This window comes from Planctomycetia bacterium, from assembly GCA_016795155.1.
GTDB lineage: Bacteria > Planctomycetota > Planctomycetia > Gemmatales > HRBIN36 > JAEUIE01.
Genome location: JAEUIE010000023.1, coordinates 1 through 57,671, shown reverse-complemented (window position 1 = coordinate 57,671; position 57,671 = coordinate 1). Strand labels below are relative to the sequence as shown.

Sequence of the window (57,671 nt, the reverse complement as noted above, 5' to 3'; positions counted from 1 at the left end):
GCGGGCGATGATGTGCTTGTTGGCACAGGCTGGATGCGACCAGACCACAGTCCTGCCTCGTGCATCGTGCGTGGGTTCGATCAGCTTGAACCGGCCCAGCTCTTCGTACTTTTCGGGTGTCAGTTTGGCCTTGATGACAAAGCCGGTGTCGTTAAAGAGGAGGAACTGATCGCTGTCATCGCCCAGTTGCACCAGGAAGGCGTTGCCACAATCGATTTCCTTGATGGCGCGTTTGGATTTCTTTGCCTGGTCATCGATGATGGGATCGAAGGTCTGCCATTTGACTTTGCCATCCACTGCATCGCAACACATCAGATGTCCCTGCATGTCCACACCGTAGAGATGCCCCTTGAGGTAGACCGGCGTAGCCATTAGTGCGGATAAGCCGGATGGTGGCTTGTTCATGCTGCCTTCGACCTGCCAGACGACACTGGCGGCAGGGGTGTCCTGATGCAGCTTGAGCATCAGCGGGCCGTGGTAAACGGTAGTGACAAAGAGCTTGTCATTTTCCACCTGGCGAGGCATGACGATGGAAACAGCCGGGCGATCCACTTTACCATCAGCAGGATATTTGTGAGTCCAGAGGACTTTGCCGGTTTGCGGATCGAGGCCGTTCACCGTTTCGGAAAGCCAGATGATCAGATGGCTGGTGCCTGCAACGTTCATCAGGATCGGTGGAGCATAGCCCACTTCCTGCGAATTGAGTGCTTTCCATCGTTCTTTGCCGGTGTTCTTGTCGAATGCGACAACAGCGGAATCCTTACCGCCCACCAGGGTGTAAATCAGGTCGCCAACGATAAGTGGATGAGCTGAAAATCCCCACACGGGCGAAGGCGTATCGAATTCCTTCATCAGTTCCCTGGTCCACAGGGCTTTGCCTGTTTTGATATCGAGGCAAAACATGTGTCCCATGGCGCCGATGCAGTAGACTTTGCCGTCTTCAATAACCGGCGTAACGCGCGGGCCATTGGGGTAGGAAACCTTGTAATGTGCCGCGTGTGAATATTCCCAAATGATCTCGCCTGTTTTTTCGTCGAGGCAGAGAAGCCTTTCAGCACCGGGAATGCCTTCCTTGGTGGGACGGACATTGTTGCCATCCTTATCCTTGGAGCGGTTCCAGTCCATCACGTAAACTTTGCCATCAGCAACGGCAGGGCCTGCATAACCTTTGCCGAGCGGTTTGCGCCAGCGGATGTTGAGGCCTTTCTCCGGAAACTTTTCGAGTAGGCCGGTATCGCGCCAAACGCCATCTCGCTTGGGGCCCAGCCATTGTGGCCAATCGGTCGCCTGGATGGTGCAGTAAGTCAAAAGCAACAGTGATGTCGCAGAAATGGTTCGCATCAACATGGGGGTACCCTGAAGGGAAAGAGACTTGCTGTGTTAAACTTATTTGCAGGTGTGGCAATCGTCTTGTAGAGAGTAAAGCATTTTGAACAGAATGAGAGTATCCTCAGAGATGGTAGAATCATGAGTGTTCCGTTGATGGGGTTGACATGATGCGTAACTGGATTGCTGTTCTGATTCTCGTCGGCAGTGCTTCGTTTGTTAGCTGCTTTGGGCAGGATTTACAGCCTCTGAAGTACAACCACCCTGGCCTGATGGTAGACCTTGGTGTTGGCCTGTGGGCCTGGCCGATTCCCTGCGATGCGGATGGCGATGGCGACTATGACCTGATCGTGAGCTGCCCCGACAAACCTTCCAATGGTGTCTGGCTGTTTGAAAATACGCAGGGCGATACGACCGTTCACAAGATGCCAGTGTTCAAGCCTGGCAAACGCCTCAGTGCCACGAAGTATTATGTCATGCCCAGTTATGTGGATGGGAAAATGCGTGTGCTCAGCCCCGGCTTTGAATACAAGGATTTCAATAAAACCGGACTGGATCAGCGGATGCCTTTGCCCCTTGCAGCCAACTTCTACAAGCCCGAGGGGCCGCAGACCAAAGGGCCTAAGGTGCGGCATAATCAATGGCGTTACGTTGATTACGATGGCGATGGCAAGCTCGACCTGGTGACTGGCATTGAAGACTGGAGCTACTACGGCTGGGACGATGCCTGGAATGAACGGGGCGAATGGGTGAACGGCCCGCTGCATGGTTTTGTGCTCATCCATCGCAATCTGGGCACAGATGATGCCCCAAAGTATGCTCCGCCTTTCCATGTACTCGCTGAAGGTGAACGCATCAGTGTATATGGTTGTCCGTCACCCAACTTTGCCGATTTCGATGGCGATGGCGACCTGGATTTACTCTGTGGCGAATTCCTTGATGGCTTCACCTACTTCGAGAATGTGGGGACACGAACGAAGCCCCAGTATCGTTCGGGCATTCACTTGCTCGATGCGTCGGGTGCTCCCTTAAGAATGGATCTGCAGATGATTGTTCCAGTCGCTTTCGACTGGAACAAGGATGGCTTCCTCGATCTGATTGTCGGCGACGAAGATGGCCGGGTAGCATTGATTGGAAACACCGGAACGCATCACCGCGATAGATCACCCATTTTTAACCAGCCCCGGTATTTTCAGCAGGAAGCAGACACACTGAAATGCGGAGCGCTGGCAACACCCGTGGGATTTGACTGGGATGCAGATGGCGATATTGATCTGATCAGTGGTAACACCGCTGGTTACATTGAGTGGTTCGAGAACCTGAGTGGCAAAGGGGTAGCCAACCCCAAGTGGGCCGCTCCGAAAAAGATTATGATCGGCGATAAGCCTTTTCGCATCAAGGCTGGACCCAACGGCAGCATTCAAGGCCCCGCTGAGGCGAAGTGGGGTTACACCACTTTCAGCGTGGCAGACTGGGATCAGAATGGCTTGCCCGATATCGTGCTGAACAGCATTCTCGGCGAGGTGTGCTGGCTGAAGAACGTTGGCAACCGGCATGTGCCTCGGTTTACCGGTCCGATTCCGATTGAAGTCGAATGGAAAACCGAACAACCTGCACTGAAGTGGGGCTGGCGCAAGCCGACCGGTAAGGGGCTGCTGACGCAGTGGCGAACGACACCTGTGGTACACGATTTGAATCGGGATGGTCTCCATGACCTGATCATGCTCGATCACGAAGGGTATCTGGCCTATTTCCCGCGTACGAAAATGGGGGAACAACTGCTGCTCCAGCAGCCGCAGCGTATTCTGGTGGATGAATCAGGTCAGGCTCTAAGGTTGAATGCCAAGCCTGCAGGTGGCTCAGGCCGGAGAAAACTCTGCGTTGCCGACTGGGATGGCGACGGCGTGATGGATTTATTGGTTAATTCAAAGAACGCCGACTGGTATCGCGGCCTGGGAGAAAAGAATGGAAAGTGGATGTTCAGCAAGCCTCAAACGCTGGCGAAACAGAATATCGAAGGCCACGACGTCAGTCCGACGGTGGTTGATTTCGATGCTGATGGCATCCCGGATTTCGTGGGTGGGGCAGAGGATGGCAGGATGTATTTTCTGAGGAATCCGCGAAACGATACTGCAAAATAGGGTATCTGTGATTATGGAGCGGAGGGGATGGGATTCGAACCCATGAACGCTCGCGCGTCTCCGGTTTTCAAGACCGGTGCAATCAACCGCTCTGCCACCCCTCCGGTTTGCTTTGCCTATTCTAAGAGTCAGCCGAGAATTAGGACAGTCTGAGTTTCGGTCTGGTTCAGCTACCTGGCTGCTTTGCCAAAATCGGAGGGCAAGGCCCGCCAACTGCTGTGATAGTGGTTGTTCTTGTTGCCCGCAGCATCGCCCTGCACATTGAGGAATTCGACGAGTAGATTGGGGCCTTGCAGTCGATAGGTAACCGGTGTGCCGGGTTCCATGGTGCCTGAATACGCGAAGTGAATCTGGTCGAGACCAGCCATTTGCATCCGGGCCCGTTCGCTGGCCTGCAACTCTCCAGCGAAATTTTCCAAATAGGCATTGAGCAGTTGCTGCATGGCTGCCTGTTGTGGCGGCTGCAGATCGCCGAAACGAATGCCGGGGGGATTTGTGACTTTTGCAGCTAGCGTACCGCCCTGCACTTCAGGGAACGCGTCTTTCTGCTTCGCCAGTTTCTGTTGATCGGCACTCAGTGAAGCTACCAAAGCTATCGCATTATCAAGCGTAGTAGCCAGTGGTCTGGTGCCCTGGCGGGGGCCGGTTTTTACTTCACCTGGATTGGAACCGAAAAAGGCTGGCGTGACGCTGACAACCCGGCCGTTATCGATGGTGATGTTGAGTGACAGATGGTGCCCATCGATTCTCCAGCCCCAGGCAGATGTCAGGCTGGGTGTGCCGAAGATGGTGAGGAAGTACCAGCCGGGATTGCGTACCGGGCCACGGCCTTTTTCCTGTTCCGCCAGCAGACTTTCGAGGGAGATAATGGTTTGCACCTTGCGAAAGCCAGCTTCGCTGAGTGCTGTTTTAACCAGATCAATTGCCGCATCTTTTTGGGCCTGGTTCATCTTCTCGAGCCGGAGGCCTTTGCGGGTTGGATTTTTGTCCTTGTCCTGCAGCGGGACAAAGAACCAGGCAAAGCGTTCCTTATCATCAAAGGCATAGCAGGCGGTTTTCTTTTCCTCGTCATGGAGCAGCGTCAGCCAGTGGTTGGCAGCATCGCTCATGACTGCTGCCAGGGGTTTTACTTGGGAACCGACCTGGGCAATGGCCACCATGGTAAGCAGTGGCAGAATCAAAAGTAACCAGCGTGGTGCAAACTTGCGGGGTGTCATGGTATTTCCTTATCACTCATTTCCACTTATTGTGCCTAACAACAAGAACCCCTCACCCCCAACCCCTCTCCCCAGGAGGGAGAGGGGAGAATGCGTTGTTCACTCGTAAAGGTGAACATACTTTACATGAATTGCCTGGTGGATCAAACAGTAAACCGAGCTTGCAGCCATGTTTGGGAAGTGTACGATCAATGCAAGTAACTAAGACAACCACTACTCTGGTGATACCATGTACCGCATTGTTGTACTCATCGCACTCTACTGTGTACCATCGCTGCAGGCGCAGTTTGCCACCGAACGCAATAATCGGGAAGATGCGAATTCACCCGTTGCAGGCATGCTCAAAGACCTGGCGGAAGCGAGGGAGTTGCTGAAGAGGACGCCTGGCTCTGCCAATCGCGACAAGGTAGATCTTCTCTTGACACGTATCGAACTGCAACTGAAACAACTCATGCAAGCCCAAGGGAATTTCAACAACCGCCCGACTGCCATGTCTAACGAGAGCTTCAATCGTTTTTTAACGAACTTCCGCAGCAAGGCGTTTGATAAGGATAAGATCGGATTTCTTGAGGATCATCTGCTGAGTGCCTATGTCACCAGCGATCAAGCCATCGTGCTGTTGAAGCAGTTCAGCTTTGACAATGACCGCATCCGGGCAGCGGTGCTGCTTTACGATCATCTGATCGACAAGGAGAATCTTCACCGCGTGCTGGAGACGTTTGCGTTCGATTCGAGCCGCAAGTCGGTGATGGATCGATTGAAGGCGCGGAAGTAAGACGTGAGTGTGGCAGGGTTATCCGGTACTCCGAATGACCCTGCTGGATGTGCAACAACTCGGTAATCTTGCAGGGTCATGCATGAGTACATGCATGACCCTGCCACAGCTATCAACTTTTTTATTATGGTTTCTTGCCTACGCAGTAGAGCATGGCATCGGAGCGGAAGTAGAGTTTATCGTTCGCTACGGCTGGAGTACCCAGCATGTTCTCGGCACCGAGGGCATTGGTGTGGAGAATCTTGCCTTCCTTTTCGCCGACTTCAAGAATGAATGACGTGCCTTCTTCGTTGACTACCAAGACTTTATCTTGCACCAGAACCGGACTGGCGGCGAAACTGCCTTTCACCCGTTGCTGCCAGAGCACGGTGCCATCGGTAGTTTTGATGCAACTGATCACGCCGTTGTTGGTGAGCGTAATCATTTTGCCGTCGAGTTGCAGCGGCGTGCAATAACCCAGGCGAACCTTGTTGGTTTTCCAGACGATGCTCGGTGTGGTGTCATCAGCGCCCGGCTTGAGCACTGCAAATTCATCGCCTGCCACGACGATCTTGTCGTTATCCAGCACGGATGGCCCGACGATACCATTGGTTTTGAACGTCGTGAAATTCCAGGCAGGCTGGCCTGTTGAAGCATCTACTGCATGCAACCCCACATCATCCTGATAGACCAACAGTTGTCGATTATTCTGCTTCATCAGGCATGGTGTGCTCCAAGCTACTTCCTTGTTGAGCTTGATCTTCCATTTATCATTTCCTGTCGCAGTATCGACCGCGAGGTAGAACGACGCTTCACCAGTGTTCTGCATGGGAATGATGAGAGTCTGGTCGGCTAGCAATAGCGATGATGCCATGCCTACCTGATTTGAGATGCTGGGGTATTCCTGTGTGAGTGGCCGATACCAGAGCATGTTACCCTGATGATCGAAACAGGCGAGATCAGCCGTTGCAAAGAGTGCATAGACACGCTCTTTATCAGCGGTTGGCGTGGGAGCAGCCATCGAAGATTTGGGATGGCATTCAGTGCGACCTGTAGCCCAGAGTTGTCGTTCCCAGAGTTTCTTGCCTGTTGTTCCTTCATACGCCATGACATGCAGCCGGTCGTTCTTGAATCCGGAACTGGCGGTGATGAAAACGGTGTTGCCGATAGCGATGGGGCTGGCGGGGCCTTTGCCGGGTAATGGTGCAGACCAGAGCAGGTTCTCTGTTTTGCTCCAGGTCAGTGGAGCATTGCTTTTGCCCGCAGCGGTACCGTTGCCACGATAGCCGGGCCAATCGCTCGCCAGCAAGGCGCTACTGAAAATAAACACGCTAAGAATTGCCATGTTACGCATCGGTTATTTCTCCACGCTGGCGGTCTGAACAGGTGCAGGTACGAGTTCCACCTTGAAGGCGGAACCGGTAGCATCGCAAACACGCAGGGCAAATTCCCAGCTTTGTGCCCAGACTTCCTTTTGATCGTTCTGACAAATCTTGACGAGGATAATGTTCTCCCCAGCCTGCAGGGCACCTTTGCCTATGTACTGATCCATCGAGTCGCCATGATGGTATTCTTCATGGGCGATGAGTTCCTTGCCGTTCAGCCAGACTTTAACCGCATTGGGGCTGTTGGCTCGCAGTTCGACCGGTGCTGGTTTGTCAGCTTTCACGATGGCTACCGCATAAGCCACGGCTGCCTTGTGCTTGCCTACATCCTTGGCCAGATTGATCTTGCCATAAGGATCGGCACTGGTGACCCGCTTCCAGGCAGCGGGCTTGTTATCTTTACCTGTGGGCAGTGATTTCCAATCCAACTTCTTTTCCGGCTCATAGACAGCAGCGAAACCTTTCTCGCCGGTGTTGTCGAATGTGGAAAGAACCATCCAGTCGCGAACAAACCCGAAGTGGGCAGCGAGATCAACCTCATCGCCCAGCGTTTTCAGTTCCTTGGCGATGGCATCGACCTGATCACGGTCGCGGGCACTGTTTAATATTTTTCGCAGACCTGCTTTTCTGTCCCCCTCTTTGGGAAGCTGAGCCAGAGCTTCAGCCACTGCATCGCGGCGAAGCTCCATGCTGGGATCGTTTAGGAATCCAGCCAGCAGCTTCTGCCGGGAATCGGGATTCACTCGAATAATCCATTCATACACCATGCGTCGGCTGCGTGGCTTGTGAGAAGTATCTTTCAGAAAAGTTTCCAATGCGGTCAGATCCAGCGTGCGGCCTGCTGCCAGTTCCTTTTCGATGATGGCATCGGCAGCGGTGCGCAGCCAGTTGGCGCTGGTGGCATCGGAAGTTTCCAGTTCATGGAGAACATCAGGCAACGCCTGCGCACCGGCTTGCACCAGTTGTTTCCATCGGATCGGTTTATTGTCCTGTGCCAGCAACCCAATCGGGCAGAAGAGACAGATGAGACATACGAGATTGACTGATTTCATGATTCATCTCACCAGTTAAAAAGCTTCTGGAACCATTCGTACTTGGTAATGTCGAGGAAGACGGTTGAGACCATCAGTAACAACACGATGGCCAGCCCGATGTAGGTTACCACCATCACCCAGGTTTCGTTCAGCGGCTTGCCTCGAATTTTCTCAGCCAGCAAAAGCACCATGTGCCCGCCATCGAGTACCGGGATGGGCAGGAAGTTGACCACTGCCAGGTTGATGCTGATGATGGCAAGAAGATGAAGCAAGTCGATCAGGCCGATGTTGGCAACGCGGTAGGTCATTTCGGCCAGCCCCAGTGGGCCGTTGAGCAGTTTGACGGAAATGTTGCCTCGGATGAGGCTGTACAAATTGAGATAAATCATGCCGACGAAGCGGTAGGATTCCCTGGCTCCGATGACGACTGCATCCCAGATGTTTTCTGCAACACGCAACCTGGTTTCCGGTTCTAGACGCAGACCACGGGTGTAGAGGTACCAGGTGGTGTCTTCTACGGGTTTCAGATCAGCAAAGACCTTCTCTTTGCCTTCACTATCGGTTGCAGTGATGGTGTAGAGCGTATTCTCGGGGAGATCCTGCATCCACGAAATGGCAAACGGCCAAGCGTAGCGTTCGGTAAAATCGAGTGCATCCTCGAAATCGGGCTGCACGCTCTTGTAGGCCATTTTCTTGATGGTGTCGCCCACTTTGATCCCGGCTTTGTCAGCGGGCGAACCAGGTTCGATGCCAGCAACCACAGGCTTCACCTGGTAGCTGATACCCAGTGCGGGGAATGGCATGGGGGCATCATTGGAGGGTGTTGATTCTGCCCAGGTTGCTCGACCTTTGACCATGTCGGGGGTGATGTTGAGATCAAAGGTTTTTTCTCCCCGCTTGATCTGTAGCACGCACGGCTTGCCTGATGCAGCAATCTCCTCGACAAGGTCAGGCAGCTTCAGCGGATCAACATTGGCATCGCCATTGAGCGAGACAATGATGTCTCCTTCTTTAAGCACTTGGGCCACTACCGGGCGCGTTGCTGCCAGCGAGACAATAGGCCCCATGGTCATGCGAATGCCGAGAGTGCGGAAATGGCCTGTCGGAACTTCCAGATCGACCTGTTCGCCTTCGGGTTTGCTGCCTGCACGCTTGACACGGTAGATCAAAGGCTGTTTGCGGTGCTGGCTTTCGATGAGTTCGATATCCAGGCCATTATCGACGGGAATGAACTCGTTCTGATTTTTCGGCTTGATAGAAACTATTTCATCCTTGGGGAGGAAACCTGACTTGCCTGCCGGATGCCAGGGACGTGCAGCAACATCCGCAGCACGATGTATTTTGCGGCCTGGTGGCTGGGTAACGCCGATGGTAGGCCGTTGATCGTATTTCCCCTTACGAGGCACGAGCACTGCTTCATGTTCCTTGCCATCGCGGGTACGGAACTTCACAGGGACTTCGGTCACTCCCGGATTCGAAAGTGCCGACGACATATTTAGATCGTTGTACCAGGGTTGTTGGATATTCTGGACTTGCAGTAATTCGGAACCTGCCTGCAATCCAGCTCGTTCTGCGGGAGAGCCGGGAGACACCGTGCCAATCTTGCCTACTACTTCCTGCTTGCCGAAGAAGTAAACGATAATGAAAAGCAGAAAGCCAAGAATGACATTCATGATGACGCCGGCAGAGATGATCAGCATACGTTGCCCGACGGTTTTGTTCTTGTAGGAATGTGGGCTGTCTGCAACTTCCTTCGCATCCTGGCTTTGATCATTGGGATCGTCTACCTGGCCGAGCATCTTCACGTAGCCGCCGATGGGGAACCAGGCCAAGCCGTAATGGGTATCGCCTCGCTTGAAACTGAGGCCGGGGATCAATGGCCCGATGCCCACTGCAAAGGCTTCGACTTTCACGCCACACCACTTGGCGGCGAGGAAGTGTCCCAGTTCATGGATGAAGATCAACAGGCCGATGCCGACGATAGCCATGCCGATGCTGAGCAGTGCACGCAGGGCGTCGTCAAAACTCTTTCCGCGAAGCACGCCAAAATAGATGGCAGCTCCTATAGCAATGGCGACCAGCAGTTCGGTGAGAGGTAATCCTGATTTTTTGACCGGTGCATCCGTGGTTACGTTCGCCAATGCTCAATCTCCGTGCGTGCCCAGCTATCCACTTCCATTAAGGTATCGAGGGTAGGCTGTGCTTGGAAGGGATGGGCCGCAACGATCTCAGAACAAGCTGGAGTAATGTCAAGAAAGTCGAGGTTGCCAGCCAGGAATCGGGCCACTGCTGCCTCGTTGGCGGCATTGAGGGCAGCACCTGCTGTGCCGCCTCGTTGTGCCACTTCATATCCCAATAGTAATGCTCCAAACGTATCATGGTCGGGCTGCTCAAAAGTCAGTGATTTCAGGGTATTCCAGTCGAGCCTCTTGGCCGGGCCGGGAACACGCTCAGGGTAAAGCAATGCATATTGGATCGGTAACTTCATATCGGGTGGTGACAACTGGGCGATCACCGAACCATCGCGAAATTCAACAAAGGAATGGACGATCGATTCGGGATGAATGATGACCTGAATCTGTTCAGGCTGCAAACCAAAGAGCCAGCGTGCTTCGATGATTTCGAGTGCCTTGTTCATCAGCGTTGCGGAATCGATGGTGATCTTCGGCCCCATTTTCCAGGTGGGGTGATTCAACGCTTCATCCCTGGTGACATTGGCAAGCTGGTTTCGCGATTTGCCTCGAAACGGCCCGCCGCTGGCTGTCAGAACGATACGTTCAACATCGTGAATGCCCCGTTCCTGGATGATCTGAAAGATTGCAGAGTGTTCACTGTCGACAGGCAGCAGGAGCGTTTTCTTGCGTTCAGCTAGCTGTGTAACCAGCGGACCAGCAACAACCAGGGTTTCCTTGTTAGCCAGGGCGAGCGGTTTACCTGCTTCCAGTGCTGCCCAACTGCCTCGCAGGCCAGCTGCTCCAACAATGGCGCAGAGCACCATATCCACATCGGGATGCCGGGCGAGTGTTTCGATGGCGGTGGGGCCAGTGAGAATTTCAGGCCCCCCTCTCCCTGTACTCAGGGAGAGGGGATGGGGGTGAGGGCCGGAGTGTGCAACAACATCGCCACTCACAGCAACAAGCCTTGGTTGATGCAGTTTGATGAGATGATCGAGTTGATCAACAGAGCGATGTACGGAGATGCCGAAGGCTTGGAGTTTGTGGGGAAGCGCCTGGATCACATCGAGAGCACTGGTGCCGATGGAGCCGGTGGCACCGAGGAGCGCGATGCGGCGAGGAGCGGTGGATGGGGGAGAGGTCAAAGTCATTGGGATAGTGTAATGACTAGGGCGGGAGATGGGATGGAGTTACGTGGAACTGAATTAGTTTACCCTCATAAAATGTTTGGTTTCGTGTCAGCAAGCATAACCCGACAGTTATCACTTTTGACTTTCACTGATTGTGTTTTTGCATTCGCTAATAAGTACATAGTCAATTAATGCAAGAGCTATCAAGAAAATGGGTGTACGAGTTGAAGCTGTTAGTGAAGGCGACAGGCCAGTGCTCCCAAGAGAATAACACGCGTCTGCAAATAATATGAAAGCAACGGTAATGCCAATGATTGGCACTAATGCAATCAAATTGACAGCCATGATGTTGGCAGTCTTTTTAGCGACGATGATAAGGTAAATTGAGCAGATCAGAAACCACACCAGATAGCCAACAACAAAGTAAGGAATAACTTCAATACTAAATCCGTACTTGGTCTCAACATAAAATGACTTAAAGTAGACACTCCATGCTATCAGGGTTGTAATCAATCTAGTTCCTAGGACCGCATAAATCATAACTTTGCACTAGCTTCTGTCTCGGTTTTTTGCAGTTAACCATTTTTTGTCGAGCATCGCTTCCATCGCAATCAGTGCATCGCCGCTATTTGCAGACCAGAGATCAAACTCTTCTTACTCTTCTTTGGTAAACACGCCGGATTCACGAAGGAGTCCGATCTCAACAGTCTCCCCCTCGGGAAGCGGACGTTCCGGTATCACTTTCCCGTCTTTAACGATGCCACGCATGATAGCAACCATGGCACATTTCTCCAGTGGTAAGCGTATTTTACCTTATCCCCAAGTTCTTCGCAGTGTCAATCTTAGCCACGTGCCACAATCTTATCCTTCCCGATAAATGGCCTGAGCACTTCAGGTATGACAACACTTCCATCAGCCTGTTGATTATTTTCCAGAATAGCAATGATAGCCCGTGTGACTGCAACTGCGGTGCCGTTGAGTGTATGGGCAAAGCGGGTGCCTTTACCGCCCGGCGCTTTGGTGCGGATGTTGAGCCGGCGTGCCTGGAACTCGGTGCAGTTACTCGTGCTGGTGACTTCACCATACTCGCCTGCGGTGCCTCGGCCGGGCATCCAGGCTTCCAGATCGTATTTGCGATAAGCTGGCCCACCCAGATCGCCAGTGCAGGTATCAATCACCTGGTAAGGAATGCCCAGTGCCTGGAAGATGGCTTCTTCCTGCTGCAGAATTTCCTGATGCACCGCTTCCGATTGTTCTGGCGTGCTGTAGGCGAACATTTCCACCTTGGTGAACTGATGCACGCGGTACATGCCACGGGTATCGCGGCCTGGTGCACCAGCTTCCGTTCGGAAGCAGTGAGACAAACCCACATATTTTGTTGGCAGTTTGGATTCATCGAGTATCTGATTCATGCACATGCCGCCGAGGGTAATCTCAGCGGTAGCAACCATGCACAAGTCGGTGTTTTCCACCGAGTAGATTTGTGTTTCGGGTCCACGTGGAATGAAGCCGATACCTTCCAGCACATCAACCTTCGCCATGTCGGGCGTGATAATGGGAATGTACCCAGCCTTGGACAACGTGCTCATGGCAAACTGAATGAGGGCCACTTCCATCAGTGCCGCTTCATTCTTCAGAAAGTAGAACTTCGGCCCGGCAACCTGTGAACCAGCCTCGAAATCGCACAGATCGAGCTTTTCGCAGAGTGCGACATGATCGAGTGGTTTGAAATCGAACTTCGTAGGTGTTCCCCAAGTCTTAATGACTTTGTTTGCTGATGAATCAATGCCCACGGGTGCATCAGGATGTGTCAGGTTCGGAATCGTGCGAAGCACTACACGCAGTTCTTCATCAATGGTCTTCTGTTTTGCCTCCAGATCACCCACCTGGGTACGTAAGCCACGGCCTTCATCAATCAGTGCCTGCCGCTTGGCTGGATCTTTTTCTTTACCTGTACTTTTGGCTAGTTCGTTCTGTTTCGCCTGGATCGCCTGCACTTCCTTGACCAGGTTTTTACGGTCGGCAACCAGAGTGGGAATGCGATCCAGATCGGCTTTGACATTGCGATTGACGCAGTTCTGTCGGATCAGTTCCAGGTTGTCAGCAACAAATTGTGCATCAAGCATGGGTGGCTCGGTATGAAGCCCCAAAGGGGCGGGATAGTTTAGCCCAGGGCAACGCCCTGGGTTTGGTATCAGGAAATTGATCTAAGCCCCAAAGGGGCGGGATAGCAATGGCCTCGACCAAAGTTATCTCGCCCCTTCAGGGCTTGAGATCATGTCCCAGGGCGTTGCCCTGGGCTATCTTATTACGCCCCTTTGGGGCTAAGAGCTACGAGGCCCTTTGTTCTAACGGAATATATTCAGCGTCTTCGATGCCGACGAAGACCTGTTCAGGCCGGTAGATGCGGTTCTTGCTGATCTGCTCGCACCAGTGGGAGAGCCAGCCTGCGGAACGTGCCAGTGCGAAGATGGGTGTAAAAAGATCGACCGGAATGCCCAGGGCTTTGTAGACAATGCCAGAATAGAAATCGACATTGGGGAAAATGCCTTTCGGACCGAGGATACTGACTGCGGCTCGTTCCATTTCAACGGCCGTTTCGTACATCTTCGGCTTGCCTGATTCGACGAAAACGTGTTCCGCCAATTCCTGCAAAACGGTAGCGCGAGGGTCTTTCACCTTGTACACGCGATGGCCAAAGCCCATGATCTTGCGCTTGGTGGCAACAGCTTTTTCGAGCCAGGCACGAGCGTTGGAAGGTTCGCCAATTTCTTCCAGTACCGGCAATACTTCCTCGTTGGCACCGCCATGTAATGGGCCGGAAAGTGTGCCGATGGCAGCGCTGATGACTGCATAGGGATCAGCCAACGTTGAACCGACCACGCGGGCTGAGAACGTAGAAGCATTCATGGTGTGCTCAGCATGCAGAATAAAGCAGGCATCGAGCACTTTGCGGACTGCAGGCGTGGGTATGCGTTCGAACAGCATCCAGTAAAAGTTGCCAGCATGATCGAGGTCATCACGAGGATCGAGTGGCTTATCGCCATTGCGAATGCGATGGTAAGCGGCAATGATCGTGGGCATGCTGGCGATGATGCGCAGCACCGCATCCCAGTTGTCTTTGGGATCAGCCGTCACCGGTTTGGTGGCATAGTAGGAACTCTGCAAGGCGACCATGCCCTGCAGGATTCCCATCGTGTTGCCTTTTTCAGGCAGGCAGGACATTAGATCGAGAATTTTGGTTTTAAGCTTGCGACGCGTACGCAGATCATTATCGAAATCAACCAGTTCCTTCTGCGTGGGCAGTTTGCCATTGAGCAGCAGGAAGGTGGTTTCTTCAAAGCAGCTTTCCTTGGCCAGCGTTTCTGCAGCAATGCCACGGTATTCCAGCCTGGCACGTTTGCCATCGATGTAACTGACGGCAGACTCTGCCACGGGAATATTGTCCAACCCCGGGGCAATAACTGCAGTGGGTGCCTCGCTCGCCATAATATCCTCAATCAGATGCTGACAACGCTGCAATAGGTGGGTGGGCAGGATGCCAGTTTGGTGCTGTTAAGTTCCTACTGGCATTATTGGGAAAGTGAGAGGGAAGGCAAAGGGGTTTTCTGCGATCTTTCGACCATCTAAAGCAGAGATTTGAGCATATTCCTTACTTTAGCCAGCTCATGTAATTCATGATAGTTGCAACGGTTATGTGAAATCTACGCAGAGACTGAACAAGTTAATTGGCCACTTTATCTTAATTCACTCAAGTCACTCGCCGAGTAGAAAAATACCATGTTGAGCTATGCATTCTCTAACGATCCCATCGACATGGTGTGTTTTTCCCGAACTTCAATCAAGTTCTGAGTTTCAAGGAAATGCATCTGGTTGCCGAGATATCCCCTATCAGCCCATTCGGCAGAATGAGGCACAGAATAATCTTTGGCGATGTCCCGGGGAGGACACGGCTTGGAACAACCTGCACCACACCTGGGTTTTCTCACGATACAGCAGGATGCCTCAGGCTACTTCGGTGGTTACCTGGTCACCAATGCGTGGGGAAGGCCGCTGGAATTCCGCCTGACTACCAGCGTCACTCCCAACAAAGTGCAACAACTGCTCTACGGTTCCACACTGCGACCTTATATCTGCAGCGACCTGCTAGGCAAAGTGCTCGTAGAAAAGGCAAACACCGCTGTCAGCCTGATTCTCACCGACAACGACGCTGCACTCGATCTCAGGCAACATCTATCACTTCCCGTAGTGTGGCTGAATGGCGGCCAGGTGCAAAGTGAACGGGCAGATGAACTGATTTCTGTTTCAAGTACCAGGACACAGTCACTAACGATCCTGAAGAAATATCAGAGTGATATAGAGCCCATTAAAGATCTGCTGCAGCAATCTGCTGTCAGCGATCTGTCGGAACCCTTTGCACGTGTACGTGAAGCGATTGCCGAAGCCCGCAAGATGAACCAGTACAAGGCAGCGTAGTGTTCTCGTGCGCTGGATATCTCATGGATGAGTTTCCACTTTTTCGACCGGTCCGCCTCAGCAGTCAGGCTGATGCCAGGCCTGATCGTAACCTGCTGGTTCAATCGACGCACACTGCTGAACGATTTGTTCCACCTCAGGTCAAGGACATTGAATTATTCCTGAATTGCAGCGTATTCGAAGTTCCCATCGTCTCGAAACTTGAACCCCGCATCAGACCAGCGGAAGTGAAACTGCAGACGCCTATCATTCGCCCGTTGCCCGGAACGCAAAAGCTGCAACTTCACGTACAGGTGGAAACCTGGAAGTTTCCTGAAACAGGCAAGCCGAATGTTGTTACGAGAGAAAGCCAGCAATCGGAACGCATCAGTATCTCGCCAGAAGAGCATCTGGAAAAGATACTGACTCCACCTGCCAAGCCTGCGACACGCCAGAAGCCTCCCGCTGAGTTGGTACTGCTGAAAGAACGATTGCTGACGCTGCTACAGCCTCCGCTGGAAAACCTGTTTGCGGGCAAGAGGATTGAGCTGCCTTTCAAACCATTTCCTTACCAGATGGAGGGTATTGCCTTCCTGATGCCTCGACACGGCGCCTTACTCGCGGATGAAATGGGTCTGGGCAAAACGATGCAGGCGATAGTCACGCTTCGTCTATTGCTGCATGCTCAGGAAGTGCACCGTGTCCTGATTGTGTGCCCCAAGCCACTGGTACCCAACTGGCTTAATGAACTGAAGCTCTGGGCACCCGATGTTCCGGTGGAAGTAATAGGTGGCGATGCGATTACCCGCAAGGTGGCCTGGACGGCATCCAAGACGCCGGTCAAGCTGGTGAATTACGAACTGCTGACGCGGGACGTCGATTTCGCATTAGATCCCGAGGTCGAATTTGACCTGGTGATTCTCGATGAAGCACAACGCATCAAGAACGAAGGGAACAAGACTGCGGAGGTGACCAAATCGTTGAAGCGTTCTCGCAGTTGGGCTTTAACTGGCACACCGATTGAAAATCGACCTGCAGATCTGATCAACATCTGGTCGTTCGTGCATCCGAATAACATACCGCACGATACGCCTGCGAGGGAACTGGCACACATGACACGCGATGGCATCCTGCGACGAGTGAAAGAGGATGTCATGAAAGACATGCCTCCCAAACTGATTCAGGATGTGTACCTTGAACTGACGCCAGCCCAGAAAGAAGCCTATGAACTGGCGGAAAAAGAAGGCATTGTTCACCTGAATGATCTGGGCGAAACCATCACGGTTCAGCATGTCTTCGAACTTGTCATGAGATTGAAACAGATTTGCAACTTTGATCCACGCACCGGCCAAAGCACCAAGCTGGACCAACTACTTTCCGACATGGAAGAAGTAGCTGATTCTGGCCGCAAGGCCATTGTTTTTTCACAGTGGGTGGAGCCGTTGGAAATGCTGGCCCAGCACTTGAAGGAATTCGGACCCCTGCTCTACCATGGCAAAGTGCCTCACAAAGAAAGACAAGGCGTACTCGATGCATTCAAGCATGACCCTCGCAAACATGTTATTCTCATGAGTTATGGCACCGGCAGCGTGGGGCTGAATCTGCAGTTCTCCAATTATGTTTTCCTTTTTGATCGCTGGTGGAACCCGGCAGTGGAAGACCAGGCCATCAACCGGGCGCATCGAATTGGTCAGAAAAGCACCGTGTTTGTCAAACGATTCGTCACCGAGCAGACAATTGAATGCAGAATCTGCGAAGTGCTTGAGCACAAGCGGCGGTTGTTCGAAGAGATCATTGCCCAGAATGGCCCGCCTACCAGTTTAGGGCTGAATGAATCGGAGATTTTCGGGCTGTTTAGTTTGAAGCCGCCGGCACGCAAGGTGGCTGCGTGATTATTCTGACGAAGTGGCCCAATGTCCCTTCTGCAACTTTTCAAATTGCTGCAGCAGCCAACCGTTCAATTCGGTTTGTGATGGGAAGCGGTAGAGCATCAGGCAGATGCTGATGAAGACCATGACAATGGAAAGCGGATGAGCTTCGAGCAAGTAGGCTAAAGCGCATAGCATGCCACCAGCTTCGCATAATGCAGTTGGGACAATCTTTCCTGTCTGAAAAATCTGCACCAGGGACTTCAGGGAAGTTTCCGGAGCCTGTTCGAGCCAGTCAGTGTTTGACTGATCGAGTCCGGTGACATCCATCGGAAGCGGTTCCGCCTGCCTGGCCCAGCGAGACAAGTTAGATGCAGTAATCCACTGAGGAAGTCCCAGCGACGTGAGAAACAGCAAAATGCTGATGCCACAGAAGAGAGCAGTGAGCAGCAGCACATTTCCCCATTGCGGCGCGTTGCCAGCAATGAAGCCGCCCGGCTTGACCTGGTGCAGCATGAACATGCACATCCCCATCAGAACGATCAGCCCGCCTGCCAGCCCCAGTACGGTAATTCTGACTTGAATCAATGCTGTGCTAAACCATTTCATACTTATTCTTGCCTATGATGATAACAGGATATCCGCAAACGGGATGTGAACATCATGTACGTAGGCACGCTGAAAGTCTATCTGATTCTACGGCAAAGCCGATCTCTGAAGGATAAAAGGCAGGTGGTTAGCAGCATCAAGGATCGCCTGCAGCAGTCTTTCAACATTTCCGTTGCGGAAGTCGACTTGATGGATGATCGCCAGCAGGCTGTACTGGGCATTGCCATGGTCAGTAACGAAGCGAGCCATTTACAGGGGGCCTTGCAGAAGATTGTCGATGCATTGCGATCACATCCGGTAGCAGAGCTAGCCAAATTCGAGTTAGAGGCTTAATACTAACAGAACATGAAAAGCTACCGACCGGCCCGAATTGCGGAAGTAATCCGCGAAGTGGCCGCTGAAACGATCCTGTTCAAGATGCAAGACCCACGAATTCGTGGAGTGACCGTGACGCGCGTGGAAGTGCCCAGCGACCTGCAGACCGGAAAGATTTATGTTTCCGTACTGGGTAGCGAATCAGACGTTGATCAGTGTCTCCAGGGGTTGAACCATTCAGCTGGTTTTATCCAGCGACATCTGGCAGACCGATTGAAACTGCGTTATACTCCAGCACTCAGTTTTCATCTGGACAAGGGACTGATCAACAGCCAGGCAGTCAGCAGGCTGTTACAGAATGAGAACAGGAAATCAGGCGAAAGTATTTCACCTGATGCAAACGAGGATGGAACCGATTCTACTGCAACAGGTGAAGAGCCTGTTTCGATCAAGGAGTGATGCAGCATGTCTTCCGCCAATAAACAGAAACAGCTTGCCAAGCTGAGCACATTGATCAAGAAAGTAGAAGAACCTGTTGCCATGGATGTGCTCCATCGCATGATCTATGCCATTCTGCGCGAAGGGGCCACGCGGGAAGAAGCAGACCAGGCATTCAAGAAGCTGGGCGAATCGTTCTTCGATCTGAATGAAATTCGTGTCAGCTCGGCCCGTGAAGTGGCTCGGGCCATCCGCGCCTTGCCCGACAGTATGGATCGTGCTGACCGCATCATTTCCATTCTGCAGGAAGTGTTCGAAACTACGTACTCGTTCGATTTGGAATCGCTGCAAAAGAAGGGTCTGAAGCAGGCTCAAAAGATGCTGGAACGATATCGAGGCTCATCGCCCTTCATGGTGGCATATGTACTGCGTCACAGCATGGATGGTCATGCGATGCCGGTGGATGCCGACATGCTCCGCTGCCTGAAGCGGCTTGGCCTGGCAGAAGACCTGGCCGATGTGGAATCAGCCCAGTCGATGCTGGAAAATGCTATTCCCAAGACGAAGGGTATTGCCGTAACTGAAGCACTGTCACAGATTGCGCTGGAATACTGTTTTGAGATTCACCCCAAGTGCCCTGCCTGCACCGTTCACGATGTGTGCCCATCTGCAGTATTGAAGAAGCAGACTGCTTCCAAGTTAGCTGCCAGCAAGGCAAAAAAATAAAAACAGCCTTGCGACTCGCAAGGCTGTTTGGTTGATTCATTCAGCAACCAGCTTACTGGCCGGGTTTGTTATCGACCGGTGGTGCATTATCTGCTGGTGGAGCGTTGTTCTGTGCAGGCTGCTTGACTTCGGTAGGCAGACTGGCGGTCTTGTGCAACAGTGCCTGGGGTGGATTGATTCCCATTTCGCTCAGGAACTTCGGTAACTGAACGATTCGGATGCCCTTTTCGATGGCATCTTTCTGGACTGCAATGCCTTCGCGAACGAGATTATTGCTGCGATTAACCACCAGGCCCTTGTCTCCACCTTGTGCCTTGATCAAGGGGATGTCGCCAATCACGACCAGATCAGTATTGAAATCCAGTTTTCGTTTTGGCTTGTAGCCATTGGTTTTATCGAGGTAGGTAACGACATCGGCGCCCTGAGCATTGAGCAGACTGATCAGGGATTGAATGTCATCGGTACCATCGCCATCCAGATCAAATTCTCCAATCAGGGCCACGCGGGTTCGCTTGGTGGGATCCCAGACGACGTTGAACAGGTAATCACCCTTGTAAAGCGGCTTGTTGGAACGGATGAAATCACGTGGATTGCTGGTGAAGTACTTATCCCAGTATCGGCGTTCTTCGTCCTGGCTCAAATCGGGGCTGGGCAGTGGAATTCGATCGGTATCAGGTCTTGCCATGCGGGTGATGCGTACCTGAGCGAGTTGTTCGCCCAACACTCGAATGACTACCACTTCAGCCTTCTTGCGTGGGCTGGCAGCGCCTGAGGTATCATTGGGATCGCGACCATGTACTGAGAAAGTCAGGCCCAGAGGGAGCTTGACAGCAGACCCCAGATCGATGAGAGCCAGATCGGTACCTGGTTCGTATTCAACAATGCGGGCCTTGGGCACATTCAGGCTCGTGATCTTATCCTGTTCGAACTTGGCAATTTGTTCCCGATAGTTATCGGATTCCTTTTTCAATTCCGTGTCAAAGGTCTGTTTGTTCTGAACCAGTTGAGCGTCAAAATTCTTTTTCAGATCGTCAGTCAGCTTGGTCATATCATTGACCGTATCTTGTGCTTTTCTGTTGCTTTCCGCGATTACTTCATCCTTGAGTTTCAGTTTGTTTTCCGTGTCCTTCTGCATGGCGTCCTGATTTTCTTTCAGGCGCTGGGCAAAGATGATATCGTTCCACTGTCCTTTGTAGGTGTTGAATTCGCCATTCACTTTCGCCAGGTTGGCTTCGGTGGTTTTCAGCTTTTCGGTGGCGCTGTTTAACTGTGTCTGCAATTGACGAACCTTGTCGATCAGGGAGATGGCAGGCTTGCCGGTAGTGTCGGAGAATGGCCCGATGAGGCCATTGTTATTCTGTCCACCACCCACCAGTTCACGCCAGACCTTGCCGCCATACCATGAAGTAGCTTCCTGAGGCAGCTTGGCGAATTCGGTTGTCAGGGCTTCCTGCTTCAACCGGGCCAATTCATCCGCAGTTACGGTGGTATCACCAATCAGGGCACGCAGCAAAGGCATGGCATAATCTGTTGCCACTTTGCGCTGATTCTCCATGCCCGTCTGGGTATTTTTTGCATCGTTTACAGTCTTGTTCGCCTGTTCAATCTTGTCCTGGGCCAGGTAGAGGAAGACACCCAGGGCCAGGTTGAGCAGGATGGAAAAGACGAGGAACACAATCAGCACGGTGTTCGATTGTGGCTGATCTGCACTAGAACGCGATGATTTCCGTGCCATACCGGTGAACCTCCAGAGAGCATTAGAGGATTATACCCGGCACCATGTAGAGAAAAGGTGCCTGCTCAAGGGTAACCCATACCTGCTCATCACGGACACCATGCCGTGAGCTACAACATTCAGTATGACCGTTTCACAGCCCGTGTCAATCAGGTAGAACAGGAAGGTCGGGTACTCTGGTGGACTGAGTGGGACTATTATGTCACTTGTAGGGGCACTGCCGGAGAAACCAGCATTGCCAGGGCATGGTTTCCATCCTAAAGCTAAAGAGTGTAGACACTACGGGTGAGGACAGGAACAGCTATGCAAACGGTCAATTACCAGGATTTGAAGCCAGGTCAGCGGGTGAAGATCACCCAGACGGTCAAGGTGGGGAATACCAGTTGGCCTCATACGGTGGAAGGCACCGTTCGCGATGTCCAGTTCCTGGTTACCGGCCTGGCTACCGAGCGCAGTTCAGACGATATTGTGACGGTTGCCACGGTTCATTTCATGAAGGACAATAAGGAACTCAGCAGCATCGCGGTGGATCATCGGACGGTGATTGAGGCGATATGACTCATCGTAACAGCTAGTAAGTTCATGACACGATGGAATCGTGTCCCACAATTTTTCAAAAGAGCTGGTTCCAGCGCATTTCTCTGATCTGCGGGCGGGGGTTCTTTGCCAGCTTGATGGCCATGTCGGCCATGGCCTGCACCACCCAGTCGAAGTAGTAGGGTGTCAGCGAGTAGATATCCATATCAGGTGCAGGGTTCATGAAATCGATGGCGTAAGGCACATCGTTCTTGACAGCGAATTCAATGGAATTCATGTCGTACCCCAGCCCTTTCACCAGTTTCAGCGAATCGGCAATAATACGCTGCCGAAGTGCTGGCGTCGGGTATTCCAGGTCTTTGTGATACTTCCGTTCCTTGGGATCATACTTGATAGGCTGAATGACTTCCTGTCCCAGGCAGATGCACCGGACAAAGTAATCCCACTCGATGAATTCCTGAACGATCATGGTGAGCAGGCCTGATTCGTTATAGGCTTTCAGCAGTTCTTCCATGGAGTGGCAGACATTGACATTCTTCCAGCCGCCGCCGTGTGCGTCTTTGAGAACGCAAGGCATGCCGATGTAATCGACGATGCCTTTCCAATCGAGCGGGTAAGTCAGATTTCGCAGGCTTTCATTGTGAACGATACCGGGGATGTAATCCTTGTTGGGGAGAACCACGGTCTTGGGATGAGCTACCCCCAACTTGGTAGCAAATGAAGAACCAAAATACTTGTCATCGGAAGTCCACATGAAGGGATTGTTGACCACGGTAGAACCCTGCAGCACCGCATTTTTGAGATAGCTGCGGTAATAGGGCACTTCGTGGGAGATGCGGTCGATCAGCACAGCATAAGGGCAAGGTTCGTTCATGCGGGTGCCGCCCAGCTTGGCATATTCAGCCACCACGCCCTGATCGCGTTTGTTGACTTCTTCGATGAACTTAGGGGGAAATGACCATTCACGACCGACGATGAGGCCAATTTTCAGAGCGTTGCTCATATTTAAGTCCTGAGTGCTGAGAACTGATCTTAATCATGCCCTGACAGGTACAATCTAATCATTTTCTCCCAGTAAGGCCAATCGTGTGACCAGCCGTCCCAAAGCCTGAGAGCGTTGCCGATACCTCGGCTCCAGAGCAGATTGGACATGCGTCGGTTACTATCACATAGTCGATCATCCTTGCCTACGGCCAGGATGATGTCCTGCTTACGCAGGGCAGCAAGCCGGTAGCCATCATGTTCATTGGCAATGAACTGCATGGGGTTGTTGAAGTAGAGATCATCGCTGGAATGGCCATCGCTAAAGCTGCTGATGTCGCACAAGCCGCTCATGCAGAGAATGCGGCTGACCAGATTAGGGTGTTTCAGGCCGAAGTTGAGTGCATGGTAGCCACCAAAGCTGGCACCCAGGGTGATCAGAAATGGATTGTTGTTTTTCTGCTGACTGAGCGGCAGCACTTCATTGACGAGATAGGCATCGTATTCAGCATGTCGGCGGAAACGGTCGTGAGGATGCTTGTGGTAGGCATACCAGCTTTCGGCATCGACTGAATCGACACAGTACACCTGCACCCAGCCACGGTGAATGGAATCTGCCATGACATTGATCATGCCACGGTCGGAGAATTCGAAATAACGACCTTGGGAAGTGGGGAAAACCAGAACACGGGCACCTGCATGCCCCCAGATTTCGAGTTCCATATCACGGTGAAGTCGGGGACTGAACCACTTGTGTCGCTCACGATGCATGGTAAGGCCGAATACAATGATTGATGATGACTTTCAGTAATCATCAATATGTAAAAGTCGTGGCGAAACTGCCAGAACAATTTACCTAACCATTCACCTTCATGAACGACCACTGTGGGGTTGTAGTGGCTGTAACAGGTTGGAACTGTTGCACTTCATCAATGAATGCCTGGAATAACTGGTGCATGGCCATGTCGCGGCGAGTCAGTTCTTCCGGATGCCATTGCACGCCGACGAGGAACTGTCCGTTTCGGCCTTCCACACCTTCGATCAGGCCATCAGGAGCCCAGGAGTTTGCCCGCAATGGCTCAGCCAGTTTCTTGATACCCTGGTGATGCATGCTGTTGACCTGAATCCTGTCAGATTTGACAATAGCGGCGAGGCGGGTGCCCGGTTCGATGTTAACCATGTGGGCATACATATCGCGGGTCCAGCGTTCAGGCGTGGGGAAGTAATCGTGCTTGATTGACTGCTCGTAGAACTTGCCTACATCCTGATAAAGCGTGCCACCCAAAGCCACGTTAAGCAGTTGTGCACCTCTGCAGACACCGAGAACCGGTTTCTTGTCTTCCAAAGCCCACCGGACGAGTTGCATCTCGGCCCAGTCGCGTGACTTGTCAGTCTTGCCGCAGAGGACATCCTTCGATTCATCGTAATTGCTGGGGTCGACATCCACGCCGCCCGTCAGGAAGATGCCATTCAAATGTTCGTAAATAGCTCGCAGGGTATCCACATCACCGACCAGAGGCGGAATCAGCCAAGGTACAGCACCCTGCTCTGTCAGCACACGAACATAGGTCTGCCCCATGATCCAGCAAAGCGGCGTCTGACCCGGAATCGGATCAAGAGTTTGCATGGGTATGCCAATCACAGGTCGAGACATGCAGACACTCTCCATAGTTTCAAACACCTACTGACAGGTTACCTTACATAAGCCAATGAATCGAGACCAGTTTACTGCAGAAATGAAGTGGCCTGCCCCAACAAACTGCTTGCTTCAGAGGCTGGTTCTATTTACAGTGACAACATCATACACCGCGATTCGTCGCATTCACCCTGCCCTGCCTTGCTGAGGAAATCACCATGTCTGTGGATCGTCGCCATTTTCTGAATAGCACTCTGGCTGCCGTCGGCTCATCCTTTCTGATGCAGGCAGCGAGTGCCAAAACGAGTGAGAACAAGAAGCTTCTGGTTTTCACCCGATCACAAGGCTTCCAGCATGATGTCGTCAATCGCAACAAGCCGGATGGCAAGAAGTTCCTCGGCGAGAAGGGGAAACTGTCTCACGCTGAATTTCTGCTGACCCAGTGGGGTAAAGAGAACAACATTGATGTGACCTGCACCAAGGATGGTCGAGTGTTCATACCGGAAGAAATCGCCAAGTACGATGCATTCTTCTTTTACACAACCGGCGATTTAACCAAAGAGAAGGCAGTGGATGGTTCTGTAGCTATGCCTAAAGAGGGCAAGCAGGCCCTTCTCGATGCCATTGCCAAGGGAAAGGGGTTTATCGGCAGCCATTGTGCGACCGATACGTTCCACAGCAAAGGTGACCAACAGAAGAACCAGCCTGATTCAGAACGTGATCCATATATTCAGATGATTGGCGGAGAGTTCATCGTTCACGGCGAACAGTTCAAGGCAAAAATGAAGGTGTGCAGTTCCTTCCCCGCGGTCAAGGGGATGGACGATTTCAACTTGCACGAAGAGTGGTACTCGCTCAAGAATTTTGCCCCAAATCTGCATGTCATCCTTGCCCAGGACAGTAGCGAGGCGAATGCCATGTGGAAGCGTGACAAGAACCCCAAGCGGGTGGAAGGTGGCAATGCGTTCCACATCAGGCCGCTGCACCCGGCTACCTGGGCGAGGATGCATGATAAAGGCCGCGTGTTCTACACTTCGATGGGGCATCGCGAAGATGTCTGGACGAATGACACCTTCAAAACCATTCTCATGAGCGGCCTCAACTGGACACTGGGGCGATTCGATGCGGATGTATCGGCGAATATTTCCAAAGCAACGCCGGAAGCTTCGGTGTTACGCAGTTAAAAAAAAGAAAAAGCCCACTCACCAGGAGTGGGCTTTCTATTTTTCAATTAAATCTGCTTACTTGGCTGCAGGCATGGGAGCGGCAGCGGGAGCAGCAGGAGTCAGGTGTGCAGGAGCGTGGCTACCGCAGTTGTTGCAGGCTGGTGCACAGTCGTTCTTGCAGCTCTTGCTGAAGAGTCCGCCGAAGAGGCTGTGTGATCGGCAGCCGTCATCGCAAACAGGAACCTTGACGCGAACGCGTTTGCACACGTTGTAGGTTTCGCAGTAAGGGACCTTTTTGCAGACGGTGACAGGAACCTGTTTGACAACTTCCTGGCGTTCATAGCGGCACGTGGTGACGTTCTTCTTTTCGACCACTTCCTTCTGAACCATCTTGCAGACCTTGACCTTCTTGACTTCTTCGCGTGGCTTCCAGACCTTCACTTCGTAAGTCTTGCCTGGGCAGGTTTCCTGCACATAGGCATACTCAGGACGAAGGCGTTTGAGCCAGCCGCCGAGCCCGCACTTGTTGCTGGCGCAGGGATCGTTGCAGGCATTGTCGCAGCCGCAGCCATTGCCATGGTTGGCGTGGCCACAGCCATTATCGCAGCGTTCGACGCGAACTTTGCGGCAAACCGTGCGATCAGCTTCTTTGCGCTGCTCGGTGACCCAGTCGCCGGTGCAGACTTTGACTTCTTTTTCTTCCCAAACTGGTTCGCAAACGATGCGTTTGCATTCCACCACTTTGGTCTCATGAACTGGCTTGCAGACCACTTCACGAACTTCCTTCATGACAGTTTCCTGAACTGTCTTGTAGCAGGTGCGTGTCCGTTGTTCGGTCACGGTCTGCCATTCGGTTTTGTAACGTACGCGGGGCGTACAGGCGTCTGCAGCCGGGGCACAAGCCACGACGGCAGAAGCGCCACAGCCACCGCAACCACCACCAGCCGTGGCTGTGGTGTGGGCGCCGAACACAGCGGCTAACGCTGCAACGGCAGAGGCTAGAAACTTGAGGCGCATCTCTCGGCACTCCTTTGTGGAGACAAAATCGTCGGACTGGGGGACCCGGGCCCTGGCTTGACATCAGCCTGGCGGAACCTCCAACGTGTTCATGGCAATCATGCGCGTTGCCGTTTACTTTTCCAAAGAACCAGATTGGAAAACCTTGTCACTTTTCCTCAAGCTGGCTGTCCTGCTGGACTTTTCCGACTGTTACCCAAAGGTGTAGGTTCCGTTACAAATTCTCAATGAATTTACTGTTTCCATCACTTTTCATTGAAGTTTGATCCAACACGCATTCTTCACTACCCAGATTGATAAGCTGTAACGATTTTGCATCGCGATTACGTTTACTGGTTTTCAATGTAATCACAAAAAATGCCGGGCAGCAGAATACTGCACGGCATCCGTTTGAACTTATGTCAGGCAAGAATTACTTGCAGCACTTTTGCTTGACAGGCTTACCGGCTGTTTCCGAATCGCAGCAAGCAGTCTTTTTGACTGGCTGACTGCAGCAGTTGCAGGCACCGGTAACGCAACAGGTGCTGCCTGCTTCGCAGCAGTCACAGCATTTTGCTTCTACTTTGACTGCAGGAGTGCTGGCCTGACAACAGCCATCCACGCCACAGCAGCCGCACACGCAGGCACATTCTGCACAGGTACAGGCACCTGTATCGCAGCAATAACAACCTTTTTCGCAGCAGGCACAGCAGCTATCAGCAGACTTGCTGGCGGTTGCCTGGTTGGCAAACAGACCCAGGGATAATGTTGCGACCAAAAGGGCCAACAGAGCCAGTTTCGTTTTCATGATTCTCTCCGTTCTGGTTTGGTGTTGTTATCAAAGAATGAACAATAGACGAAGCAAACTACAGTCTTAAAGCTATATCGCTTCAGTTACGACCGATCATCAACCGGCTTAACAACGCCAGACGCAGAGGTGCACATGCAAAGGTGGGCTGACGGTATGCACATCGTGAGAGACAAACAGCAGACTGCAAGGCAATCCCGTGGATAGTTCCACAGGAAGAATGGCAACAGGTACAACGAACCAGTCAGTCGAATTTTCAAAAACTGGTCGAATCGTGTCGTGGAGACACTTACTGCAGGTCTCAGGTATTGAACCTGAATGATCATCACCATCCTGTGCATTTTGCGATTCAGCACAGGCATCGCAACACGATTCAGTAGCCTGTGAAACAGTATGGCAACAGGAAGGGACAGCATCGTTACTACAACATTGCAATGGTACAAGCCAGCAACACCACCCCTGTGGCATGAGAATAATCATGCAGCAGAGTAGACAGAATATGGCTTTCATCTTCTGATACACGTTCAGTACCATGGCCAATCTGTTTGAATCATACTCGTCAAACATCAATTATTCCAGATGAACCAGCAAGCCACCTGTTTATTTTCGGTATTTGCTTAACTTTGCATCAATCTTTAGTAATTTTGTAATGTAAAGACTTAATCCGCGAGAGATTAAACCATGTTGAAAAAACTGGTGTTGCTGACACTTCTTCTTGCTTTCAGCCAGGGCATCCATGCTCAGGGAACCATTCCCGATGGCAACTACCGCCTGGCTCTCATTGGTAGTCCATCGGCGGAAACGACTCAGGCATTACTCAAAGTGGAAACCAAAGACGGGACGCAAACCGCCAGCGTGCTGGCTGTTCCGCCGCGCAGCACGGTTAAGCTGACGAGCTATAAAGCCAATGGTCAGGAAATCGTTCTCACCCTTTCCAATGGGATGACCTTTACTTCACATAGTGCAGGGTCTGAGAAAAGCATTCTGGGCAGCATGGCGACTGATACCATTGCATATCGTGCCAAGCTGGCGCCGACGGATCAAACCGAATTTGCACAACCTTCTGATGCTATCGTGCGAGTCAAATCGCCTGAAGCATATGGCAAAGCAGTCTCTCTGAATAACCGTCCCATGACACTTCGCATCCAGGCACAGAATGAAAAGGATGCTGAGAAACGGAAGAAGATTCAGGATCAGTTGCCTGCAGCCCAAAAGGAAGCTGATGAAAAAGTTGCTGACCTCTACCGGGAAGTGATTGAAAAGCACTCTGATCAACTGGCCGCCCTTGATTCAGCCAGTGCATTGCTGGGGATGGCTCAAAAAGCCAAGGTCAGCAGAGCCGAGGCAGAAAAGCTCATCGGCATCATCGAAAAACACGCCAAGCCTTACGGCTTGCCTTACACGAATTACGTTTTGTCGCGCACGGGCACTACGCTGCTTCGGGAAAAAGGATTGGAAGCGCTTGCCCTGAAAGTTATTCAATCGGCATATCAATCGATGCCTGCAAGCTGGTCAGCATCCAGGCAGCACCCGGTGGTTACCGCTTACCTGCAGGCACTGGTAGCCAACAAGAATACTTCCGAGGCTAAAGTCATTGAGGCGAAACTCGCCAAGATGGACGCCGACATGGATAAGGAATATCTGGCGACGGTGCCTCCGTTCAAACCGGTTGCATTTGCAGGCCGCAAGAACACAAGCGCCAATCAGGTGGCAGTTCTTGAATTGTTCACCGGCGCCCAGTGCCCACCCTGCGTGGCTGCTGATGTCGCTTTTGATGCGCTCGAAAAAGCATACGATCACAAAGACCTGGTTCTGATTCAGTACCACATGCACATCCCCGGCCCTGATCCAATGACCAATCCTGATACTGTTGCCCGTTTTAACTATTACCGCAAGCTGTTCCCGAACGATATGCGGGGCACTCCCAGCACGTTATTCAACGGCAAGCCGGGAGCTGGCAGCGGTGGTGGCATGGATCGGGCGCAAGCCAAATTTGAGCAGTATAAAGAGATCATCGATCCCATTCTGGAAAAAAGCAGCCAGGTCAAAGTGAACGGCACTGCGAGCCGAGATGGAGACAAGATCGATATTCATCTTGATGTGTACGGCGTAGAAGTTGCTGATCAATTAAAGTTGAAAACCATTATCGTGGAAGAAACAGTAAAGTACGTCGGCAGCAACCGACTGCGATTCCATCATCAAGTGGTGCGTGCCATGCCCGGTGGCATCGAGGGAGTTTCTATCAAGGATAAAAACTTCAAACATCAGGTAAGTGCAGATATTAGCAAGCTGCGCAGCGAGCTGAACAATTACCTGGATGAGTTTGGCAAAACTCGTCCCTTCCCCTCGACGAATCGCCCGCTGGACATGAAGAATCTGAAAGTGATTGCCCTGGTGCAGAATCAAGAGACAGGGGAAATCGTGCAAGCCTGTCAGATCGATGTCACGGGGAAAGTGGCTGCCAAATAGTGTTTTGAAAAGATCACGTTAAACTGAAACATCTCATCGCCTGAGACGTTTCGTGTTTTTGAGATAATGGAATTAACCTTTCCAAAGCAACACTGGCTTTGCCCTGCATCGTCCTGGCGGAATCGCTCGGAACGTCTCTCTGGTTTTGTGGCACAGCTTCCCTGCCGGAAGTTACACAGCTCTGGTCACTCAACTCTTTCTCTCAAGGCAGCCTGTTGGCGGTTGTTCAGATTGGTTTCATACTCGGTACGCTCGGTTTATCGCTGACCGGCCTGGCTGATGCATTCCCTGCCAGTCGGGTATTTTCTGCAGGATGTCTCCTCGGCTCGCTGGCGAATTTCGGTTTTGCGTATGCCAGCGGCGGGTGGATCGATGCCATGTTCTGGCGATTTCTGACCGGTGTTGCACTGGCTGGTATCTATCCTTTGGGGATGAAACTTGTCATCACCTGGATGCCTGATCGAACCGGTGAAGCACTGGGCTGGCTGGTGGGTTCGGTATCGCTCGGCACATCGCTGCCCTTTCTGCTTCGAGCCTTGGGCGAACAGATACCCTGGCAGTGGATTACCGTTGGTGCTTCGTTCTTTGCTGTGCTGGCAGCATTTCTCATGCTCTGGCTCGGTGATGGACCAGCAGCCAGGCCACCAGGCCGGAAAATCAATCTGCGTATAGCATGGAACTGTTTTCGCCTACCAGCTTATCGAGCGTCGGCATTTGGCTACTTCGGGCATATGTGGGAACTATATGCATTCTGGTCAACGGTTCCGTTTCTGGTTCGGCTCGTTACTGATAATCGTCAACAGCAATCGTGGTGGATTTTCTCGATTATTGCCGTGGGGGCAGCAGGCAACGTGTTGGGAGGTTGGTGGAGTCGAAGGATTGGCAGCGCGCTGGTGGCAATCATTGCACTGACCATTTCTGGCTGCATGTGCTTGTTGTGTCCGCTTCTACCCTGGATGCCTATATGGCTGGTGATTCTGTTTCTGGTTGTGTGGGGATTGAGTGCCCCGGCAGATTCACCGCAGTTCTCGGCACTCTCGGCGAAAGCTTGCCTGCCGGAAGCTACGGGAAGTGCACTCGCCTTGCAGAATGCCATCGGTTTCAGCGTCACCGTATTTGGTATTCAGCTAACTGCATTGAGCCTGGAACCGATGCAATTCTGGATAGGCTGGCTCTGGTTACCCGGGCCGATACTGGGTGTGCTGGCGATGATGTCGGAGTTCTCGGTTAAACGCTCAGATCAGGCAGAGCCTGGCAAAGCCGCAGATGCTCCTCAACCGTAAGTGCTTCCGCCCTGCCTTGCACATCAAAGCCGGCACCTGCTATTCGCTGATCCAGCCCCGGCTTATCCAATTGTTCTCGATACAGAGGATACAAAGCGCCCCGTAGGTTTTTGCGGCGATGCAGATACAGGCCGTGCAGGAAGCGGTGCAGCCTGGTAACGCTGCCCAGGCTATCAATAATCTGCTGCCGTTTTTCAGGACGGGGCCAGATGCGGATGATGGACGAATCAACCTTGGGCGGTGGGAAGAACGCTTTCGGGCCGATCTTGCGAACCATTTCCACATCGCACAAACTCTGCACAAAAATGGAATTGGCGTTGTAATCCTTCGTGGATGGTTTTGCCACCAGACGTTCGGCCATCTCCAGTTGTACCATGACGACCATACGTTCGATGGGCAGATCATCGAGTAGCAGCAGATTGATGACAACTGGCGTAGCCACCACGTATGGCAGATTAGCGGTGAGTTTAATCTGTTGAATGCCGGGCAGTTTGGCTTTGTCCCTGACGACCTGCAGCCAGTCGGGATTCAGAATATGTTTGCTCTTGAGGACATCGCCATGCAGAACATCCACATTGTTCCAGGCCCTGGTCAGGTCATGGGCCAACTGAAAGAAGCCTTTATCGATTTCAATTCCCACGACAGCGCCCGCGGCCTCTGCCAACTTCATGGTCAGGCTGCCAGTGCCACAGCCAATTTCCAGTGCCAGGTCCTGCGAGCTGAGTTCCGCTGAACGCACCAACAAATCCATCAAGTTCAGATCAACGAGAAAGCATTGTCCCAGCTTGCTTTTGGGTTCCAGCCCGCGTGTCTGAAATACCTGATGCAGATAGGACAGCGTTTGCCTGGGTGAAGGCAGCGACGGATCTTGCGTCAGTGAAGCCGTGTTGTCTTTGGTCATGGTATTTGAAATGTTATTGTCCATGAAAGATTATTGAGGAAGGTCCAGTTGATAGATCACGCCGTTCGCAGTGGCTGCATAGGCATGTGGTGCCTTGGTCAACAGTTGAAGATCGGTAATCAGGCCTTTGAATTTCCAGGCACGCAATTCCTTACCGGTAACGCCATCCCAGAAGACAACCTCACCGTTGTCAAAACTGGTGATGATCCGGTTTCCACCTGGATGTAATGCCAATGCTGTCAATTTCGCTGATCGGCCAACCCAGGAATGAATCAACTGTTTGTTTTCCAGGTTCCAGAGTTTAAATTCATTTTCCTGACTGGTGGTAAACATCTGTTTGCCATCGGCACTGAGTGCCAACTCGTGAACTGCCACGGGATAACAGCGCAGGCTATCATCCGATCCCTGCTTGAAGTCTTTCAAATTCCAGAGTTTAACATTGCCATCCATGCCACCCAGCGCCACTTTTTCCCTGGCAAAGCCTACTGCATTGCAGTGTCTTTCGTGTCCTGTAAAAGTTGTCTGTGGTTCCGGTTTGAATGTGCCGTTCTCCAGGGTCCACATGCCTATCGTTGAAGCACCACTGGCGATGGCAACTCCTTGATCTGCATTCAGAAATGCAGCGCGAGTGATTCCATCCAGCTTCAAACTCAACGACTGCACTTCCTGCAAGGATGCCAGGTTCCATAGTTTGAGAGACAAGTCCTTATCCATCGAGATAAACCGTTTGCCATCCAGCGAGAAAGCCAGTTGCTGAACAGGTGAGGCATGGCCCTTCCATTGAGCCAGTTCGTTGCCGGTAGCGGTGTCCCAGAGAATCAATCTGCCATCATCGCTGGCTGAAATGAGTCGATCGCCATTGGGACTGATCGACATGAAACGAATGGCCTGTTCATGGCCATAGCGTACTGGTTCAAATGCCTTGGATTCTCTCCATCGACGTACCGTGCCATCGACCGAGGCACTGAAAAGTGAATCGCCATCAGGAGAGAAGGTGAGGCTGGAGACCCAACTGGTATGGCCCTTGAGTGCTCGTGATTCCGTGAACGACATCAGGTTCCAGATGCGGATGGTTTCATCAGCACCAGCCGTGGCCAGGTATTGCAAGTCAGGGCTGAATGCGACTGCCATCAACTGCCCGACGTGCCCTGCAAGAGTACGCAGAGCATCGTTCCTGGTGGCAGGTTCCCAGATTTTGGTGAGTCCATCGGCGCCAACACTGGCGAGCAGTGTGCCACCGGGGCTGAATGCCAGGCCGGTGATCGCTGCGGTGTGTCCGATCAGGGAGCGCAGTTCGCTGCCATCGTGTGCCCGCCAGATGCGGATGATGTTGTCTGCACCACCTGAAGCGAGTAACGAACCATCAGCATTCAGCGCCAGCGAGGTAACGACACTGCGATGCTGTTCCTTGCTGAAAATCTGCTGCTTGCTCTCCAGGTTCCAAGCTCGGACCGTTTTGTCGGCACTGGCGGAAAAGAGCCGTTTACCATCGTTACTGAATACCAGCGTGGTGATGACGCCGTTGTGGCCTGACAACATGGTTACTGTTTTTCCTGTGGCGGGTTCCCACAGCCTGATGGTTTTGTCAGCGCCGCCAGTTGCCACCAGTTGACCGTCTTGGCGAATGCACCCAGCGGTTACCGGCGCTTCGTGTTCTCGATAACGTGAAATCTCCTTACCGGTCTCTGAATCCAGCACCACGGCATGATGATCAGCGCTGGTAGTGAGCAGCAATTTGGCTGCACAGGCTACTGACCAGACCGGAGCTTTTCCCGCGAAGATGGTTTCGGGCGGTTTCACCTGCGTGGGAAACCATAGTCGCATGCTGCCATCGAGGCTGGCAGAAGCGATGGATTTATCTGCTGGGCTGATTGCAACGGAGGTCACATCATTCAGATGCCCAAGGTATTGACTGGTTGCTGTTTTCTGTGCGAGGTTCCAGACTTTGATGGTTGCTTCAGGCTTGGCACTGGAACTGACCAGGTTCTGCCCATTCGCCTGAAATGCCAGACTGATAATGCTGTTGGCATTTCCTGCCAGGGTGGAAGTCACTTTCCAGTCAGAGGTGTCATACAGCTTGATGCAGAGTGCATTGCTTTCATCAACCGTGTCGCCGGCAATGGCCAGCGTTTTTTCATCCGGGCTCAGTGCCATGCTGTAGATCATGCCCTTTTCACGGATGGACTGCATCTGCATGCCAGTGCTGGTATCGTAGGTACCAAACGAACGGTCTGAAGTCGTAACGAACAGCTTGCTTCCATCCCTGGACCAGGCCGTATTCAAGATGGCGTGCAACGATTTGAAAGTCTTTTCGAGCTTGCCGCTGGCAACATTCCAGACTTGAATGGGGTCTGATTTCCCCTGCAGAGTTCCAGCAGTGAGCAGCTTATCATCTGAGCTGAATGCGAGGCATAGAATGGCTACCTGGATGCCTTGCGATTTCCACTTCACTTTTCCTGTGGAAAGATCAATGACATGAATGGCATACTCTTCCTGAGCATTCAGTGAAGAGGCATCCATATTGGGAGTCTGACGGTATCCTTCTCCAACAGCCAGGTATTGGCCGTTGTTCGATAAGGCCATCGGTCCCACCGGTTTGCCGATCTCCCACGTTTTCAGTGTACGGCCATTTTGCAAATTCCATTGTCGAACCGTGCCATCGCTGCTGCTGGTGTAGAGTGATTTGCCATCGGGCGCAAAAAGGACAGCAACAGGATAAGTATCGTGTTTGAATTTCAAGGTACCCATGATGCGGGAAACATGGGCAGGCAGAGATATTTGCGGCTCAGGAAGTAGCCAGCGTGCCTGCTGCTGTAACAACTGTAACTGATGATTATCTCTGGTCTCTTTCAGTTTTACCTGCAGTGCTTCGACTTTCTCAAACAAACCAGCAGGAAAGAACTTGGCAGCAGGGCTTTGCTGTACGTCGTTCTTTTCCTGCTGCAGTACCGCATCGGTATCAGATGGTGGCTGACTGTAGGCAGACAGACTCAGCACAACGCATGCAACTGCCATACACCATCTGGTTGCCTGCATGAAGATACCCTCGGAACGAACGTGGGTATTCTACGTTGATCTTCACCGGGTTGCGACTACTTTTGCAATTCAAAGAGTCAGTGTGAAAGACCCACAGCGAGTAATTTGGCGTAAAAACAGGGAAACAAGCCGAGCAAGGAAACATTGGTAAAATGAGATTACCATTTCTTGCTCATATTCAATGAGAAATAGCTGAACAGATAGGGATTCACTTGTTTTTTCGTCAAGAAACGGCGACTATAAATAATGAAGTGCCGGATTCTGGGGAAAGTCATGTTGCGAAAACATTTATTTATCAGTGCAGCTATGTTGGTCCTGCCTGCAGGTATTCTGGCTCAGGGCAACAACCAGGCAGGCATGGGATCAGGCAGCATGGGCCAGGGGACTGGAAACACCTCTGGTAACGGCATCGTTGGCCAGGCGAACACCACATTGCTGGGCAGTAACGTTAATGTAAATTTCGAGAGTGTCTTCGGTAACGCTGCTACCATTGCCAACACCAACCCTGATCCATTTGCAGCCTATCGACCTTCTGGTTCTGGAACCGGATCGACCACTGGAACAGGTATGGGCTTCGCTGGTACTGGCTCTGGTTTCGCAGGTACTGGCGGCGGAGGCCTTACTGGCGGTGGTATGGGTACTACGGGACGAACCGGCACAGGGCTTGGCGCCAACACTGGCCTGGGTGGCAACACCGGACTACGAGGCGGTACAGGATTAGGCGGAGGCGGCCTCGGCGGTGGTGGTTTGGGTGCAGGAACACTGGGCGGCGGCTTTGGTGGTGGTGGCCTGGGTGGCAACCGCATGGGCATGGGTGGCATGCAGAATATGATGGGCGGCAACCGCATGGGTATGGGCATGATGGGGGGAACTGGTTTCCTCGGAAACAACAGCGCTTTCCTCGGTGGCAACAACCAGATGAATCAAACCCAGCAAGCCTCCATTGGCTATCAGGTGAATTACGAAGGCAAGGCTGCACCCGCTGCTCCAACTGGCGGCAATGCTGTTGCTATCGGCGGTGATTTTACACAACGGCTCACCAGTTCACCCGGCATGCAGGGTGCACAGAATCTTCAAGTTTTGAAACGTGGCGAAACGGCCATCCTGCGTGGCCAAGTGACCAGCGATTACTCCAGGCAACTGGCAGCTGCCATGGTGCAATTGGAACCAGGCGTGTATGAAGTGCAGAACGAATTACAGGTGGTTGCACCGGTTAAGTAGTCAGGCATTCGAAATCTCACGCGACAGGTTGCGTTGATACACGCAACCTGTCAGGCTTTGGAAAGTCCACTATTTGCCTCATATCATTAAGGTTCGTCACGTAACTTCACTGGTTCGATATGAGTCTGCTACTTTCTGCTCAGAAAATCAGCAAGGGATTCGGCCCGCGGCCACTCTTCAGTGATCTTTCGGTTGATCTGCATGAAGGCGCACGTCTGGGTCTCATTGGCCCCAATGGTTCCGGAAAATCAACGCTGCTCAAGGTATTGCTGGGAAGTGAGCCTCACGACGAAGGGACTCGTTCCCTCAAACGAGGGACACGGCTTGGCTACCTGGCTCAGGATGATGTTTTCCCTGCAGGAAAGACTGTTCTGGAAGTCGTTGTCGCTGCACTATCAGATGAACCTAGCGAAGATTACGAAAAGGAAACCCAGGCTGCGATCACACTGACACAGACAGGCTTCACCGATACCAGCGTGCAGGCTTCCACGCTTTCCGGCGGATGGCGGAAACGATTGTCGCTCGCCTGCCAACTGGTCAAGAAACCTGATTTTCTTCTACTGGATGAGCCAACGAATCATCTTGACCTCAGCAGCATTGTCTGGCTTGAACGGCTTCTTCGCGATGCTCCGTTTGGCTACCTGGCAGCCAGCCATGATCGTGCATTTCTGCGGGCAGTGGCTGATGAGATCATCGAGATCAACCGCGTATACCCTGGTGGAGCTTTTCGTTTCGCAGCAGGTTATGACGAGTTCGTTGATAGACGCGATGAATTCCTGGAGACACAAGCCAGACAGCAGGAATCGGTTGCCAATCAGGTAAGGCGGGAAACGGAATGGCTGGGCCGCAAAGCTGCTGCACGAACCCGCAAGGCATCTTCACGCATCGAAGATGCCTACGCCCGGCGGGAGGAACTGGCAGAGCTGAAGTATCGCACAGCCCAGGCTGGTTCTGCTGGGATCGACTTTGCTGACACCGGCCGACAGACTCGCAAACTGCTGGCAGCCAGCGGGCTTACTCATGCGCTCGGCGGCAAGCAACTGTTTCAGAATGTTGATTTGCTCTTAAGCCCAGGAACCAAACTTGGCCTGCTGGGAGCCAACGGCAGCGGCAAAAGTACGTTGCTTAAAGTATTAGCTGGTCTGATCACGCCAGATGCCGGAACGATTCAACGGGCGGACAAACTCCGAACCGTCATGTTCGAGCAGGGTCGGTCGGCTCTGCAAACCGACCAGAGTCTGAAGCAAGCACTGGGTGGCGGCAACGATATTGTCATCTATCGTGATCGGCCTATTCACGTGGTTTCGTGGGCGAACCGGTTTCTGTTTCAATCTGACAGGCTCGAAATCAGCGTGGGAGCGCTTTCAGGTGGGGAGCAGGCGCGGGTGCGGATTGCCCAGTTGATGCTGCAACCAGCCGATGTGCTGCTGCTCGATGAGCCGACGAATGATCTGGATATACCTGCGCTGGAAGTGCTCGAAGAAAGCCTGTCGGAATTCCCCGGGGCGGTGGTGCTGGTCAGCCATGATCGCGACCTGATGGATCGGCTATGCACCGAGGTCATTGGCCTCGATGGCGATGGCAATGCCGGTTCCTATGCGAATGTCGGCCAATGGATCACCAGTTACGACAAGGCTCAAACAGAGAAACAGAAGAAAGAAACTGTTGCTGCTGCTCCGGCAAAACGCACCGTGACCGAATCAAAGCCCAAGAAATTAAGCTTCAAGGAACAGCAGGAATGGAACCAGATGGAGGAGGCGATAGCTGCTGCGGAGGCGAAACTGACCGAGTGCCATGCTGCAGTAGAAGCAGCTTCCACTGCGGGGCATCTAGCGTTAACAGAAGCCTGCCATGCTATGGAGGCAGCCCAGCAGGAGGTAGACAGGCTGTATCACCGCTGGCAGGAACTGGAACTCAAGCGGGGTAACTCATGATCGGCACGAATATCGTTGACACCAGCCAGGAATGAGGGAAACTTAGTACCAGCAGTTGACAGTTACAAAAAGGAACTCCACCATGCGAAAACTAACACTTGTAGGAATGCTGCTGTTGAGTCTTATTGCTGTGGGTTGCAGTGAAAAGAAACCACAGGGAACGAAACCCACTTTTCCCCAGGGAACTCAGCCGACTCGTGCTTCCTGAGTCCTCGGGGCAATCGACTAATTCTGTTACCAGGTTCGTTTCATGAACCCGTCCAGTCATCAGCTTGAGCCTGATCACGTCAGTGATAAAACGTTGCCGGATCATGGGCATGAGCTGAATGCTGGCACAGGCAGTCAGCCCGTTGACCGTGCCATCCACGCACCACCCGGGTTTGAAATCCTCGAAGAATTAGGCCGCGGCGGGATGGGCATTGTCTATCGCGCTCGCGATCTGTCCTTCGACCGTGATATCGCGATCAAGATTTTGCTGCCGAAGTACGAAGAAGATTCTCTCCAGGTATTACGGTTCATGGAAGAAGCCCGCATAACCGGGCAGTTGCAGCATCCGGGCATTCCAGCCATACATCAAACGGGCATCATGCCTGATGGCAGACGCTATCTCGTGATGAAACTCATCAAGGGATACACACTCAGCGATCTGATCTGGAAGAAAAAGCCAGGCTGCCACGAGCATGACATTACCGTGCCACACACCCGTCCTGCCAATTATCTCAGTATCTTTGAAGCGATCTGCCAGGCTATCGGTTATGCCCATGCCCATCATGTCATTCACCGCGATCTGAAACCACAAAACATCATGGTGGGCGCCTTCGGTGAAATTCAGGTGATGGATTGGGGGCTGGCGAAAGTCCTGAACCAGAATGTCGATTCCACTTCAACTCCTTCCGTTGACCAACCCCTCGAAACTGATTTCACCATTCAGTACGAATCGCACTCCATCGTCAGCACACCCAGCTCGCAACTCACGACCGCTGGCAGCGTGCTGGGAACTCCCGCCTACATGTCTCCTGAACAGGCGATCGGTGCTGCTCACCTTCTGGATGCACGTTCCGATGTCTTTGGATTGGGGGCGATTCTCTGTTGCATGCTGACCGGTAAGCCGCCATTTGTTGGAGATCATCCCGAATCAGTCCGCCTGCTTTCGGCCATGGGAATGCTGAGCGATAGCTATGCCCGTTTAGATGCTTGTGGCGCTGAACCTGATCTCATTGCATTGGCCAAGCGCTGTCTTGCCGGTAAGCCGGAGGATCGACCCTCCCACGGCGAAGCCGTCGCCAGTGAGGTTGCTCAACTTCGAGCTGCTGCCGAGCAGCGAGCCAGACAGGCAGAAATGGAACGCACCAAAGCGACGATGCATGCAGAAGAACAGCGACGGCAGAGAAGAATGGTCCTGATTGCTGGCTCTGCATTGGTTGCAGTGTTGCTGGCAGGCATGATTGGTACAACCTGGGGCCTCTTCCGCGCCCACGCCAAGGAAGAAGAAGCTCTACAAAGTGCCAAACAGGAATATCAAGCCAAAGTGGCTGAGTCAGAACAACGCCAGAAAGCACAAGACAAAGAAGCTGAGATCCGTGCAGTGCTCGAGTTTGTCGAAAACAAGATCTTATCGGCCGCCCGTCCCAAAGGTCTGGAGATGGGGTTAGGTCGCGATGTGATGTTGAGGGAAGCGCTGGAAACCGCACTCAAGTCCATCTCTGACGATTTCGTTACCCAACCGGTAGTCGAAGCCAGGATCCGCATGACCATAGGCAAGTCTTTTGATTATCTGGGAGAAGTGGAAATTGCCGCCGAGCAATACAAGCGTTGTTACGAACTGCGTATGAAGCATCTAGGTCCACAACACAACGATACTCTCTTATCGTTGATGGCACTTGCCAACATGCACGCGACACTGGGACAACATCAAGAAGCACTGAAGGCACGCGAACTGGCCTATCAACTCGCTCAAGAGCACCTCGGGCAAGCGCATCATACCACCCAGATGGCCATGAACAACCTGGCGGGTAGTTTCGATAAGTTCGATCGCAAGCCGGAAGCGCTCGCCTTGCGAGAAGAAGTGCTGAAGCTGGCACGTGTCCATCGTGGACTGGGCAACGCTTTTACCATGTTGTGCATGAATAATCTCGGCGTCAACTATTTCCAGGTTGACAGGCAGTCAGAAGCTCTGGCTTTACTCCATGAAGGCATTGAACTACAAAAGAAATACCTGGGTGATTCCCATCCTCAGACACTGAATACGATGGACAGTCTGGCCGAATGCCTCGGCCGGATGCATCGGCACGAAGAGGCTTGCGAACTGTATGAATTCATTTTCAAGCAGCAGCAGGATAAACTCGGGCAGGATCATCTGGAAACGCTCTATACCACCGTTCAATTATCGAACTGTTACACTTCCCTGGGCCGATTTGCTGACGCTCTAGCGATCCTGCAGGCGTCCTTGCCCTTGCATGAAAAGCGTTTTGGCAAAAAACATGCTGATACATTGAGATGCATTTCCTATATCGTTGCTCGCCTGTTCGACCTGAACCGCAGTCAGGAAGCGCTGCCCTGGATCAAGACCTTCATGGAGCGGGTCGATGCCAGTAAAGTTGATGCAGAACTGATCCATGCGATACAGGCATTTCACTTTCGCTGCCTGCATGCACGGCGTGACCTTGCTGCCTGCAAGACTGTCCTGGCGGAGTGGGAGAAACTTCAACTGACCAGCGTCGAGTATCTCATCGACCTGGCAGGAGCCTGGGCCTCCATGGCATCACTTAGGAAAGAAGCTGACAAGAAAGCCAGTCAAAGTGAAGCTGATCATGCCATGGAATATCTGCAGAAAGCCGCCAACGCCGGTTGGAAGAACTTCAAACAACTGGAAACCGACGAGAAGTTCAAAGTCCTGCAGGGCCGCGATGATTATCGGGTACTGCTGAACATGCTGAAGAAGGAGGCGGAGAAGAAGTAACCCGTGAAACTGGATTCTGATTTCAAGCATTTGGTGGAGTGTAAGATAATGATTGGTGGATAGTCGTGAGTGGTTGCCGGTGGAGTGCAGCAAGTGACACATGAAGAGACATTGCAACGATATAAGGCGATGACGAACGCAGAGCGGGCAGCGATCAGTTGTCAGCTCATTCGTGAGAACTGGCGTGCGCTGTTGCAGGGGCCGAAGGAAGTAGTCGCCAGGCGAATTGAACGGATCAATGCAGAAAATGATGCCCGCAATCGCAATATACTGGAAGCAATTGCACGGACTCGGATGCCTGCGGCATCGAGTGAAACTTCCTCCCCCCCGGTGCCTAACTCCGAGGGGGAGAGGGGGGAAGGCACATGAAAAACCTCCTTGATTGCCTGGATGAACTTACCCAACTGCTCGAAGCGGAAAAGATTTCATACGTAGTGATGGGTGGTATCGCGGTAAGAGTGTATGGCATTCCGCGAGCTACTTACGATCTTGATTTCACTCTGTCACTTCCACGAAGCGAATTACCTCGGCTGTACGATTTGCTGGAATCCAAAGGATACACCGTTCCAGACAGCTATCGCAAGGGATGGGTGGACAAGGTCGCAGAGATGCCGCTGGTCAAATGCCGGGTCTACCTGGAAGGGCATGGAATTGATCTGGATTTCTTCCTGGCCGAGTCGTCTTTTCAAAACAGTGTGATGCAACGAAAACGGCGGGAACAGGTTAATGGCTGCACCGTGTGGCTGGTCACTCCGGAGGATTTGATTTTGCTGAAGCTCATCGCCAACCGTGACCGCGACCGTGCGGATATCGGCGATGTATTGTTTACTCAGGGTACGCTGGATCGAACGTATCTGGAGAAGTGGGCGGCGGAGCTGGGCGTGAGGAAACGGTTGGAGGCGGTTTTAACCTAGTTAGTCATCAAACATTGTCTCTAAATCAACGCCTATGTTCTGGTCAAATTTTTTCTTGGACACCGGTTTCACAATTTTTACGAGCAGTTGTTTATGCACATCAAGCACCAGCTCAAGTTCTTTCTGTAGGCTGCCAAATTCCTGAGTAAGAACAACGCCCCCGACTGCAGTTATCATTACCTTCGTATCTAGGCTCCCGATTTTCCATGGGATTATCACGCAAGAGAGCTTGCCAATCTTCAAGAAATTCTTGAAAAGTTGATCATCCTGAATCTGATCTCCATGCAATCCCGCAGCTTTCACCCTGGATGTCAACTCGCGAAAGTACGCACCTGCATACTCATCCTGTAGAGTCATTATTTTGTCGAAACTGACTTTCAGTTCAGCAATCTTTGTCCCCTTGGTTTCCTTCAGGTTCTTAACCACTCCTCGACAAGTGAGTTTCGGAGCCTGCATAACAAGCAATTTCTTTTTTGGAACGTAGTATGACAAGAAGTCCACAGGCTCAAGATACTCGAGGAACTCAAGTGTCTCCGCCCTTGATTCAATTACTGTCCTGAAAATGCCATGAGCATTGTGCTTTACTTGGCTGGTGATCCTCAGCTGTTGAATACCTTTGGAAAACTCAGGGTTTTGCATGTAAAGTGTGGTTTCGATTTCTTGCTTGTCTCCAAACATGTCAACTTGAATTTTTCGAGTGTTCGGTTTCCCAAGGGCGATCTCTGGAAAATCTTCTATCTGAAAAAGTTGGTATGTCTTCATTTAACGGCCACCGGGTATGCTGATAGCGATATTACCTGACGCAGAGCATCAAAGACTTCAGCTGCACTTTTCCCCTCAACATTAACACTATCAACACCAGCTTCAATTCTGCAGGTAGATTTCTCTGAAAGCACAAACGTAGCCTGGAAGGTCTTTAAGAATTTTTCAGGAAGTTGACGAACGAAAAGGCCATAGTAAGGGTTCTTCTCGTTTTTCTCAAATGAGACAATAATTGATAAACTCACAGATTTTGCTGATGTAACTCTACAAATTGATTCTTGGAGTTTTTGCAACCATTGCGATTCCGAATCGAACTTGCTTGAAGGTACAGTCAGTTTGACTGGGAAGTTAGCATAGATATTTTCTTTGTCTACTGAGAGCCGCATGACTACACGCGAATCAATCGTTAAACGTACCGAAGTCAACGATTGGTCGGAAACCGTTATTGGTTCGCCAATCGATTTTCTTAACTCCTCAACGATCTCCTCAATGTTGAACAGAACCGGTTCGTGCTGTGCAGTAACAAAGCAAAAGTGGGGCTGCCAGTATGTAATTCGATTCATCAAGGGCATTTTTAGTTTTTGAATGAACAAGTAAACTCGCGGACTCGCTTTGTAGGCGTAAACCCATGCAGCTAAATAGAACGAACCTATTGCAGAAACGACAGACCATGCGCCTTGATAGTGCTGAAAAACTGAATGTAGATAGTCACTGTATTTCCATCCGACCCAAGCGAGCGCTACAAGTGCAGCGACATGGATCAGCACTAGGCCGAAAATAAGTCGCATTTCTAACTCCTTGGTTCTGCTATACTTATACATTAGTATAGCATATTTCTGCCCCAGGAATAATACCTCAAAGGTCGCTTATACCCTTGGCTCCGAAAATCATACTCCGCTCACTTCGTTCGCGGCTCTTTGGGTTACTTCTTTTCTTCTGTTGCTTTCACCTCCCCATAAAACTTCCAGCCCGGCTTGAGGTCTCTGGTCAGCGGAGTGTTCGATATGGCGGCTCGGACCAGTTCCATGGGGATGCTGTTCTGCTGCAAAATCTGATCGTGAAAATCCTTGATCTTCATCTTCCCGCTGTCTACCAGTTCTTTTTTCATTTCCCGAACCTGCAAGCCGCCCAGCATGTAGGCAGCCTGGTAGAGTGGGCCGTACATGCCGGCAAAGCTTCTTCGTACCTCTGCGGTGGCATTATCCCGTTCGTGGCCAACGCGATCAACGAGAAAGTCGATGCACTCTTTCGGCGTCATGGTGCCGAGGTGGAAGCTGAGCGAGAAGATGATTCTTGCACAGCGGTGCATACGCCAGAAAAGCATGCCAATCTTTTCTTCCGGCGTCCTGGCGAAGTTGTTGGCATAGAGGTACATTTCCCAGTAGAGTGCCCAGCCTTCAACCCAGAAAGGTGTGTTGAAAAGCTGGCGGTGCTGGCGATAGCGTGCCGTCATGAAGCCTTGCAGATGGTGCCCAGGGATGAGTTCATGATGCACGGTGGCTCGACTGAAGTAGCGATTGTTGCCTCGCATGCTCATCAGTTTCTGTTCATGCTGCATGCTGTTCGTGGGAAACGACACCTGAATGACTTCGCCGCCTAGAAAGAACGGGCTGACGAGTTGCCGTTCGGGTGACATCATTTCCATCCGCCAGGTGTTCTTGCAGAGTTCAGGCACCGTGACGAGATCGTTTTTCGAAACGTAGTCGATTGCTTCCCACGCCAGGTCGCGGATCATCATGGGTTGCTTGCCTGGTTCCTCGTGCAGCGTTTTGACTTTTTCCAGCGCTTTCTTCCAGTCATCGCCGAAGCCGAGTTCCTGGCTGGCCTTCTTCATCTCCGCTTCGCACCAGGCGAACTCTTCGTTGGCAATCGTTACAAGCTGCTCAGGGGAATAGGGAATCATTTCGTATTCGAGTTCGTTGAGAAGCATCTCTTTGCCGATCGGGTCGCCAACGATTTCATCGCCGCCCCGGATGCCTGCGACCGATTCACGCAGGTATCGGGCATAGCTGCCCAGGGCTTCGTCCACGTTCTTATATGGTGCTTCGCACCACCAGGAATAGAGTGGGTCGTAACCCTGATGGAAGTTATGCCACTGGCGAATATGGTTCTGCAGTGCGGAAGTGACAATGCTGGCCCGGTTGGCAATGAACTTCGTTGGCTTGGTACGATGGCTGAGGGCGGTACGTTGTTCATCAATTTCTTTTTTGAGGCCATTGAGCAATTCCGCCGTTTTCGCTGGATCGATCTTTTCCATCCGTTTGCGTGCTTCTTCGAGGGCAATGATCTTGGGAGCGAACTGAATCAGCGGCATGTACTCGGCCTGCTCCTTGATGCGAATTTCGAGTTGCCGCTGCTCTCGAGTCAGGTAGTTCTTCAGAAGCAGGTAATCGACCTTGGCTTCCTGCGGATAGGTATCGAAAGGCAATCGGGTGAGCAGTTCAAGCCATTGACGGTAAAGTGCCCGGAACTGAGCTTGGCGATTGGGTGACAGGGTGATGTTGTAGAAGCGATTCAGGTTGCCTCGATCAGCCTGGTACCATTCGATGTAGGGAGCCATCGGGCTGATGGTGGCTTTCTCAATGACGGGGTCAATCTGGTAGGGTTTGCCTTGCGGCGGTTGGGCGAGAGTTATTGAGGCAGCGCAAACAGAGACAAGGATGATACACGTACGCATGGTATACAGCCTGGGTGATGGTTCAAAGGTGCGATTATCTTAAGAATCAGCTCGAAATACAAATACGAAACTTAATAAGCACAGGGGAAAAAGTAACAATTGAGCCTATCCCCACTCCTCTATAAGATGTAAATGGTCTGTTACCCCCCGCAGAATTACTTCTGCGGGGTTTTCTGTCTGTCATTTGTGAGCGAACTCTCCATGGGTCTTGATAATCTGAGTCAACGGTCACGGTTCTGGCTGTTCGTCATCCTGACGACCGGTGTGCTCATTGGCTATTCGGTGCTGGCTAAGTTCCTGGCAGGAGATGACAAAGCCAAGAAGGCCCAGGCTACGCAGGTAGAAAAGAAAGCCGACAAGAAAGACACTGCTCCTTCAGAAAAGAAAGTGGATGACAAGCAGAATGTAGCAGCCAACAAAGAACAGGAAGCGGTTAAGCCCCCAGAACCGGTCGCCAACCCTCGTGAAAAACTCAACCAGTTACTGGCACAGTTACCCAGTGCCACGGAACATACGCTCGGTGATGACACCACGAAAATCAAAGTAGTGTTTACCGATCGTGGCGCTGCTATTCGTAACATCACGCTAAATGAACATGAAGGCTCAGATCGGCAAACGGGGCAACGCCTTGAAGCCGATGCTTCAGGCAAACGGCCTCGCCTGGTGCTGGTAACGGATGATGAAGATCACAATCGATTGAAACTGCAACCCTCCCGTCAGTTTGAGTTGCTCTCCTACCGGTTTTCCTTGCTAAACGAACAGGAGCAGGTATCCCCCGAGTTGGCTGCATTGCCCTGGAAACAACTGCCCGGAGCAACTTCGGAAAAAGTCAGTTACTCAGTTGATATCCCTGCGAAGAACCTGAAAGTCACTAAAAACTTCTCGCTGGCCAAGGATACTTACCACGTTGAAATGGAATTGCAGTTTGCAGCCATCGACCCAGCCAAGCCTGTGAACTTTACCTATGAGTTAAGCGGCCCACAAGGCTTGCCGGTGGAAGGGTTACGCTGGAAACAGTTTTCTTTCCGCAACTATGTCTTTGCCACACAAGATGCAGACAAGCCGACTACCGTGTACCGCACCATGGAAGGCGTCGAAAAGCTCAAAAAAGATGGCACACCCAACAGCTTCACGCTTAACGATCCCAAGAGCAGAAAAGTTTTTCTCTTCGGCGGGGTGATGATTCAGTTCTTTGCCAGCCTGGCTGTGGTTGATCATGCCGACGGCGAAGCGACACCCTATCTCATCGATAAAGTGCTGGCAGAATACGTGGGACCTGATGCCGATGCTCCTGAGTACTACAAGGAACGTCAGGGGCGTATGACTACCAAGCTGATTTCCACGCCGGTGATTCTGGATAAGGGTCAGCCTCAATCCCACAAGTATCTTCTCTACGCAGGCCCCACCAAAACCCTCTTGCTCGATTACGAAAAGGACGTACGGCCTGGATTGACCAAACGATACAGCGAAGAGTTGCATCTCAATCAAATGACCGATGCTACCGATGTCACCTGGACATCATTTTTCCGTGCTACCGGCATCACCGGTCTGCTGGTAGGCAGCACGAATATCATGCATCGTCTGCTGGAGAATCTTTACAAATTCGTAGGCAACTATGGCATTGCCATTATTCTTATGACCGTGATTGTACGACTGCTGCTCTTCCCGCTGAGCCGCAAGCAGGCCCAGAACCAGGCCAAGATGCAGGAACAAATGAAAGTGATCCGCCCGGAAATGGAAGCACTCAAGAAGAAGTATGCCAATGATCGTCAGCAATATGCGATGGCACAGATGGAACTCTTCAAGAAGCACAAGATGAGTCCGCTGGCTGGCTGCAATGGCTGTTGGATTCTATTGCTCCAGATGCCGGTGTTCCTTGGACTCTATTTTGCACTGCGTGAAAGCATGCACCTGAGAATGTCGAGTTTCCTCTGGATCGACAACCTGGCCATGCCCGACATGTTGCTGCGCTGGGGTGACAATTTCGCCACCAATCTGCCCATCAGCTTCCTGTATCTGGGTCCATATCTGCATATCCTGCCGATCATTGCAGTGATTGTCATGTATGTCTACCAGAAGCTGATGGCTCCACCTGCAATGGATGAGCAGCAGGAACAGCAGATCAAAATGATGAACTACATGACTCTGGTGATGGGCCTGGCTTTTTACTGGGTCGCCGCAGGGTTGTGTCTCTATTTCATTGTTTCGAGCCTGTGGGGCATGGTGGAACGTCGCTTTGTGAAAAAGGCCAAGGATCAGGCAATTGCCCAGTGGCAGGATAAGCGTGAAAAAATGCTGAACAACGAAAATAAACCTGCAGCAGGTGTTCGCGGTAAACTAGGCGACTTATGGCGTGATTTACAGAATAAAGCCGATAAACGCAAATAACCCTGCAGATTCTTGCAACTCGGTTGTTGACAATGGTCTCTGGAACGCTTAAAAGGGAGTTGTGGGCTTTGACGCGCAATCATGCCAGTGCTATGGTTCCTCAGGGACCTTTGTACTTACCGTGACTGCAATTCATCATGGTTCCACTGGGAATAGAACTTTCACGGTCTTTTCTGGGCCGAGAGAAACATGGCTACACTTACCTTCCAAGTCATTGATGGCGTGGATAAAGGTTTGCAGTTTAAAGATCTTGCCACCCCCATCACGGTTGGCCGAGAAGAAGGCAACAGTGTCCGGCTCAATGACGAACGTATCAGTCGCTTTCATGCCAAAATCCAATTTGATCAAGGCGACATGATCCTGACCGATCTTGAAAGTACGAACGGTACACGCGTCAACGGCCAGCTTATTCATGTTCATCGCCTTCGCGTCGGAGACTGTGTCCATCTAGGCAGATCAGTCCTCTTGTTCGGTTCGCTGGAAGAAATTGCCGAACGTGAAACGCAGATGACCCAGGCTGCTCACCATGCTGCCTTTTCTGAAAAGCTTGATTCCTCAGACGACCTGCACAGCCTCATTAATAAATCAGTCAATCAGACCGATGAAGTTTCACCGGATTTCACCATCGCTGATGATAATGTTGAAGTCAGTTCGAATGAATCACTCAAGATCGGTCGATTCAAGTTTCCACCGCTGCCACAGAAGCTAAGCCCCTCGCAAGCAGCCCGCCTTTCGGAAATACTCGACTTCCTGCATCGTTCTCTAGGTGCCGTTATCCCCGCCGCTCAGATGAATGAAGATGGCACCGAAGTTCACCTCGATTTTTCCACCTGGCAGAAATTGTTGCAGACGGAACTGCTCCTGGCACGTTATTGCCGGGCAATTACCGATCCAGATCATTGATCTTTCGGACAAGCACATACCAGCGCACTAAGACAAACCAGGAAAGAAGCTCCTGGTTTGTTTCATGACATTTCCCGACATTACACAAATCATTGACGAAAAAAGTGGCATCACGCTGCTGTCACGTCACGCAACTGCACTCGACCCATACCTGATCGTTTCACCTGCAGACTGGCCTGCCCTGGCCCGGTTTCTTTATGATGAACCGCGTCTGCATTTCGATGTGCTGAACTGCATGACCGTGGTGGATTTCCTCGAAACCGATCCGGGCAAGGTGGCCAAGGCTGGATTTGAGCCGCATCTGGAAGTGGTTTATCACCTCATGAGCTTTTCACACCGTCATAGGCTGGTCGTTAAGATTCTGTTGCCCCGCTGGAAGGATAACATCGTTCATCAGCTTCCTGATGTACCCACGGTTACCCACATCTGGCCTGCAGCCAACTGGCACGAACGGGAATGTTACGATCTAGGCGGAGTTCGTTTTACCGGCCACCCTGACTTAACCCGCATCTTGATGGCTGATGACTGGTTAGGCCACCCGCTTCGCAAAGATTATGAATATCCTTTGGAATACCAGGGAATCCGTTGCCGATGATTGACCTTCGATCCGATACTGTCACCCAGCCTACCGAGGGCATGCGAGCAGCCATGGCTTCAGCCAGGGTAGGCGATGATGTCTTTGGTGAAGACCCGGCGGTGAACCAGTTGGAGGAGCGGGTAGCTTCCATGCTGGGCAAGGAAGCTGCCTTGTTTGTCCCATCGGGCACCATGTCGAACCAGATTGGCATTCGTTGCCACACACAACCGGGCGATGAACTCTTTTGTGATGTCAACAATCACATCATTCATTACGAAACCGGAGCGCCCGCTGCCCTCAATGGCGTGATGTGCAGAACCTTTGAAGGCCAGCAGGGCATCATTGATGTGCATCACATGGACGGGCAGGTCAAAGGGGATGCTGATTACACGCCACGCACCAGACTGGTCTGTCTGGAAAATACTCACAACCGTGGTGGTGGGAAAATCTATCCACTGGAAACCATGGAGCGGGTCGCCCGCTGGGCTCATCAGCAGGGGCTGGCAGTGCATCTGGATGGCGCCAGGCTATGGAATGCCTCGGTAGCAACTGGCATTTCGCTGGCGACCTGGTGCAACTCGGTAGATTCCGTTTCCGTCTGTTTCAGCAAAGGACTGGGAGCGCCAGTGGGTTCAGCCCTTGTCGGTCCGAAAGAGTTCATCAAGCGGGCACGTCGCATCCGCAAGATGTTCGGAGGCGGCATGCGGCAAGCCGGCGTGCTGGCTGCTGCTGCCATCTATGCTCTCGATCACCACATTGATCGACTGGCAGAAGATCATATTCATGCCAAGAGACTGGCTGAACTGGCAACAGCCATTCAGGGTATTTCACTCGGCCAGGACAGTGTGGAGACCAACCTCATCTTTTTAAAGCTTGATGAGAATCTGGGCACTGCAGAGGAACTTCAGCATCGTCTCCAGGCACATGGAGTCCTAGCATTACCTACAGCCCGTCACACGCTGCGGATGGTAACCCATCTGGATGTCTCCCGCGAACAGATTGAACATACGGGACAGGTGATGCGACAACTTCTCTCTAACAGGAGTGAGTAACATGTGGTGCCTCTTGATCGGTCTGTTGATGCCGGTAGCTGATGAACCCAAACAGGCTGATTTGACAGCCATGCAGGGCGAATGGGGTTGCACGCTGAATATCCGCAATGGTCAGCGTCAGCCTGATGATGTTGCTGAAACCCTGTTCCGAGATGTGAAGGACGACGTGGTAATCGTATCTCTCTTTGATAAAGCACTGCAGAAATCAAAGATCAAACTGAACCCGCAGGCATCACCGAAGGAGATCGACTCCACCATGCTGGATGGCCCAGCCAAGGACAAAGTTTCACTGGGAATCTATGAATTCAAAGACGGTCAACTATATCTCTGCGTTGCCCAACCAGGCCAGCCCCGGCCAACCTCGTTTGAATCGAAGCCGGGCAGCAATACATCTTTGACCGTTTGGAAGCTCAATAAGAAATAACCTTTCACATGTCACAGTAGATAAGTTAGTCCGCAAAAATGACTTCGTGGTGAATTGGCACGGTTAGCGTGAGTACACGCAAACCGTGGCACCCACCCTCAAGCTTCCTTTTTGAGTGGGCACTTAGTTCTTAGGGATACTGTTGGCCTGTCCGCTCATCAGTCATAGATTTTCATTATGCCATTGACTTATCGTTCAGCCGGTTTGAATCTTGACCTCTATGAAGAGGGCATCTCCGCGATTGCTCCGCTGGCCAGGCAAACGCATTCACCCCGCGTGCTCGATGGGTTTGGGAGCTTTGCAAGCCTGTATGATCTGGATGTATCCCGTTATCGCCAGCCACTGCTGGTCACCTGTACCGATGGTGTAGGCACGAAGATTCATGTAGCCCGCAAACTGAACAAGCACGACACCGTGGGCATCGACCTGGTGGCTATGAGTGTCAATGATGCGCTCTGCTGCGGTGCAGAGCCGCTGGTGTTTCTTGATTACGTCTGCATGCCCGAAGACAATCCTGTTTTGCTCAAGCAAATTGTCCAAGGGATCACCACTGGCTGTTTGCGGGCAGGTTGTTCGCTGGTGGGTGGCGAAACCGCAATCCACCCGGGTGATATGGAACCAGGCCATTACGATCTGGCTGGTTTTTGTGTGGGCGTAGTAGAGCGTGATGAAGTCATCACCGGAGAAAAAATCGTACCCGGTGACCAAGTTCTGGGTCTGAGCAGCAGTGGCCTGCATTCCAATGGTTACAGCCTGGCTCGCAAGATCGTTTTTGATCATGCCAAGCTCGATATCGAGCAGGTGGTGCGTGAACTGGGCACCACGGTGGGTGCTGCACTTCTGGAACCAACCCGCATCTATGTGAAGCCGATACTGGAATTAATCAAGCACTTTAAGGGACAGGAAGCCATTCACGGACTGGCACATATAACTGGTGGCGGTCTGGTGGATAACATTCCGCGCATTCTGCCTGCAGGCTGTCAGGTGAATCTGCGACGAGGCAGTTGGCCCATGCCTTCGATTCTGCCCTGGCTGCAGAAGCTGGGAAGTGTCGAGCAGAGTGAAATGGATCGCGTCTTCAATGGCGGCCTGGGATTCATTGTCATTGCATCACTTGAAGCTGCCAAGGCGGTTAAAGCTCACCTAGAGGCTTCCCGCGTGATGACTCATTTTGTAGGAGAAGTGGTGGAAGGATCGTCCGAGGTAGTATTTGTTTAGTCCAGAGATTTCCTGAATTACGTGGAAATCTTGAAATTCTGCTTCTCTTCATTTTTCTTCCAGTTAATATCCTGAGCGTGTAGACGAATCACTGAGTATTCGAGTATCGACTCGGTGTCAACACTTCATGAAATGAGGCTGAACGATGTCTAATGTTCCGACACCACCGGCCGCTCCGAAACCAGCCCCGCCGCCACCGCCACCTGCAGGCACACCACCGCAGGAAATCATCATCTACGGACACACGATGCTGTTTTACTGGTGGCCCATCTGGGTCTTTGGCTATCTGTTCGCATTCTTGACCTGGTATGACGATACCCGAGCCGCCATTGTTCCTGCACAATCACAGTACGATGAAAAAGCCCACACGATTGTCCTTCAGGATTCGAAGGGGCCAGCCCGACTGATCAAGGAAAATGCAGGGATTGGCGAGAACGGCCAGTTCCGTGAACGCATGTCCGAAACATCCACCTATGGCATCCTGTTCACTTTCATCTGCATCCTGGTCATTTTGATTACCACGGTGCATCTGCGAGGATTAAGTTCGCTCGTGGTGATTGTGACGCTGGCATTGATCATCGTCAGCATCTCTGCACTGGGATGGTGGGATAGCATTCTGTCTGCGCTGGGTAAACTCCGTATCCACATGAACCTGGGCTACTATGTATTCTTCTCGACAGCATTGTTCATCATGTGGGCATTCGTGTTTTTCTTCTACGATCGCACCCATTACTGGCGTGTAACTCCTGGACAGATCACCCACAAGTTCATTTTCGGCGGTGGAGAGCGCACGTTTGATACCGATGGTCTGGCCTTTACCAAACTGCGCGACGATCTGTTCCGCCATTTGATTCTGGGACTCGGTTCCGGTGATCTGATGATGGACCCGATGAAGGCCGGTGGCGCTGCCAAGGAAGAACTGGCCATTCATAATGTGCTGTTCATCGGCACCAAGCTGCAGCAGATTGAAAGCCTGATCTCCAAGCAGCAATCGATGAACAAGGTAAAAGCGAACTAAGAATCGCCATTTCCAATAACAGCCTGCGACGGGTGCAAATGTTTGTACCTGTTTCAGGCTGGTGTTCTTGAGTCATAGCATGTGTGGGATTGCCGGGTACTTCAGTCAGACCGCTCAACCGGTGCCTGTCATCAACGACAGGGTACAGTCCATGATTGACCGGATGAAGTACCGTGGCCCCGATGGCCAGGGGTGTTTTGTCTCGCCTCAGGGTCGTGTGGGATTGGGGCATCGCAGGCTGGCCATTCTCGATTTGAAGCCGACCGGCCATCAGCCGATGCACGATGCCACTGGCCGCTACACACTCATCTTCAATGGGGAAATTTACAACTTTCGTGCCTTGCGGGAATCGCTGATCGCCCGTGGCGTCGTCTTTCGATCTACTGGCGATGGTGAGGTTCTTCTCTACCTGTTAATTCATGAAGGCATCCAGGCACTGCATCAGTTGCGAGGCATGTTTGCCCTGGCATTCTGGGATGAGCAGGAACAGTCGCTTCTGCTGGCACGAGACCGCTTCGGTATCAAACCGCTCGTGTATCACGAACACAACGACAGCGTAGTGTTCGGATCAGAGCTGGCTGCCTTGGCATCTGCTGATGCAAAACCAAAGATAGATCCTGCAGGGTTTTACTATTACCTGCTCTGGGGTTCCATTGCAGCACCTCATACCTGGCTGCAAGGCTATACATCGCTGCAGCCTGGTTGCTGGCGGGCTTATCACAAAGATAAATCGACGACCTCCGGTTCTTTTGCAGATGCCAAAGCCTGGTATGCAGATACACCGTCAACCACGCCTGTTGATATCACTCAGTTTCGGCAGCAGGTTGGCGCTGCGGTAGAAGAAAGTGTCAAGCTGCATCTGGAATCAGATGTACCTGTCGGTGTTTTTCTCAGCGGAGGCATTGATTCAAGCAGTCTGGTATCTGCCGTCAGACAGGTGACAGGCAGCAAGGTACAGACCTACACCATCACTTTTGCTGAGAGTACGTTTTCTGAAGAAACCATAGCCCAGGAAGTGGCAAAGCAGTTTGAAACCGAGCATCATGTCTGCAAGGTTACTTCATCGCAATTTTTGAACGACTGGCCAACCATTTTTGCTCACTACGATCAGCCAACGCTTGATGCATTCAACAGCTACTATGTTTCCAAGGTAGTCGCAGAGTCTGGACTCAAAGTTGTTCTGTCAGGCACTGGTGGTGACGAATATTTTGGCGGTTACCCATCGTTTCGCTGGTTGCCCGCCATGCAGAGTCGAAAACAGATTCTTCGCTGGGTAGGCCCCTTGCTAGAGTTGTTTCAGAAACCTCATCGCCGGGCAAAATGGAAACACTTGTGCAAGCATGTTGCAGATGCCACTGAATGTTACCGTTCCATTCGCGGTCTGTTCATGCCTCACGAAATCCAGGCCATTCTGGGGCCTGCGGTTTTAGATCGACAAGCGAGGATCCAGGAACAGGTGCATGAGTTGGAATCGATGCAGTTCAGAGCCATTGCCTCAGAGACTGTTCATGCCTCGGTTTCACGTCTGGAATCAAGACAATACCTGTGCACACAACTACTTCGCGATATTGATGTCATGTCGATGGCACATGCTCTTGAAGTGCGTGTGCCCCTGGTCGATCATGTCTTGTGCCAGACATTATGGCCAAAGCTGGGACATACGCCTGAGTTGATGCAGAACAAGCGGCTGCTTTATGAAACGTTGAAGCAGCCTTTGCCAACGTCCGTTTACGACAGGCCCAAGCAGGGTTTCACCTTCCCTATGGAAGCATGGGTGAAGCAAGAACTGCGCAGCATGGTCATGGAAGGCATGCAGCATCTGGCAACGCACGGCTGGATTGAAAAGCGTGTGCCGGAAATACTCGATACAGGAATCCAGGCGGGAACCGTTCACTGGTCGCGGCCATGGGCTTTGGCAGTCTGTGGCCAGTTAGCCATGATGCGAGTTGCATCATGACCAAGACGTATCTGGCTGCAGTGGGTGATGTGCATGATCCCATTACCTGGAGTGGCATTCCCTATCACTTTCTGCAAGCCGGGCAGGCACTCGGATTTCTCGATGATGGATTGCGACTGACTGCCAGTGGTACAGCGTGGAAAGTCCGGCGTATTCTGTGGAACAGTTGGCGTGGCATGACAGGCCGTGGTGTAGGCGGCTATCAGTATTCCAGTTCATTTCTTGAAAATCTCTGGCAGCACGAAATACATCGCCTGCGAGATGCCCGTACCATCAATTGCTTTCAGTTATACCCGCCTTCGATGGTTAGCGATAAACGATACCGAAAGTTCTTTTATGTCGATATGACACTCAAACAACTTTTTGAGTTTTACCAGGTAGGCAGTTACATCGGTTCAGCCATCGCCCGCGAAGCTATTGAACGGGAACGCGCTGGTTACCAGGCTGCTGAACTCATTGTGGGGCACAGCCGCTGGGCGGCACAAAGCATCATTCAAGATTACGGCATATCTCCGGAAAAGGTGCATGCGATAATTCCGGGAGCCAATCTGGATCGCACTACCTATCTGCAGTGGTACTCCACCGCAACATGCCGGATGCGACATCCCCACGATCCACTCAAGCTGATCTTTGTTGGAAAGTACTGGGATCGCAAAGGGCTGGATCGTCTGCTGGAAGCGCTCAAGCAGGTGCATACCCAAGGCAAAGCGTATGAACTGACGGTGATGGGTTGCCAGCGTTCTACACTGCCTGCCGATCTGCAGGATGTTCCGAATGTCAACTGGGTGGGATTCCTCGACAAGAGCAAGGAGGCTCAACGCTTCTTTGACCTGGTAGCGTCAGCAGATGTTGGTTGCCTGCTTTCCCGGGCCGAAGCGGGTGGCATGGTGCTGCGTGAGTATCATGCCCTCGGCCTCATCGTGATGGGTACTGCAGTAGGCGGTTCGCCGGAACATATGTTTGCCGATGCAGGCAAGGCGTTTGCACCGAATGACGATGCAGAAACCATTGCCAGATGGATTGTGCAACTAATTGATGATCATGCTTTTTATGCGTCGTTGCGTGAAGCAGCCTGGAAGCATCGCATGCAGGCCTCCTGGGATGAAACCGTACAGCACTGGCGTACATTGCTATGTTGATGCATATCATGAATCCGTAAAGAAATGCCATTGAAAGGTATGTGTTGCCTGACTCTTACCGCACTACTCCCGCACGACTGGCGATTCGCTCGTTTCTGCTGCATGGCGCGAGCCTGATTGCCATTGCCACGCTGCTGGAGCGCGGATTTCTGTTTCTGGCAAATGTTCTCTCTGCACGCATTGCCGGTGCAGAGAATTATGGTGCATACGGGCTGGCCCTGCAGACTGCTGGTTTTCTTGCTAGCCAGGCCAGTCTTGGTATTGGCATGGTAGCTACCCGGTTTGCGGCAGAGTATCCCGTCGGGCATCCGCAAAATCAGGCGTTTGTCCTGCGCATTATTCATTTATCAGTGCAGTTAGCACTGATTGCCTCGTTGTTAATGCTGATCTGTGTGTGGCCGCTGGCTCACTGGTTTTACAACAAGCCTCTGTTTTTTCGTGTGCTGCTGGTAACGGTCTTCACAGCACCGATGTTTGTCATGCTTGATGCAGCACGCGGCCTGATGCTGGGGCTTTCATACTACCGCGGCCTGGTGATGCTTTCATCCATTTTCGGAATTACCATGTTGTTGCTCATGCCCTGGGCTGCCATGGAGGGGCCGGGCTGGATGGTATTCGCTCATGCTGTGTCGGCACTCAGCGCGTGTACTGTGATTCTCTGGTTGTTGCACCATCATTTTAACGTCAATCTGTTTTCCCGCATCGCCAGTGATGTGCCGGTGAAACCAATGTTACGCTTTGGCCTGTTACAACTGGGCACCAGTACCGCGGTCAACTTGGTGATGATTGCCATGATGGCACTGCTCGTTCGCTATGCCTCGCGTGAAGAGTTGATGGCAACCTCACTGCTGCCCCTGGGATTTGCACTTCAGCAGGGTGTGGTGTGGATGGCGAACTATGCACTTTCGGTTTATCCCTTTTTTGGGTTCCGTGAAGTTGGCTACTACAACGCTGCCAGTTCCATCCGAAACATCACAGGTGTTCTTCCGAGCCTCTTGAACCAGGCAACCATCAGTTTGATGACACGCTTGCGAGGCGAACCGTATGGCGGAGTTAACCGCGTTGTCCTGATCAATACCTGGCTGTCCGCGATCTACATGATTCCTGTCACCTGTGTCGGGTTGATACTGCTTCCCTGGCTGCTGCCTTTCTTCTTCGGAAAGGACTTTGTGGAAGGTGTTTATCCTGCCAGTTACCTTCTGGTGGTGGCACTGATTCACATGATTTCACAGCCCGCGGTCAATCAACTGACGATTCTCAGGCCGCGAGTCATCATGTTCATTCACATGGCATGGATTGTGGTAGCATTACTGTCTGCCTGGTTTCTGGTTCCCGGCCAGGGTGCTGCCGGCGTGGCGCTGGCACTAATCCTGGCACATTCCGTAGCAGCCATACTGGTGCCACTGGC

The 57,671-nt window shown here is 52.0% G+C and carries 48 protein-coding genes and 1 tRNA gene (1 of these 49 running past the window's edge); 27 read left to right on the top strand and 22 right to left on the bottom strand.

Going from position 1 to position 57,671, the window contains the following annotated elements:
- A protein-coding gene (locus JNJ77_09705) for a PQQ-like beta-propeller repeat protein (protein MBL8822849.1) crosses the window boundary here: on the bottom strand, positions 1-1,347 show its 5' portion. The gene continues 45 nt to the left of window position 1, outside the view; 1,347 of the gene's 1,392 nt are visible here — the first part of the coding sequence; the start codon lies at positions 1,345-1,347; its stop codon lies off the left edge, out of view.
- A 149-nt stretch (positions 1,348-1,496) separates the two neighbouring features.
- On the opposite strand from JNJ77_09705, the gene JNJ77_09700 reads away from it, so the two are divergent.
- Entirely contained in the window at positions 1,497-3,467 is a 1,971-nt protein-coding gene (locus JNJ77_09700) for a VCBS repeat-containing protein (protein MBL8822848.1), read from the top strand.
- 19 nt (positions 3,468-3,486) lie between these two features.
- Here JNJ77_09700 and JNJ77_09695 read toward each other — a convergent pair.
- Both JNJ77_09695 and JNJ77_09690 read right to left on the bottom strand, forming a co-directional pair.
- Positions 3,487-3,571: transfer RNA gene (locus JNJ77_09695), tRNA-Ser, on the bottom strand.
- 66 nt (positions 3,572-3,637) lie between these two features.
- Positions 3,638-4,684, bottom strand: a complete 1,047-nt coding sequence (locus JNJ77_09690; protein MBL8822847.1) for a DUF3500 domain-containing protein — start codon at positions 4,682-4,684, stop codon at positions 3,638-3,640.
- A gap of 229 nt (positions 4,685-4,913) precedes the next feature.
- Here JNJ77_09690 and JNJ77_09685 point away from each other — a divergent pair, with 229 nt between their 5' ends.
- Positions 4,914-5,459, top strand: coding sequence for a DUF4476 domain-containing protein (locus JNJ77_09685; protein ID MBL8822846.1), 546 nt, complete (start codon positions 4,914-4,916; stop codon positions 5,457-5,459).
- A gap of 124 nt (positions 5,460-5,583) precedes the next feature.
- Here JNJ77_09685 and JNJ77_09680 read toward each other — a convergent pair whose 3' ends face one another.
- The 7 genes from JNJ77_09680 to JNJ77_09650 form a co-directional block, all read right to left on the bottom strand.
- Positions 5,584-6,792, bottom strand: coding sequence for a PQQ-like beta-propeller repeat protein (locus JNJ77_09680; GenBank protein MBL8822845.1), 1,209 nt, complete (start codon positions 6,790-6,792; stop codon positions 5,584-5,586).
- A 3-nt stretch (positions 6,793-6,795) separates the two neighbouring features.
- Positions 6,796-7,875 carry a hypothetical protein gene (locus JNJ77_09675; protein MBL8822844.1) on the bottom strand — a complete coding sequence of 360 codons (1,080 nt, stop codon included), beginning with the start codon at positions 7,873-7,875 and terminating at the stop codon, positions 6,796-6,798.
- 8 nt (positions 7,876-7,883) lie between these two features.
- Positions 7,884-9,998: a site-2 protease family protein gene (locus JNJ77_09670; protein MBL8822843.1), complete on the bottom strand. Its 2,115-nt coding sequence runs from the start codon at positions 9,996-9,998 to the stop codon at positions 7,884-7,886.
- Entirely contained in the window at positions 9,986-11,182 is a 1,197-nt protein-coding gene (locus JNJ77_09665) for a 1-deoxy-D-xylulose-5-phosphate reductoisomerase (protein ID MBL8822842.1), read from the bottom strand. Before JNJ77_09665 ends, JNJ77_09670 begins: the two co-directional genes overlap by 13 nt.
- A gap of 111 nt (positions 11,183-11,293) precedes the next feature.
- Positions 11,294-11,674, bottom strand: coding sequence for a hypothetical protein (locus tag JNJ77_09660; GenBank protein ID MBL8822841.1), 381 nt, complete (start codon positions 11,672-11,674; stop codon positions 11,294-11,296).
- Positions 11,675-12,003: 329 nt separating this feature from the next.
- Positions 12,004-13,287: a serine--tRNA ligase gene (gene serS / locus JNJ77_09655; protein ID MBL8822840.1), complete on the bottom strand. Its 1,284-nt coding sequence runs from the start codon at positions 13,285-13,287 to the stop codon at positions 12,004-12,006.
- Positions 13,288-13,492: 205 nt separating this feature from the next.
- Positions 13,493-14,650 carry a citrate synthase gene (locus JNJ77_09650; GenBank protein MBL8822839.1) on the bottom strand — a complete coding sequence of 386 codons (1,158 nt, stop codon included), beginning with the start codon at positions 14,648-14,650 and terminating at the stop codon, positions 13,493-13,495.
- A 444-nt stretch (positions 14,651-15,094) separates the two neighbouring features.
- Between JNJ77_09650 and JNJ77_09645 the strand changes: the two genes are divergently transcribed.
- Positions 15,095-15,637: a hypothetical protein gene (locus tag JNJ77_09645; protein ID MBL8822838.1), complete on the top strand. Its 543-nt coding sequence runs from the start codon at positions 15,095-15,097 to the stop codon at positions 15,635-15,637.
- 23 nt (positions 15,638-15,660) lie between these two features.
- Positions 15,661-17,508 (top strand): DEAD/DEAH box helicase, encoded by a 1,848-nt coding sequence (locus tag JNJ77_09640; protein ID MBL8822837.1) that lies wholly within the window; start codon positions 15,661-15,663, stop codon positions 17,506-17,508.
- Here JNJ77_09640 and JNJ77_09635 read toward each other — a convergent pair whose 3' ends face one another.
- Positions 17,509-18,093, bottom strand: coding sequence for a hypothetical protein (locus JNJ77_09635; protein MBL8822836.1), 585 nt, complete (start codon positions 18,091-18,093; stop codon positions 17,509-17,511).
- A gap of 54 nt (positions 18,094-18,147) precedes the next feature.
- Between JNJ77_09635 and JNJ77_09630 the strand changes: the two genes are divergently transcribed.
- Genes JNJ77_09630 through JNJ77_09620 form a run of 3 tightly spaced genes read left to right on the top strand, consistent with a single transcriptional unit; the run spans position 18,148 to position 19,572 of the window.
- Positions 18,148-18,426, top strand: coding sequence for a DUF503 domain-containing protein (locus tag JNJ77_09630; GenBank protein MBL8822835.1), 279 nt, complete (start codon positions 18,148-18,150; stop codon positions 18,424-18,426).
- 12 nt (positions 18,427-18,438) lie between these two features.
- Positions 18,439-18,867, top strand: coding sequence for a 30S ribosome-binding factor RbfA (gene rbfA, locus JNJ77_09625; protein ID MBL8822834.1), 429 nt, complete (start codon positions 18,439-18,441; stop codon positions 18,865-18,867).
- 6 nt (positions 18,868-18,873) lie between these two features.
- Entirely contained in the window at positions 18,874-19,572 is a 699-nt protein-coding gene (locus JNJ77_09620) for a hypothetical protein (GenBank protein MBL8822833.1), read from the top strand.
- A gap of 52 nt (positions 19,573-19,624) precedes the next feature.
- Here JNJ77_09620 and JNJ77_09615 read toward each other — a convergent pair whose 3' ends face one another.
- Positions 19,625-21,307, bottom strand: a complete 1,683-nt coding sequence (locus JNJ77_09615; protein ID MBL8822832.1) for a hypothetical protein — start codon at positions 21,305-21,307, stop codon at positions 19,625-19,627.
- Positions 21,308-21,412: 105 nt separating this feature from the next.
- On the opposite strand from JNJ77_09615, the gene JNJ77_09610 reads away from it, so the two are divergent.
- Positions 21,413-21,568 (top strand): hypothetical protein, encoded by a 156-nt coding sequence (locus tag JNJ77_09610; protein MBL8822831.1) that lies wholly within the window; start codon positions 21,413-21,415, stop codon positions 21,566-21,568.
- 42 nt (positions 21,569-21,610) lie between these two features.
- Positions 21,611-21,865 (top strand): hypothetical protein, encoded by a 255-nt coding sequence (locus JNJ77_09605; GenBank protein MBL8822830.1) that lies wholly within the window; start codon positions 21,611-21,613, stop codon positions 21,863-21,865.
- Positions 21,866-21,920: 55 nt separating this feature from the next.
- On the opposite strand, the gene JNJ77_09600 is transcribed toward JNJ77_09605, so the two are convergent.
- From JNJ77_09600 to JNJ77_09590, 3 genes are all read right to left on the bottom strand, one after another.
- Positions 21,921-22,847 carry a hypothetical protein gene (locus JNJ77_09600; protein ID MBL8822829.1) on the bottom strand — a complete coding sequence of 309 codons (927 nt, stop codon included), beginning with the start codon at positions 22,845-22,847 and terminating at the stop codon, positions 21,921-21,923.
- Positions 22,848-22,876: 29 nt separating this feature from the next.
- Entirely contained in the window at positions 22,877-23,596 is a 720-nt protein-coding gene (locus JNJ77_09595) for an esterase family protein (protein MBL8822828.1), read from the bottom strand.
- Between the two features lie 85 nt (positions 23,597-23,681).
- Entirely contained in the window at positions 23,682-24,479 is a 798-nt protein-coding gene (locus tag JNJ77_09590) for a gamma-glutamyl-gamma-aminobutyrate hydrolase family protein (GenBank protein ID MBL8822827.1), read from the bottom strand.
- A 200-nt stretch (positions 24,480-24,679) separates the two neighbouring features.
- On the opposite strand from JNJ77_09590, the gene JNJ77_09585 reads away from it, so the two are divergent.
- A complete protein-coding gene (locus JNJ77_09585; protein ID MBL8822826.1) occupies positions 24,680-25,645 on the top strand; it encodes a ThuA domain-containing protein in 966 nt (321 codons plus the stop codon).
- 57 nt (positions 25,646-25,702) lie between these two features.
- Here the strand turns inward: JNJ77_09585 and JNJ77_09580 are convergent, their stop codons facing one another.
- Together JNJ77_09580 and JNJ77_09575 are read right to left on the bottom strand one after the other, a co-directional pair.
- A complete protein-coding gene (locus JNJ77_09580) occupies positions 25,703-26,644 on the bottom strand; it encodes a hypothetical protein (protein ID MBL8822825.1) in 942 nt (313 codons plus the stop codon).
- Positions 26,645-27,056: 412 nt separating this feature from the next.
- A complete protein-coding gene (locus tag JNJ77_09575; GenBank protein MBL8822824.1) occupies positions 27,057-27,431 on the bottom strand; it encodes a hypothetical protein in 375 nt (124 codons plus the stop codon).
- A gap of 681 nt (positions 27,432-28,112) precedes the next feature.
- On the opposite strand from JNJ77_09575, the gene JNJ77_09570 reads away from it, so the two are divergent.
- Entirely contained in the window at positions 28,113-29,900 is a 1,788-nt protein-coding gene (locus JNJ77_09570; protein ID MBL8822823.1) for a hypothetical protein, read from the top strand.
- Between the two features lie 98 nt (positions 29,901-29,998).
- Positions 29,999-31,183 carry an MFS transporter gene (locus JNJ77_09565; protein ID MBL8822822.1) on the top strand — a complete coding sequence of 395 codons (1,185 nt, stop codon included), beginning with the start codon at positions 29,999-30,001 and terminating at the stop codon, positions 31,181-31,183.
- Here JNJ77_09565 and rsmA read toward each other — a convergent pair.
- Together rsmA and JNJ77_09555 are read right to left on the bottom strand one after the other, a co-directional pair.
- A complete protein-coding gene (gene rsmA, locus JNJ77_09560) occupies positions 31,128-32,084 on the bottom strand; it encodes a ribosomal RNA small subunit methyltransferase A (GenBank protein MBL8822821.1) in 957 nt (318 codons plus the stop codon). The genes JNJ77_09565 and rsmA overlap by 56 nt on opposite strands.
- A 30-nt stretch (positions 32,085-32,114) precedes the next feature.
- Positions 32,115-35,099 (bottom strand): hypothetical protein, encoded by a 2,985-nt coding sequence (locus JNJ77_09555; protein MBL8822820.1) that lies wholly within the window; start codon positions 35,097-35,099, stop codon positions 32,115-32,117.
- A 294-nt stretch (positions 35,100-35,393) separates the two neighbouring features.
- Between JNJ77_09555 and JNJ77_09550 the strand changes: the two genes are divergently transcribed.
- The 5 genes from JNJ77_09550 to JNJ77_09530 all read left to right on the top strand — a co-directional run bounded on the left by JNJ77_09550 (position 35,394) and on the right by JNJ77_09530 (position 42,148).
- Complete coding sequence (locus JNJ77_09550) at positions 35,394-36,341, top strand: BON domain-containing protein (GenBank protein ID MBL8822819.1); 948 nt, start codon at positions 35,394-35,396, stop codon at positions 36,339-36,341.
- 119 nt (positions 36,342-36,460) lie between these two features.
- Positions 36,461-38,275, top strand: a complete 1,815-nt coding sequence (locus JNJ77_09545; protein MBL8822818.1) for an ABC-F family ATP-binding cassette domain-containing protein — start codon at positions 36,461-36,463, stop codon at positions 38,273-38,275.
- Positions 38,276-38,525: 250 nt separating this feature from the next.
- Positions 38,526-41,234, top strand: a complete 2,709-nt coding sequence (locus JNJ77_09540; GenBank protein ID MBL8822817.1) for a serine/threonine protein kinase — start codon at positions 38,526-38,528, stop codon at positions 41,232-41,234.
- Positions 41,235-41,327: 93 nt separating this feature from the next.
- On the top strand, positions 41,328-41,603 hold the full coding sequence (locus JNJ77_09535) for a hypothetical protein (GenBank protein MBL8822816.1): 276 nt from the start codon (positions 41,328-41,330) through the stop codon (positions 41,601-41,603).
- Entirely contained in the window at positions 41,600-42,148 is a 549-nt protein-coding gene (locus tag JNJ77_09530; protein MBL8822815.1) for a nucleotidyltransferase, read from the top strand. The genes JNJ77_09535 and JNJ77_09530 overlap by 4 nt, the downstream gene beginning before the upstream one ends.
- Here JNJ77_09530 and JNJ77_09525 read toward each other — a convergent pair whose 3' ends face one another.
- From JNJ77_09525 to JNJ77_09515, 3 genes are all read right to left on the bottom strand, one after another.
- Positions 42,149-42,910 carry a hypothetical protein gene (locus JNJ77_09525; GenBank protein MBL8822814.1) on the bottom strand — a complete coding sequence of 254 codons (762 nt, stop codon included), beginning with the start codon at positions 42,908-42,910 and terminating at the stop codon, positions 42,149-42,151.
- Positions 42,907-43,698 (bottom strand): hypothetical protein, encoded by a 792-nt coding sequence (locus tag JNJ77_09520; protein MBL8822813.1) that lies wholly within the window; start codon positions 43,696-43,698, stop codon positions 42,907-42,909. The genes JNJ77_09525 and JNJ77_09520 overlap by 4 nt, the downstream gene beginning before the upstream one ends.
- Positions 43,699-43,832: 134 nt before the next feature.
- A complete protein-coding gene (locus tag JNJ77_09515; GenBank protein ID MBL8822812.1) occupies positions 43,833-45,470 on the bottom strand; it encodes a DUF885 family protein in 1,638 nt (545 codons plus the stop codon).
- A 318-nt stretch (positions 45,471-45,788) separates the two neighbouring features.
- On the opposite strand from JNJ77_09515, the gene JNJ77_09510 reads away from it, so the two are divergent.
- The 10 genes from JNJ77_09510 to JNJ77_09465 all read left to right on the top strand — a co-directional run.
- Complete coding sequence (locus JNJ77_09510) at positions 45,789-47,975, top strand: membrane protein insertase YidC (GenBank protein ID MBL8822811.1); 2,187 nt, start codon at positions 45,789-45,791, stop codon at positions 47,973-47,975.
- Positions 47,976-48,164: 189 nt separating this feature from the next.
- The gene (locus JNJ77_09505) at positions 48,165-48,878 is read left to right on the top strand and encodes an FHA domain-containing protein (protein ID MBL8822810.1); all 714 of its coding nucleotides are present in this window, start codon (positions 48,165-48,167) and stop codon (positions 48,876-48,878) included.
- 64 nt (positions 48,879-48,942) lie between these two features.
- Positions 48,943-49,473, top strand: a complete 531-nt coding sequence (locus tag JNJ77_09500) for an NADH-quinone oxidoreductase subunit C (GenBank protein MBL8822809.1) — start codon at positions 48,943-48,945, stop codon at positions 49,471-49,473.
- Positions 49,470-50,507, top strand: coding sequence for a low-specificity L-threonine aldolase (gene ltaE / locus JNJ77_09495; protein MBL8822808.1), 1,038 nt, complete (start codon positions 49,470-49,472; stop codon positions 50,505-50,507). The genes JNJ77_09500 and ltaE overlap by 4 nt, the downstream gene beginning before the upstream one ends.
- A gap of 1 nt (position 50,508) precedes the next feature.
- A complete protein-coding gene (locus JNJ77_09490) occupies positions 50,509-50,931 on the top strand; it encodes a TIGR03067 domain-containing protein (protein ID MBL8822807.1) in 423 nt (140 codons plus the stop codon).
- 177 nt (positions 50,932-51,108) lie between these two features.
- The gene (locus JNJ77_09485; GenBank protein ID MBL8822806.1) at positions 51,109-52,149 is read left to right on the top strand and encodes a phosphoribosylformylglycinamidine cyclo-ligase; all 1,041 of its coding nucleotides are present in this window, start codon (positions 51,109-51,111) and stop codon (positions 52,147-52,149) included.
- 145 nt (positions 52,150-52,294) lie between these two features.
- Positions 52,295-53,167 (top strand): hypothetical protein, encoded by an 873-nt coding sequence (locus JNJ77_09480; GenBank protein ID MBL8822805.1) that lies wholly within the window; start codon positions 52,295-52,297, stop codon positions 53,165-53,167.
- Positions 53,168-53,246: 79 nt separating this feature from the next.
- Positions 53,247-55,124, top strand: a complete 1,878-nt coding sequence (asnB, locus tag JNJ77_09475; GenBank protein MBL8822804.1) for an asparagine synthase (glutamine-hydrolyzing) — start codon at positions 53,247-53,249, stop codon at positions 55,122-55,124.
- Positions 55,121-56,263 carry a glycosyltransferase family 4 protein gene (locus JNJ77_09470; protein ID MBL8822803.1) on the top strand — a complete coding sequence of 381 codons (1,143 nt, stop codon included), beginning with the start codon at positions 55,121-55,123 and terminating at the stop codon, positions 56,261-56,263. The genes asnB and JNJ77_09470 overlap by 4 nt, the downstream gene beginning before the upstream one ends.
- 41 nt (positions 56,264-56,304) lie before the next feature.
- A partial coding sequence (locus tag JNJ77_09465; GenBank protein MBL8822802.1) for an oligosaccharide flippase family protein occupies positions 56,305-57,671 on the top strand: 1,367 nt, incomplete at its 3' end.

Bases quoted from the DNA above. Each gene is read 5' to 3' on its own strand.
- JNJ77_09470 (MBL8822803.1), top strand. From the start codon at position 55,121: ATGACCAAGACGTATCTGGCTGCAGTGGGTGATGTGCATGATCCCATT.
- JNJ77_09595 (MBL8822828.1), bottom strand. From the start codon at position 23,596: ATGCATCGTGAGCGACACAAGTGGTTCAGTCCCCGACTTCACCGTGAT.
- JNJ77_09615 (MBL8822832.1), bottom strand. From the start codon at position 21,307: ATGGCACGGAAATCATCGCGTTCTAGTGCAGATCAGCCACAATCGAAC.
- JNJ77_09630 (MBL8822835.1), top strand. From the start codon at position 18,148: ATGTACGTAGGCACGCTGAAAGTCTATCTGATTCTACGGCAAAGCCGA.
- JNJ77_09645 (MBL8822838.1), top strand. From the start codon at position 15,095: ATGTCCCGGGGAGGACACGGCTTGGAACAACCTGCACCACACCTGGGT.
- serS (MBL8822840.1), bottom strand. From the start codon at position 13,287: ATGCTTGATGCACAATTTGTTGCTGACAACCTGGAACTGATCCGACAG.
- JNJ77_09605 (MBL8822830.1), top strand. From the start codon at position 21,611: ATGCAAACGGTCAATTACCAGGATTTGAAGCCAGGTCAGCGGGTGAAG.
- JNJ77_09635 (MBL8822836.1), bottom strand. From the start codon at position 18,093: ATGAAATGGTTTAGCACAGCATTGATTCAAGTCAGAATTACCGTACTG.
- JNJ77_09525 (MBL8822814.1), bottom strand. From the start codon at position 42,910: ATGAAGACATACCAACTTTTTCAGATAGAAGATTTTCCAGAGATCGCC.
- JNJ77_09555 (MBL8822820.1), bottom strand. From the start codon at position 35,099: ATGGCAGTTGCATGCGTTGTGCTGAGTCTGTCTGCCTACAGTCAGCCA.
- ltaE (MBL8822808.1), top strand. From the start codon at position 49,470: ATGATTGACCTTCGATCCGATACTGTCACCCAGCCTACCGAGGGCATG.
- JNJ77_09690 (MBL8822847.1), bottom strand. From the start codon at position 4,684: ATGACACCCCGCAAGTTTGCACCACGCTGGTTACTTTTGATTCTGCCA.
- JNJ77_09665 (MBL8822842.1), bottom strand. From the start codon at position 11,182: ATGACTTTGACCTCTCCCCCATCCACCGCTCCTCGCCGCATCGCGCTC.
- JNJ77_09620 (MBL8822833.1), top strand. From the start codon at position 18,874: ATGTCTTCCGCCAATAAACAGAAACAGCTTGCCAAGCTGAGCACATTG.
- JNJ77_09640 (MBL8822837.1), top strand. From the start codon at position 15,661: ATGGATGAGTTTCCACTTTTTCGACCGGTCCGCCTCAGCAGTCAGGCT.
- JNJ77_09520 (MBL8822813.1), bottom strand. From the start codon at position 43,698: ATGCGACTTATTTTCGGCCTAGTGCTGATCCATGTCGCTGCACTTGTA.
- JNJ77_09530 (MBL8822815.1), top strand. From the start codon at position 41,600: ATGAAAAACCTCCTTGATTGCCTGGATGAACTTACCCAACTGCTCGAA.
- rbfA (MBL8822834.1), top strand. From the start codon at position 18,439: ATGAAAAGCTACCGACCGGCCCGAATTGCGGAAGTAATCCGCGAAGTG.
- JNJ77_09510 (MBL8822811.1), top strand. From the start codon at position 45,789: ATGGGTCTTGATAATCTGAGTCAACGGTCACGGTTCTGGCTGTTCGTC.
- asnB (MBL8822804.1), top strand. From the start codon at position 53,247: ATGTGTGGGATTGCCGGGTACTTCAGTCAGACCGCTCAACCGGTGCCT.
- JNJ77_09585 (MBL8822826.1), top strand. From the start codon at position 24,680: ATGTCTGTGGATCGTCGCCATTTTCTGAATAGCACTCTGGCTGCCGTC.
- JNJ77_09500 (MBL8822809.1), top strand. From the start codon at position 48,943: ATGACATTTCCCGACATTACACAAATCATTGACGAAAAAAGTGGCATC.
- JNJ77_09575 (MBL8822824.1), bottom strand. From the start codon at position 27,431: ATGAAAACGAAACTGGCTCTGTTGGCCCTTTTGGTCGCAACATTATCC.
- JNJ77_09545 (MBL8822818.1), top strand. From the start codon at position 36,461: ATGAGTCTGCTACTTTCTGCTCAGAAAATCAGCAAGGGATTCGGCCCG.
- JNJ77_09505 (MBL8822810.1), top strand. From the start codon at position 48,165: ATGGCTACACTTACCTTCCAAGTCATTGATGGCGTGGATAAAGGTTTG.
- JNJ77_09650 (MBL8822839.1), bottom strand. From the start codon at position 14,650: ATGGCGAGCGAGGCACCCACTGCAGTTATTGCCCCGGGGTTGGACAAT.
- rsmA (MBL8822821.1), bottom strand. From the start codon at position 32,084: ATGACCAAAGACAACACGGCTTCACTGACGCAAGATCCGTCGCTGCCT.
- JNJ77_09540 (MBL8822817.1), top strand. From the start codon at position 38,526: ATGAACCCGTCCAGTCATCAGCTTGAGCCTGATCACGTCAGTGATAAA.
- JNJ77_09515 (MBL8822812.1), bottom strand. From the start codon at position 45,470: ATGGCTCCCTACATCGAATGGTACCAGGCTGATCGAGGCAACCTGAAT.
- JNJ77_09680 (MBL8822845.1), bottom strand. From the start codon at position 6,792: ATGCGTAACATGGCAATTCTTAGCGTGTTTATTTTCAGTAGCGCCTTG.
- JNJ77_09480 (MBL8822805.1), top strand. From the start codon at position 52,295: ATGTCTAATGTTCCGACACCACCGGCCGCTCCGAAACCAGCCCCGCCG.
- JNJ77_09685 (MBL8822846.1), top strand. From the start codon at position 4,914: ATGTACCGCATTGTTGTACTCATCGCACTCTACTGTGTACCATCGCTG.
- JNJ77_09490 (MBL8822807.1), top strand. From the start codon at position 50,509: ATGTGGTGCCTCTTGATCGGTCTGTTGATGCCGGTAGCTGATGAACCC.
- JNJ77_09485 (MBL8822806.1), top strand. From the start codon at position 51,109: ATGCCATTGACTTATCGTTCAGCCGGTTTGAATCTTGACCTCTATGAA.
- JNJ77_09570 (MBL8822823.1), top strand. From the start codon at position 28,113: ATGTTGAAAAAACTGGTGTTGCTGACACTTCTTCTTGCTTTCAGCCAG.
- JNJ77_09580 (MBL8822825.1), bottom strand. From the start codon at position 26,644: ATGCGCCTCAAGTTTCTAGCCTCTGCCGTTGCAGCGTTAGCCGCTGTG.
- JNJ77_09550 (MBL8822819.1), top strand. From the start codon at position 35,394: ATGTTGCGAAAACATTTATTTATCAGTGCAGCTATGTTGGTCCTGCCT.
- JNJ77_09675 (MBL8822844.1), bottom strand. From the start codon at position 7,875: ATGAAATCAGTCAATCTCGTATGTCTCATCTGTCTCTTCTGCCCGATT.
- JNJ77_09590 (MBL8822827.1), bottom strand. From the start codon at position 24,479: ATGTCTCGACCTGTGATTGGCATACCCATGCAAACTCTTGATCCGATT.
- JNJ77_09600 (MBL8822829.1), bottom strand. From the start codon at position 22,847: ATGAGCAACGCTCTGAAAATTGGCCTCATCGTCGGTCGTGAATGGTCA.
- JNJ77_09700 (MBL8822848.1), top strand. From the start codon at position 1,497: ATGCGTAACTGGATTGCTGTTCTGATTCTCGTCGGCAGTGCTTCGTTT.